This is a genomic window from Streptomyces sp. NPDC092045 (genome assembly GCF_044756005.1).
Classification (GTDB): Bacteria; Actinomycetota; Actinomycetes; order Streptomycetales; family Streptomycetaceae; genus Streptomyces.
Genome location: NZ_JBIVSC010000004.1, coordinates 1 through 56,357, shown reverse-complemented (window position 1 = coordinate 56,357; position 56,357 = coordinate 1). Strand labels below are relative to the sequence as shown.

At 74.3% G+C, this 56,357-nt stretch carries 47 protein-coding genes and 2 tRNA genes (1 of these 49 running past the window's edge); 15 read left to right on the top strand and 34 right to left on the bottom strand.

Annotation, left to right across the window (positions count from 1 at the left end; all coding sequences use genetic code 11):
* The 5 genes from ACIQKA_RS13725 to ACIQKA_RS13705 all read right to left on the bottom strand — a co-directional run.
* Positions 1-1,203, bottom strand: partial view of an HD-GYP domain-containing protein gene (locus ACIQKA_RS13725; RefSeq protein WP_402541267.1) — the 5' portion only. The gene continues 174 nt to the left of window position 1, outside the view; the window shows 1,203 of its 1,377 coding nt (coding positions 1-1,203); its start codon is at positions 1,201-1,203; its stop codon lies beyond the left edge, outside the window.
* 222 nt (positions 1,204-1,425) lie between these two features.
* Entirely contained in the window at positions 1,426-1,743 is a 318-nt protein-coding gene (rsrA, locus tag ACIQKA_RS13720; protein WP_383158000.1) for a mycothiol system anti-sigma-R factor, read from the bottom strand.
* On the bottom strand, positions 1,740-2,396 hold the full coding sequence (locus ACIQKA_RS13715) for a sigma-70 family RNA polymerase sigma factor (RefSeq protein WP_030207302.1): 657 nt from the start codon (positions 2,394-2,396) through the stop codon (positions 1,740-1,742). The genes rsrA and ACIQKA_RS13715 overlap by 4 nt, the downstream gene beginning before the upstream one ends.
* 282 nt (positions 2,397-2,678) lie before the next feature.
* Entirely contained in the window at positions 2,679-3,356 is a 678-nt protein-coding gene (locus tag ACIQKA_RS13710; RefSeq protein WP_402540997.1) for an alpha/beta family hydrolase, read from the bottom strand.
* Positions 3,357-3,384: 28 nt separating this feature from the next.
* A complete protein-coding gene (locus tag ACIQKA_RS13705) occupies positions 3,385-4,200 on the bottom strand; it encodes an SOS response-associated peptidase (protein WP_383158005.1) in 816 nt (271 codons plus the stop codon).
* Positions 4,201-4,250: 50 nt separating this feature from the next.
* Here ACIQKA_RS13705 and ACIQKA_RS13700 point away from each other — a divergent pair, with 50 nt between their 5' ends.
* From ACIQKA_RS13700 to ACIQKA_RS13685, 4 genes are all read left to right on the top strand, one after another.
* Entirely contained in the window at positions 4,251-4,937 is a 687-nt protein-coding gene (locus ACIQKA_RS13700) for a M50 family metallopeptidase (RefSeq protein WP_383158007.1), read from the top strand.
* Positions 4,938-4,957: 20 nt separating this feature from the next.
* Complete coding sequence (gene aroA / locus ACIQKA_RS13695; RefSeq protein WP_383434352.1) at positions 4,958-6,289, top strand: 3-phosphoshikimate 1-carboxyvinyltransferase; 1,332 nt, start codon at positions 4,958-4,960, stop codon at positions 6,287-6,289.
* 3 nt (positions 6,290-6,292) lie between these two features.
* Positions 6,293-7,306: a ribosome small subunit-dependent GTPase A gene (rsgA, locus tag ACIQKA_RS13690; RefSeq protein ID WP_383158012.1), complete on the top strand. Its 1,014-nt coding sequence runs from the start codon at positions 6,293-6,295 to the stop codon at positions 7,304-7,306.
* A gap of 92 nt (positions 7,307-7,398) precedes the next feature.
* On the top strand, positions 7,399-7,722 hold the full coding sequence (locus ACIQKA_RS13685) for a multidrug efflux SMR transporter (RefSeq protein WP_078968180.1): 324 nt from the start codon (positions 7,399-7,401) through the stop codon (positions 7,720-7,722).
* Here ACIQKA_RS13685 and ACIQKA_RS13680 read toward each other — a convergent pair.
* A complete protein-coding gene (locus ACIQKA_RS13680; protein WP_402540995.1) occupies positions 7,614-8,276 on the bottom strand; it encodes a TetR/AcrR family transcriptional regulator in 663 nt (220 codons plus the stop codon). The genes ACIQKA_RS13685 and ACIQKA_RS13680 overlap by 109 nt on opposite strands.
* 157 nt (positions 8,277-8,433) lie before the next feature.
* On the opposite strand from ACIQKA_RS13680, the gene hisN reads away from it, so the two are divergent.
* From hisN to ACIQKA_RS13665, 3 genes are all read left to right on the top strand, one after another.
* On the top strand, positions 8,434-9,252 hold the full coding sequence (gene hisN, locus ACIQKA_RS13675; RefSeq protein WP_383443893.1) for a histidinol-phosphatase: 819 nt from the start codon (positions 8,434-8,436) through the stop codon (positions 9,250-9,252).
* A 470-nt stretch (positions 9,253-9,722) separates the two neighbouring features.
* Positions 9,723-10,112, top strand: a complete 390-nt coding sequence (locus ACIQKA_RS13670) for a CBS domain-containing protein (protein WP_366371754.1) — start codon at positions 9,723-9,725, stop codon at positions 10,110-10,112.
* A gap of 303 nt (positions 10,113-10,415) precedes the next feature.
* Complete coding sequence (locus ACIQKA_RS13665; RefSeq protein ID WP_125658529.1) at positions 10,416-10,835, top strand: Fur family transcriptional regulator; 420 nt, start codon at positions 10,416-10,418, stop codon at positions 10,833-10,835.
* A gap of 116 nt (positions 10,836-10,951) precedes the next feature.
* On the opposite strand, the gene ACIQKA_RS13660 is transcribed toward ACIQKA_RS13665, so the two are convergent.
* From ACIQKA_RS13660 to ACIQKA_RS13645, 4 genes are all read right to left on the bottom strand, one after another.
* Positions 10,952-11,025: transfer RNA gene (locus ACIQKA_RS13660), tRNA-Met, on the bottom strand.
* 74 nt (positions 11,026-11,099) lie between these two features.
* A complete protein-coding gene (locus ACIQKA_RS13655; protein ID WP_383159058.1) occupies positions 11,100-13,064 on the bottom strand; it encodes a sel1 repeat family protein in 1,965 nt (654 codons plus the stop codon).
* A 207-nt stretch (positions 13,065-13,271) separates the two neighbouring features.
* Positions 13,272-13,345 (bottom strand) — tRNA-Met (locus ACIQKA_RS13650).
* Positions 13,346-13,390: 45 nt separating this feature from the next.
* Positions 13,391-16,297 carry a UPF0182 family protein gene (locus ACIQKA_RS13645; protein ID WP_383443945.1) on the bottom strand — a complete coding sequence of 969 codons (2,907 nt, stop codon included), beginning with the start codon at positions 16,295-16,297 and terminating at the stop codon, positions 13,391-13,393.
* 170 nt (positions 16,298-16,467) lie between these two features.
* Here ACIQKA_RS13645 and ACIQKA_RS13640 point away from each other — a divergent pair, with 170 nt between their 5' ends.
* Entirely contained in the window at positions 16,468-17,019 is a 552-nt protein-coding gene (locus ACIQKA_RS13640) for a PPA1309 family protein (protein WP_383159061.1), read from the top strand.
* Between the two features lie 97 nt (positions 17,020-17,116).
* Here ACIQKA_RS13640 and ACIQKA_RS13635 read toward each other — a convergent pair whose 3' ends face one another.
* The 4 genes from ACIQKA_RS13635 to ACIQKA_RS13620 all read right to left on the bottom strand — a co-directional run bounded on the left by ACIQKA_RS13635 (position 17,117) and on the right by ACIQKA_RS13620 (position 20,488).
* The gene (locus ACIQKA_RS13635) at positions 17,117-18,205 is read right to left on the bottom strand and encodes a PDZ domain-containing protein (protein ID WP_391093262.1); all 1,089 of its coding nucleotides are present in this window, start codon (positions 18,203-18,205) and stop codon (positions 17,117-17,119) included.
* A 66-nt stretch (positions 18,206-18,271) separates the two neighbouring features.
* A complete protein-coding gene (locus ACIQKA_RS13630) occupies positions 18,272-18,451 on the bottom strand; it encodes a hypothetical protein (RefSeq protein ID WP_391093539.1) in 180 nt (59 codons plus the stop codon).
* 233 nt (positions 18,452-18,684) lie between these two features.
* Positions 18,685-19,146: a molybdenum cofactor biosynthesis protein MoaE gene (locus tag ACIQKA_RS13625; protein ID WP_402540992.1), complete on the bottom strand. Its 462-nt coding sequence runs from the start codon at positions 19,144-19,146 to the stop codon at positions 18,685-18,687.
* A gap of 232 nt (positions 19,147-19,378) precedes the next feature.
* A complete protein-coding gene (locus tag ACIQKA_RS13620; protein ID WP_383443888.1) occupies positions 19,379-20,488 on the bottom strand; it encodes an SDR family oxidoreductase in 1,110 nt (369 codons plus the stop codon).
* 214 nt (positions 20,489-20,702) lie between these two features.
* On the opposite strand from ACIQKA_RS13620, the gene ACIQKA_RS13615 reads away from it, so the two are divergent.
* Together ACIQKA_RS13615 and ACIQKA_RS13610 are read left to right on the top strand one after the other, a co-directional pair.
* Complete coding sequence (locus tag ACIQKA_RS13615; protein WP_383159069.1) at positions 20,703-22,202, top strand: zinc-dependent metalloprotease; 1,500 nt, start codon at positions 20,703-20,705, stop codon at positions 22,200-22,202.
* Positions 22,199-22,720, top strand: a complete 522-nt coding sequence (locus tag ACIQKA_RS13610) for an NUDIX hydrolase (RefSeq protein ID WP_383159071.1) — start codon at positions 22,199-22,201, stop codon at positions 22,718-22,720. The genes ACIQKA_RS13615 and ACIQKA_RS13610 overlap by 4 nt, the downstream gene beginning before the upstream one ends.
* Before the next feature lie 58 nt (positions 22,721-22,778).
* Here the strand turns inward: ACIQKA_RS13610 and ACIQKA_RS13605 are convergent, their stop codons facing one another.
* From ACIQKA_RS13605 to ACIQKA_RS13590, 4 genes are all read right to left on the bottom strand, one after another.
* On the bottom strand, positions 22,779-23,534 hold the full coding sequence (locus ACIQKA_RS13605) for an AIM24 family protein (protein WP_383159073.1): 756 nt from the start codon (positions 23,532-23,534) through the stop codon (positions 22,779-22,781).
* A 19-nt stretch (positions 23,535-23,553) separates the two neighbouring features.
* Positions 23,554-24,234: an AIM24 family protein gene (locus ACIQKA_RS13600; RefSeq protein ID WP_383159075.1), complete on the bottom strand. Its 681-nt coding sequence runs from the start codon at positions 24,232-24,234 to the stop codon at positions 23,554-23,556.
* A gap of 14 nt (positions 24,235-24,248) precedes the next feature.
* On the bottom strand, positions 24,249-25,904 hold the full coding sequence (locus tag ACIQKA_RS13595; RefSeq protein WP_383443882.1) for a TerD family protein: 1,656 nt from the start codon (positions 25,902-25,904) through the stop codon (positions 24,249-24,251).
* A 132-nt stretch (positions 25,905-26,036) separates the two neighbouring features.
* The gene (locus ACIQKA_RS13590; RefSeq protein WP_383159079.1) at positions 26,037-26,648 is read right to left on the bottom strand and encodes a M48 family metallopeptidase; all 612 of its coding nucleotides are present in this window, start codon (positions 26,646-26,648) and stop codon (positions 26,037-26,039) included.
* Positions 26,649-26,896: 248 nt separating this feature from the next.
* Here ACIQKA_RS13590 and ACIQKA_RS13585 point away from each other — a divergent pair, with 248 nt between their 5' ends.
* Positions 26,897-28,153 carry a TOMM precursor leader peptide-binding protein gene (locus ACIQKA_RS13585; RefSeq protein ID WP_391093264.1) on the top strand — a complete coding sequence of 419 codons (1,257 nt, stop codon included), beginning with the start codon at positions 26,897-26,899 and terminating at the stop codon, positions 28,151-28,153.
* A 41-nt stretch (positions 28,154-28,194) separates the two neighbouring features.
* Positions 28,195-29,580 (top strand): ABC1 kinase family protein, encoded by a 1,386-nt coding sequence (locus tag ACIQKA_RS13580; protein WP_383443876.1) that lies wholly within the window; start codon positions 28,195-28,197, stop codon positions 29,578-29,580.
* Positions 29,581-29,621: 41 nt separating this feature from the next.
* On the opposite strand, the gene ACIQKA_RS13575 is transcribed toward ACIQKA_RS13580, so the two are convergent.
* From ACIQKA_RS13575 to ACIQKA_RS13555, 5 genes are all read right to left on the bottom strand, one after another.
* Complete coding sequence (locus tag ACIQKA_RS13575) at positions 29,622-29,804, bottom strand: hypothetical protein (protein ID WP_366371725.1); 183 nt, start codon at positions 29,802-29,804, stop codon at positions 29,622-29,624.
* A gap of 107 nt (positions 29,805-29,911) precedes the next feature.
* A complete protein-coding gene (locus ACIQKA_RS13570; RefSeq protein WP_383159194.1) occupies positions 29,912-30,235 on the bottom strand; it encodes a hypothetical protein in 324 nt (107 codons plus the stop codon).
* Complete coding sequence (locus ACIQKA_RS13565) at positions 30,232-30,600, bottom strand: WhiB family transcriptional regulator (protein ID WP_376243118.1); 369 nt, start codon at positions 30,598-30,600, stop codon at positions 30,232-30,234. The genes ACIQKA_RS13570 and ACIQKA_RS13565 overlap by 4 nt, the downstream gene beginning before the upstream one ends.
* A gap of 173 nt (positions 30,601-30,773) precedes the next feature.
* On the bottom strand, positions 30,774-31,121 hold the full coding sequence (locus tag ACIQKA_RS13560) for a hypothetical protein (protein ID WP_391093267.1): 348 nt from the start codon (positions 31,119-31,121) through the stop codon (positions 30,774-30,776).
* Positions 31,122-31,293: 172 nt separating this feature from the next.
* Positions 31,294-33,468 carry an ATP-dependent DNA helicase UvrD2 gene (locus tag ACIQKA_RS13555; protein ID WP_402540987.1) on the bottom strand — a complete coding sequence of 725 codons (2,175 nt, stop codon included), beginning with the start codon at positions 33,466-33,468 and terminating at the stop codon, positions 31,294-31,296.
* 223 nt (positions 33,469-33,691) lie between these two features.
* On the opposite strand from ACIQKA_RS13555, the gene ACIQKA_RS13550 reads away from it, so the two are divergent.
* On the top strand, positions 33,692-33,934 hold the full coding sequence (locus ACIQKA_RS13550; RefSeq protein WP_366371716.1) for a mycoredoxin: 243 nt from the start codon (positions 33,692-33,694) through the stop codon (positions 33,932-33,934).
* Between the two features lie 160 nt (positions 33,935-34,094).
* Here the strand turns inward: ACIQKA_RS13550 and nudC are convergent, their stop codons facing one another.
* The 5 genes from nudC to ACIQKA_RS13525 all read right to left on the bottom strand — a co-directional run bounded on the left by nudC (position 34,095) and on the right by ACIQKA_RS13525 (position 44,403).
* The gene (gene nudC, locus ACIQKA_RS13545; RefSeq protein ID WP_383159216.1) at positions 34,095-35,006 is read right to left on the bottom strand and encodes an NAD(+) diphosphatase; all 912 of its coding nucleotides are present in this window, start codon (positions 35,004-35,006) and stop codon (positions 34,095-34,097) included.
* 145 nt (positions 35,007-35,151) lie between these two features.
* Positions 35,152-36,570 carry a dipeptidase gene (locus tag ACIQKA_RS13540; protein ID WP_391093270.1) on the bottom strand — a complete coding sequence of 473 codons (1,419 nt, stop codon included), beginning with the start codon at positions 36,568-36,570 and terminating at the stop codon, positions 35,152-35,154.
* Positions 36,571-36,580: 10 nt separating this feature from the next.
* Positions 36,581-40,105: a UvrD-helicase domain-containing protein gene (locus tag ACIQKA_RS13535; protein WP_402540986.1), complete on the bottom strand. Its 3,525-nt coding sequence runs from the start codon at positions 40,103-40,105 to the stop codon at positions 36,581-36,583.
* Positions 40,106-40,231: 126 nt separating this feature from the next.
* The gene (locus tag ACIQKA_RS13530; protein ID WP_402540984.1) at positions 40,232-43,792 is read right to left on the bottom strand and encodes an ATP-dependent helicase; all 3,561 of its coding nucleotides are present in this window, start codon (positions 43,790-43,792) and stop codon (positions 40,232-40,234) included.
* Between the two features lie 185 nt (positions 43,793-43,977).
* A complete protein-coding gene (locus ACIQKA_RS13525) occupies positions 43,978-44,403 on the bottom strand; it encodes an MGMT family protein (RefSeq protein WP_383159208.1) in 426 nt (141 codons plus the stop codon).
* Between the two features lie 230 nt (positions 44,404-44,633).
* On the opposite strand from ACIQKA_RS13525, the gene ACIQKA_RS13520 reads away from it, so the two are divergent.
* The gene (locus ACIQKA_RS13520; protein WP_402540983.1) at positions 44,634-47,342 is read left to right on the top strand and encodes a lysylphosphatidylglycerol synthase domain-containing protein; all 2,709 of its coding nucleotides are present in this window, start codon (positions 44,634-44,636) and stop codon (positions 47,340-47,342) included.
* 122 nt (positions 47,343-47,464) lie between these two features.
* Positions 47,465-49,039 carry an alpha/beta hydrolase gene (locus ACIQKA_RS13515; protein ID WP_390107480.1) on the top strand — a complete coding sequence of 525 codons (1,575 nt, stop codon included), beginning with the start codon at positions 47,465-47,467 and terminating at the stop codon, positions 49,037-49,039.
* Positions 49,040-49,155: 116 nt separating this feature from the next.
* Here ACIQKA_RS13515 and ACIQKA_RS13510 read toward each other — a convergent pair whose 3' ends face one another.
* The 6 genes from ACIQKA_RS13510 to ACIQKA_RS13485 form a co-directional block, all read right to left on the bottom strand.
* Complete coding sequence (locus ACIQKA_RS13510; protein WP_121831587.1) at positions 49,156-49,521, bottom strand: PRC-barrel domain-containing protein; 366 nt, start codon at positions 49,519-49,521, stop codon at positions 49,156-49,158.
* Between the two features lie 207 nt (positions 49,522-49,728).
* Entirely contained in the window at positions 49,729-50,907 is a 1,179-nt protein-coding gene (gene moeZ / locus ACIQKA_RS13505) for an adenylyltransferase/sulfurtransferase MoeZ (RefSeq protein WP_383159941.1), read from the bottom strand.
* 63 nt (positions 50,908-50,970) lie between these two features.
* The gene (locus ACIQKA_RS13500; protein WP_383159938.1) at positions 50,971-51,714 is read right to left on the bottom strand and encodes a spherulation-specific family 4 protein; all 744 of its coding nucleotides are present in this window, start codon (positions 51,712-51,714) and stop codon (positions 50,971-50,973) included.
* Entirely contained in the window at positions 51,702-52,682 is a 981-nt protein-coding gene (locus tag ACIQKA_RS13495) for an NAD-dependent epimerase/dehydratase family protein (RefSeq protein WP_402540982.1), read from the bottom strand. The genes ACIQKA_RS13500 and ACIQKA_RS13495 overlap by 13 nt, the downstream gene beginning before the upstream one ends.
* Before the next feature lie 130 nt (positions 52,683-52,812).
* A complete protein-coding gene (locus ACIQKA_RS13490) occupies positions 52,813-53,823 on the bottom strand; it encodes a hypothetical protein (protein WP_402540980.1) in 1,011 nt (336 codons plus the stop codon).
* Between the two features lie 718 nt (positions 53,824-54,541).
* A complete protein-coding gene (locus tag ACIQKA_RS13485; protein ID WP_402540978.1) occupies positions 54,542-56,173 on the bottom strand; it encodes a glycosyltransferase in 1,632 nt (543 codons plus the stop codon).
* Between the last annotated feature and the right edge of the window lie 184 nt (positions 56,174-56,357).

Below are 56,357 nucleotides of genomic sequence, written 5' to 3'. Positions count from 1 at the left end.
CTCCAGTTCGGCGACGGCGACCGGGACCGGCCGGGCGCGGCTGTAGGAGCGGTTGGAGGTCATGGCGTCGAAGGCGTCGGCGACGGCGACCATCCGGGCGAACTCGGGGATCTGCTCGCCGCGCAGCCCGTAGGGGTAGCCGCTGCCATCCATGCGCTCGTGGTGGTGGAGGATCGCGGTCCGCGCCTCGCCGAGGAAGCCGATGCCCCGGACGATCTCGTGCCCGTACTCGGGGTGCAGCTCGATGACCCGGCGCTCCTCGGGGGTGAGGGGCCCGTCCTTGCGGAGCACCCGGGTGGGCACGCCCAGCTTGCCGACGTCGTGCAGGATGCCGGCGAAGCGGACGGCGTCGAGCCGGTCCTCGGGCATGCCGAGTTCGCGGGCGATGAGGACGGAGGCGTGGCCGACGCGCTCGCTGTGGCCGCGGGTGTAGCGGTCCTTGATGTCGACGGCCTGGACGAGGGCGCGGATGGTGGCCTGGTGGGCGGCGCGCTCGCGGTGGTACTGGGCGAAGGCCCAGCAGGAGACGTACATGGGCAGGAGCACGAAGAGCCCCGCGGCCGGTCCGTGGCTGCCGCGCCACAGGACGCCCATCATCAGCCCGGCGAGGCCGTGCACGAGGTGCGGGGCGAGCGCCCGGCCGAGGAGCCCGCGCCAGGCGGCCCGCGGGGACACCCCGTCGGCGGTGGCGCGGATGCCGCCGTCGAGGGCGGTGAGGACCAGGCAGAAGGCGAGGGCGGCGGCGCCGGCGGGCAGCAGCGCGTACGGGAGGTCGGGGGCGGTGCCGCCGCGCCCGAGGGCGGCCGGGCCGCCCAGGGCTCCGGCGGTGTGGGCGGCGGCCCAGACGGCGAGGGCCGTGGCGGCGGCCCGCCAGGCGCGGCGCGGTCCGGCCGGGGGTTCCCCGACGCGGGCGAGGAGGCTGCCGGGCACGGCGGTGAGCGCGGCGGCGGCGGGCGGCAGGAGCAGCGCGGCGGCGAGGAGCACGGGGAAGAAGGAGCCGGTGTCCACGGGGACGGAGCCGCCGGGCGCGCGGCCCGGGAGACGGCGGCGGGCGGGCAGCTCGCAGAGCGCGTACAGGGCGGCGAGGAGCGCGGTCGTTCCCCAGGGCGCGCCGGGGCGCGACAGCGCGGGCAGGACGCACGCGCCGGCGGCGAGCAGGGCGGAGCCGATGTACACGCGGGCCGCCGGGGGGACGACCTTCACACCCGTCATCCCCGTCACGCTAGCGAGTCGGGCGGCCCGCGACGGCGCGCCGGGAGCGATTAGCACCTTCGAGTGATACAACCCGACTTACGCCGGAGGCCGCCGCGAACGCGTCGCGGCGGCCTCCGTTCCGGTCGGTGCGGGAGGGGTGCGTCACCCCCGGGGGGTGCGTCACCCCCGGGAGGTGGTGCGTCATCCCCGCGCGTGCCGTTCCCGCGCGTGCTACTCCTGCGGGGCGGGCGTCGCGGGCGCGTTCGCCGTGACGTCCTGCTCGGGCGTCGGCAGGCCGGACCGGATCAGCTCGATCCGGCCCATGACCTTGGCCCTCAGGTCGGTGGGGACGTCGTCACTGCCGCAGCAGCGCTTGACGAGCTTCTTCACGGCCTGCTCCAGGCCGTACTTCTCCAGGCACGGGGAGCACTCCTCGAAGTGCACCTCGAACTTGGTGCAGTCGCTGTCGGGCATCTCGTTGTCGAGGAACTCGTAGAGGTGGTCCAGGACCTCCGAGCAGTCCGTCTCGTGCGGCTCTCCGCAGCTCATGAGCCCGAGCCTTTCAGATCGTTCGACGACTCTCCGGCGCCCGCGGGAACGAGCCCGCGGTCGCGGGCGTAGTCCTCGAGCATGCCGCGCAGCTGGCGGCGGCCCCGGTGCAGCCGGGACATCACCGTACCGATGGGCGTCCCCATGATGTCCGCGATCTCCTTGTACGCAAAGCCCTCGACGTCGGCGAGGTAGACGGCGATGCGGAACTCCTCGGGGATCGCCTGCAGCGCTTCCTTCACGTCGGAGTCGGGAAGGTGGTCGAGGGCCTGGGACTCGGCGGAGCGCAGGCCGGTCGACATGTGCGACTCGGCGCGGGCGAGCTGCCAGTCCTCGATCTCCTCGGCGGCGCTGCGCTGGGGTTCGCGCTGCTTCTTGCGGTACGAGTTGATGAAGGTGTTCGTGAGGATGCGGTACAGCCACGCCTTGAGGTTGGTGCCCTCGCGGAACTGGTGGAAGGACCCGTACGCCTTGGCGTAGGTCTCCTGCACCAGGTCCTCCGCGTCCGCGGGGTTGCGCGTCATGCGGAGGGCGGCCGAGTACATCTGGTCGAGGTAGCCGAGGGCGTCCCGCTCGAAGCGCGCGTTGCGCTCCTCGGTCGTCTCCTCGGGGCCGTCGTCGGTCCCTGTGTCGGTCCCAGTGACCGGACCCACCTCCTCCAGCGCGGCGGCGAGCCCGGGGGCGGACCCGCTCGTTTCGGAGGATAGACGAGGAACCGCTCCGCCCGCCGCCCGAATCGGGGTGCCCTTGGGCGCGGGCAGCACCGTCCAGTCGAGGTCAGCGCCCTGCGCGCGCTCCGGGCAGATGGTCGAACCCATGCGACGGACTTCCTCTCCCTGCTCTTCCCTGGCTGTCGTACGACGTACCGAACAACAGCGGCCCCCGGCTCGGCATTCCCGGGCCGGGAACGGGCCGGGCCGGAGGCGGACGGGGCGTCAGCGCAGGGCGTCGAGCCATCCGGCGACGCCGTCCACGAGGAGGCCGAGGGCCTCGTCCGGGCCGAGGGGCGCGCGCTTGGGCAGGGCGAAGCCGTGGTCCCCGTACGGGACCTCGACGAGGCCGTAGGGCCCGGTCGGGTACTCCTCGGGGCGGCCGAAGGGGTCGTTGCCGCCCTGGACCACGAGGGTGGGCAGACCGGTGCCGAGGAGTTCGTCGGCGCGGGTCTTCTCGGGCCTGCCCGGCGGGTGCAGCGGGAAGCTCAGCGCGAGGACGGCCGTCGCGCCGAGTTCGCGGCCGGTGCGGCAGGCGACCCGGGCGCCGGCGCTGCGGCCGCCCGCGACCACGGGGAGACCGGGCTTCGTCAGGGCGGGCCAGAGGCCGCGCCAGGCGGTGTCGAGGGTCTTCGGGGCGGGGGCGAGCCTCTTGCCGGCGACCCGCCAGGGCTGTTCGACGAGGGCGACGGTCACGCCCCGGGCGGGCAGCGCCCCGGCCAGGGCCCTCAGGTCGCGGGCCTCGATCCCGCCGCCGGCGCCGTGGCCGAGGGCGAGGACGGTCCACGGCTCCGTCCCGGCGTCCGGCTCGTACCAGGTGACGCGGGCGTCCCCGGCGTCGGTGGGGACGGTCTCGCGGCGCGTCGTTCCGTCGGTCGCGTCGTCGGTCGTTTCGTCGGTCACGTCCTCATCCTGCCGCGCGGACGGCGGTTCAGAAGAGCGTCCCCTCCTCCGGGCCCTCCAGCTCCGTCAGGAGTTCGGGGCCGTTGTTGCGGACGTTGCTGACGGCCGTCGGCACCGGGTAGGCCCGCATCAGGCCCTCCGGCGGCGGGGCGAGCAGTCCGCGCAGCTCTTCGAGCTCGCCGTTCTCCGGGGAGAGCCAGGCGTCCCAGCGGTCCTCCGTCAGCATCAGCGGCATCCGGGGGTGGATCTCGGCGAGCGAGCGGGGCCCCTCGGCCGGGGCCACGCCCAGCGGACCGGTCTCCGCCTCCGTGGTGATCACCGAGCAGGTGACCCACCAGGAGGAGGGGTGGTCGTCCGGGAGGGTCCGGTCGCGCCAGAACTCGTAGAGCCCGGCCATCGCGAAGACCGAGCCGTCCGCCGGGGTCACGAAGTACGGCTGCTTGCGCGGCCGCTTCTTCTTCCCCTCCACCTCCAGGTCCCGCTCCGCCGTCCCGGTCACCCATTCGTAGTAGCCGTCGGCGGGAATGATGCAGCGGCGCGAGGCGAAGGCGCGTTTGAAGGAGGGCTTCTCGTGGAGGGTCTCGGACCGGGCGTTGATCATCCGGGCGGCGCCGTCGGGGTTCTTCGACCAGGAGGGGACCAGTCCCCACTTCAGGGCGCGCAGCTGGCGAACCGGCTCCTTGGATTCCGCGTCCTTCACGGGACGCTCCAGAACGGCCCAGACCCGTTTGGTGGGGGCCACGTTCCAGTCGGGGGCCAGGGTCTCCTCGGGCTCCCACTGCTCCACCCCGAAGACCTCCACCAGGTCCTCGGGCCGTCGACTCGATGCAAACCGTCCGCACATACGTGCCACACTGCCACGATCCCGCCCGCGACCGAGGAGCCTTCCGCCGAATGAACGACATCCTCGGCACCCAGCCCGCCCCGGACGAGTGGATCGTCTGGGCCACCGCCGGCTGCGCGCTGGTCCTCGTCGTGTTCCGCGGGCTCTGGCTGCCGGCCCGCAACGCGATCACCATCGCCCACGAGGGCGGCCACGGCATCGTCGCGCTGGCCGCCGGCCGCCGCCTCGAAGCGATCCGGCTGCACTCGGACACCAGCGGCCTGACCGTGTCCCGGGGCCGCCCGACCGGACCGGGGATAGTCCTCACCCTGGCCGCCGGCTACCCCGCGGCCCCGCTGCTCGGCCTCGGCGGCGCGGCCCTGATCGGCACCCACCGGACCACGCTGCTGCTGTGGGCCGCGACCGCCCTGCTCCTCGCGCTGCTCGTGATGGTCCGCAACGCGTACGGGATCCTCACCGTCCTGCTGACGGGCGCCGCCTTCCTCCTCGTCGCCCTGTTCACCGGGCCCGACGTGCAGGGCGCCTTCGCCTGCGCGGCGGTCTGGTTCCTGCTCCTGGGCGGCGTCCGGCCGGCCTTCGAGCTCCAGGCGAAGCGGCGCCGGGGCGGCACCCCGGACTCGGACGCGGACCAGCTCGCGCGCCTCACCCACGTGCCCGCGGGGGTGTGGCTGGTCTTCTTCCACACGGTCTCGATCTGCTGCCTGATCGGCGGCGGGCGCTGGCTCCTGCGCTTCTGACGCCCCCGTACAGTGAGGGCATGACCGCAGCAGCTTCCCCGCACACCGACCCGTCCACCGACCTCTGGCCCGCTCCGTACGCGCGTGGCGCCGTCGACGCGACCGTCACCGTGCCCGGGTCGAAGTCGGTCACCAACCGCGCCCTGGTCCTCGCCGCGCTCGCCGCCGAGCCCGGCTGGCTGCGCCGCCCGCTGCGCTCCCGGGACACCCTCCTGATGGCCGAGGCGCTCCGCACCCTCGGCGTGCGGATCGAGGAGGGGGTGGGCCCGGACGGGACCGGCGAGGCCTGGCGGATCATCCCCGCGCCGCTGCGCGGCCCCGCGGCCGTCGACGTCGGCAACGCGGGCACGGTCATGCGCTTCCTGCCGCCGGTCGCGGCGCTGGCCGAGGGCCCGGTGCGCTTCGACGGCGACCCGCGCTCCCACGAGCGTCCGCTGCACGGCGTGATCGACGCGCTGCGCGCGCTCGGCGCCCGGGTCGACGACGAGGGCCGGGGCGCGCTGCCGATGACCGTGCACGGCGTCGGGGGCCTGGACGGCGGCACGGTCGAGATCGACGCCTCCTCCTCCTCCCAGTTCGTCAGTGCCCTGCTGCTCTCCGCGGCCCGCTTCAACCAGGGCGTCGAGGTGCGGCACGTGGGGTCGCGGCTGCCCTCGATGCCGCACATCCGGATGACGGTCGACATGCTGCGCGCGGTCGGCGCCCGGGTCGACGAGCCGGAGCACGGCGGCGAGCCGGACGTGTGGCGGGTGGCGCCGTCCGCGCTGCGCGGCCGGGACCTGGTGGTCGAGCCGGACCTGTCGAACGCCCAGCCGTTCCTGGCCGCCGCCCTGGTGACCGGCGGCCGGGTGACGGTCCGGGACTGGCCCGCGCGCACCACCCAGCCCGGTGACGCGCTGCGGGAGATCTTCACCGGGATGGGTGGTTCCTGCGAGCTGACGGACGAGGGCCTGACCTTCACCGGCACGGGCCGGATCCACGGCATCGACGTCGACCTCGGCGAGGTCGGCGAGCTGACCCCGGGCATCGCGGCGGTCGCGGCCCTCGCCGACTCCCCCTCCACCCTGCGCGGCGTCGCCCATCTGCGGCTGCACGAGACGGACCGGCTCGCGGCGCTCACCAAGGAGATCAACGAGCTGGGCGGGGACGTGACGGAGACCGAGGACGGTCTGCACATCCGCCCGCGCCCGCTGCACGGCGGCGTCTTCCGCACGTACCACGACCACCGGATGGCCACGGCGGGCGCGGTCATCGGCCTGGCGGTCGCGGGCGTGGAGATCGAGGACGTGGCGACGACGGCCAAGACCTTGCCCGACTTCCCGACGATGTGGACCGAAATGCTCGGGGCCTGAGCGATGCGGCGCTACGGCAAGCACACCGACGAGGACGACATCCGCCAGCGGCCCAACCGCAAGGGGACCCGTCCCCGGACCAGCATCCGGCCGAAGCACGAGGACGCCGTCGAGGGCATGGTCCTCACCGTCGACCGGGGCCGGCTGACCTGTCTGGTCGGCGAACGGACCGTGACGGCGATGAAGGCGCGCGAGCTGGGCCGCAAGGCCGCCGTGGTCGGCGACCGGGTCTCGATCGTCGGCGACCTCTCCGGCGAGAAGGACACGCTGGCCCGGATCGTGCGGATCGGGGAGCGCTCCTCGGTGCTGCGGCGCACGGCCGACGACGACGACCCGTACGAGCGGGTGGTCGTCGCCAACGCGGACCAGCTGGCGATCGTCACCGCGCTCGCCGACCCCGAGCCGCGGCCCCGGCTGATCGACCGCTGCCTGGTCGCCGCGTACGACGGCGGCCTCTCCCCGCTGCTCGTGCTCACCAAGTCGGACCTGGCGTCGCCGGACGCGCTCCTGGAGATGTACGGGGCGCTCGGCGTGCCCCATGTGGTGACCACCCGGGACGAGTTCGTCGACGGGGCCGCCGCCGAGCGGGTGCACGAGCACCTCAAGGGCCGGACCACCGCGTTCGTGGGGCACTCCGGCGTCGGCAAGACGACCCTCGTCAACGCCCTGGTGCCGCCGGACCGGAGGCGCACCACCGGTGTGGTGAACGCGGTCACGGGCCGGGGCCGGCACACCACGACCTCGGCGCTCGCCCTGCCGCTCGACGACGCGGAGGGCGGCTGGGTGATCGACACCCCGGGCGTGCGCTCCTTCGGCCTGAACCACGTCGACCCGTCCCGGGTGATCCTCGCCTTCCCCGACCTCGTCCCAGGCACGGAGAACTGCCCGCGCGCGTGCAGCCACGACGAGCCGGACTGCGCCCTCGACGCGTACGTGGCGGAGGGGCACGCCGATCCGGCGCGACTCGTCTCGCTGCGGCGGCTCCTGGCGACCCGGGAGCGACGCGAGGGCGACTGAGCCGTCCGCGTTCATGTCCGTTCGGTACTGGTAAGTGCATAATCGCACCCAGTGCGACGAAGCAGTCACCGACGGCGTGGGAGGCACTGACGATGGCGTGGCTGCTGGTGGTGGTGGCAGGGTTCCTGGAAACGGGCTTCGCGGTCTGCCTCAAGCTCTCGCACGGATTCACGCGCCTGTGGCCGACGGTCGCCTTCGCGTCCTTCGCCCTCGGCAGCTTCGGCCTCCTCACACTGGCGCTGCGGAAGCTCGACGTGGGTCCGGCGTACGCGGTGTGGACGGGGATCGGCGCGGCCGGGACCGCGATCTACGGCATGGTCTTCCTGGGCGACGTGGTCTCCACCCTCAAGATCGTCTCGATCACCCTGGTGATCGTGGGCGTTATCGGGCTCCAGCTCTCCGGCTCCGCGCACTGACCTTCCGCCCTCCGGGCCCCCGCGGGCGTCCCGCACGGCACGGGGGGCGCGACGACGTGGCTGAGGGCGATCCTGACGGCGAGTTCGCAGCCGGCCGCCCACCGCTCGTCCGCGCAGGCCACGGTCGCCGCCACCAGCTCCCCCGGCGCGGGCGGCCCGGCGTCGGCGCGGCGCTGGGCGGGGACGGCGGCGGGCCGGGTCCCCGGCCCGGCCGGCCGGGGCGCCGGCAGCCGCGCGTCCCAGGCCCCGGTGAGCAGGGCCCGCAGGACCGGCCGGGCCGCGACCCGGGCCACGATCCACTCGGCGAGCGCGGCGAGGGTCCGGGCGGGCGGCCCCGGGGCGGCGAGCAGCTCGCGCACGCCCTGGAGGTAGGCGTCGGCCTCCCTGCGCACGAGCGCGCGGGCGAGCCCGTCCTTGCTGCCGAACTCGTTGTAGAGGGTCTGCCGGGAGACCCGGGCGGCGGTGGCGAGGTCGGCCATCCGCACGGCGGACCAGGGCCGGTGCGCGAGCGCGGCGAGCGCCGCGTCGAGCAGGGCCTCGCGGGCAGTCGGCATCGGCGCCTCCCGGGCCGTACGTGTCGATGCGGGGACCGGCACGCTCCGTGCGCGGGCCCGTACACAGCGTCGACAGGCTCCCCCGTCCTGTCAAGGAGCCCGGGGCCGCGGTGGACGGTTCGTCCGGCCGGAAGCGCCCGGGGATAGAGTGCCGACCATGGCCGATTACCACGATGACCTGCGCCTCGCCCACGTCCTCGCCGACGCCGCCGACGCGGCCACCATGGACCGCTTCCAGGCGCTCGACCTGAAGGTCGAGACGAAGCCGGACATGACTCCGGTGAGCGAGGCCGACAAGGCGGCGGAGGAGCTGATCCGCGGTCAGCTCCAGCGGGCCAGGCCGCGCGACGCGATCCTGGGCGAGGAGTACGGCGTGGAGGGCTCGGGCCCGCGCCGCTGGGTGATCGACCCGATCGACGGGACGAAGAACTACGTGCGCGGGGTGCCGGTCTGGGCGACCCTGATCGCGCTGATGGAGGCCGGGGAGACCGGGTTCCAGCCGGTGGTGGGCGTGGTGTCGGCCCCGGCGCTCGGCCGCCGCTGGTGGGCGGCGAAGGGCGCCGGGGCGTACACGGGCCGCAGCCTGGCCTCGGCGACCCGGATCGGGGTCTCGAAGGTCTCCTCCCTGGCAGACGCCTCGTTCGCGTACTCCTCGCTGAGCGGCTGGGAGGAGCGGGGCCGCCTCGACGGCTTCCTCGACCTCACGCGCGCGTGCTGGCGGACGCGGGCGTACGGCGACTTCTGGCCGTACATGATGGTCGCGGAGGGCTCCGTGGACCTCTGCGCGGAGCCGGAGCTGTCGCTGTGGGACATGGCGGCGGTGTCGATCGTGGTCCAGGAGGCCGGCGGCACGTACACGGGCCTGGACGGGCGGCACGGGCCGCACAGCGGGAACGCGGCGGCGTCCAACGGGCTGCTCCACGGCGAGCTGCTCTCGTACCTGAACCAGCGGGACCCCGAGGAGGGCACCTCCTGAAACGGGCCCGGCGCCGGGGGCGGTGAGGACGACCGCCGCCCGGCACCCGGGATCCGCCGCCGGGCACTCGACACCCGGGCGCCCGGGAGGGCGAGCACCCCGGCACCCGGCGCGGCTCCGCTTTGGGCGCCCCGGCATCCGGCGCGGCCCCGCCCCGACACCTCGGGAAGGCCACCGCCGCCTCCCGACACCCCAGCCGCCTCGGCGCCCCGGGAAGGCCGCCGCCGCCTCCCGACACCCCAGCCGCCCTGGCGCCCCGGGAAGGCCGCCGCCGTCTCCCGATACCTCGGCGCCCCGGGAAGGCCGCCGTCGCCTCCCGGCCCCGCTCCGCTCCGGCGCCCCGGGCGCCGCCCGCGCTCCCGGAGACGCCTCGCGCGCCCCCTTGTCGGCCCCCTCCCCCGGTGCCACTCTGAGACTCCCCCCACTTGTGAACTTGTGAAAAAGTTCTCGAACAGGAGGTGGTCCCTTCCATGCTCGTCCGCGACGCCATGAGCCCCGTGATCCTGACCATCGGCCCGGCCCACACCCTCCGCCAGGCGGCGAGGCTGATGTCGGCGCGCCGCGTCGGCGCCGCCGTCGTCCAGGACAGCGATGCCGGCGGCTTCGGCATCCTCACCGAGCGCGACATCCTCGACGCCGTCGGCGCCGACCGGAACCCCGACCACGAGACCGCCGACGCCCACACCACCCGGGACGTCGTCTTCGCCGCGCCCACCTGGACCCTGGCGGAGGCGGCCGAGGCGATGACCCGCGGCGGCTTCCGCCACCTGGTCGTCCTCGACGACAACGGGCCGGTCGGCATCGTCTCCGTACGCGACATCGTCCGCTGCTGGATCCCGGTGCACAGCGCCGCCGCCTGAGCACGCGCGGGAGGGCCGGGCCCCGCCCGTATCCGTACGGGCGGGGCCCGGCCCCCCTCTCCTCGGCAGGCGGCCGTCGGCCGCGCAGGGCCTGGACCGCGGCCCCCAGCCGCTCGCCGAAGTCTCCGTCCGCCTCGCGGAAGGCGTCGACCGCCCGTCCGAAGTCGTCGCTACCGGTGCGGTCCACCCCCGAATTCCGGCCAAGGCCGTGCATGATCCTACCTTGGACAAAGTCCAAGTCAATCCAGTCTCCAAAGTCACACTTTGTTCGGGATCTTGTCCCCGACTGTTAGGCTGGCCCTCATGAGCGACCTGTTGGAACGCCTGCGCGGACGCGGCTGGCGCATGACCGCGCAGCGGCGCGTCGTGGCCGAAGTGCTCGACGGGGACCACGTGCACCTGACCGCCGACGAGGTCCACGCGCGCGCCGTGACGCGGCTGCCCGAGATCTCGCGCGCGACCGTCTACAACACGCTGGGCGAGATGGTCACCCTCGGCGAGGTCATCGAGGTGGCCACCGACGGGCGCGCCAAGCGGTACGACCCGAACGCCCACCGTCCGCACCAGCACCTGGTCTGCGGCCGGTGCGGCGCGATCCGCGACGTGCACCCGGGCGGCGACCCGCTGGCGGACCTGCCGGACAGCGAGCGCTTCGGCTTCACGATCTCCGAGGTCGAGGTCACGTACCGGGGCGTCTGCCCGAGCTGCGCGACGACGGCCTGAGACTCGCACGGACGAGGGCCCCCGCTCCGGAGGGGGCCCTTTCCACGCGTGCTCCCGCACACGCCGGAACGACGAAGGCCCGGATCCAAGAGGATCCGGGCCTTCGTGCCACTGAGTAGCGGGGACAGGATTTGAACCTGCGACCTCTGGGTTATGAGCCCAGCGAGCTACCGAGCTGCTCCACCCCGCGTCGGTGAACCCAACCTTACGGGTCTTCCGTCACCGGTGCAAATCCGTTAACGCCCGGCGCCCCCGGCCCGTCCGTCACGCCGTCAGCTCCTGGTGCAGCGCCTCGCTCAGCCGCGCCGCCCGCTCGGCGACCTCCGCCGGGCCCAGCTCCACCGCGCGGGCGCACCAGCGGCGCCCCTCGGTGAGCTCGCCCCGGCGCGCCGCGAGCAGCGCGAGCCGGAGCGCGGCGCGGCCGTGGCCGGCCCGGGCGGCCCGGGTCCACCAGAGGGAGGCCTCGCGCTCGCTGCCCTCGCGGGCCAGCAGCAGCCCCAGGTTGAAGGCGCCGTTGCGGCTGCCGGCCTCGGCGGCCTCGCGGTACCAGCGGTCGGCCTCGGCCAGGTCGCCGCGCGCGGCGGCGAGCATCCCGACCCGCACCTGGGCGCGCCGGTGGCCCTGCCGGGCGGCCCGCTCGTACCACTCCTCGCACTCGCTCTTCTCCTCGCGGGGCGCACCGAGCACGGCGGGGCCGGGCTCGGGGCGGCGCGCGTCGAGCACCGAGGCGAGCCGGAAGGCGGCCTCGGCGCTGCCGCCGCCCGCCGCGCACCGCAGGTGCCGCTCGGCGGTCTGCTCGTCGCCGTCGCGCAGGGCGGCGATGCCGACCTGGAGGGCGGCCTCGGTGTGCCCGGCGGCGGCGGCCCGCTCGTACCAGACGAGGGCCGTGCGGTCGTCGTCGCGCCCGGCGTGCAGGATGCCCAGGTTGAAGGCGGCGTCCACGCTGCCGGCCTCGGCGGCCTTGGAGAACCACGGCTCGGCGCCGTTGGCGTCGCCGGCCTGGAGGAGCAGCACGGCGAGCGCGTTGGCGGCCTCGCGGTGGCCCGCGTAGGCGGCCCGCCGGTACCACTGCTCGGCCTGCGGGATGCGGTCCTGGGCGGCGCAGAGCAGCCCGAGGTTGTAGGCGCCGTTGACGTCGCCGGCGTCCATGGCGGCCCGGTACCAGCGCTCGGCGGTCTGCTGCTCGCCCCGGGCCGCGTGCAGGGCCCCCAGGGCGTTGGCGGCGTTGCCGTCGCCGTCCTGGGCGGCCCGCAGCCACCACACGGCGGCGCTCTCCTCGTCGCCCGCGTCGCGGAGCAGGAAGCCGAGCGCGCAGGCGGCCCTGGCCTCGCCCTCCTTGGCGGAGCTGAGGTACCAGCGGCCGGCCTCCTTGAGCTCGCCGCGCTGCTCCAGGATGGCGCCGAGGTGGAGCGCGGCCCGCCGGTGGCCGCGCGCGGCGGCCTGCCGGAACCACTGCTCGGCCTCGGCGAGTTCGCCCACGGGCTCGGCGGCCGGGGGGCCGTCGGGCAGCAGGGCCCCGGGAGCCGCGCCGGCGGCGCTCCTGGCGGCCCCGGGGACCGGGAGGCGGGTCCCGGTGGCGTGCGGGCCGCGGGGGGCCTCGGTGGCCCGCCGCTCCAGGGCCATGGCGAGCCGGTAGGCGGCCTCGCGGTGGCCCTGCTCGGCGGCGGCGCGCAGCCAGCGCTCGGCGCCGACGTCGCCGCGGTGCTCCAGGAGGTCGGCGAGGGCGTACGCGCCGAGGGCGTGGCCCTGCTCGGCGGCCTGGCGCAGCCAGTACTCGGCGGCGGGCTCGTCGCCGCGCTCGCGGTGGTGGCGGCCGAGCGCGTGGGCGGCGGGGGCGGAACCGGCGACGGCGGCGACCCGCCACCAGCCGGCGGCCTCGTCGGCGTATCCGCGCTGGTGCAGCAGGACGCCCAGGTTGTTGGCGGCGGCCCGGTCCCCCTCGGCGGTGGCGGCGCGCAGGTGGGGCTCGGCGCCGTCGAGGTCGCCGCGGCGCAGCAGCAGCGCGCCGAGGGCGCTCATGGAGGCGAGGTCGCCGCGCTCGGCGGCGCGGCGGTGCCGGGCCTCCGTCTCGGTCTCGTTCTCGGTGACGGCATCGGTCTCGGCGGTGGTGCCGAGGACCGCGTCGACGGCCCCCGCTGCCTCGATGATCTCGTCCGCGGCGTTCCTGGCGTGCCGCTGCACAAACCGCCCTGTCTCCAACAGAGTTGCCCTGTCCCCCATAAATACCATCGTCGCACCACCCGCCACCCGAGCACACCTGGTAAACCGCAGCCAGTGAGGTCACTCAGCGTTTTGTCGACATGCCCACAGAGAGACAAGTCAAACACGACTCACGCCAACTCGCCCCTTCCCTACCGCTCTTCGGTACCCCCTGACACGTCGACACACGACGAGGGCCCGGATCCTTATGGATCCGGGCCCTCGTTTGCCACAGAGTAGCGGGGACAGGATTTGAACCTGCGACCTCTGGGTTATGAGCCCAGCGAGCTACCGAGCTGCTCCACCCCGCGTCGGTGACGTAACAGTATCACGACGCGGAGGTGGAAAACCTCAGGTCAGCCGCCTGCTCCCGGGGCCTTGAGCTTCGCCCCGGCGTCGGCGGCCTTCTGGAGGGCCGCCTGCAACTCCTCCTGCGCCTTGCCGTACGCGGTCCAGTCGCCCTTCTGGAGGGCCGCCTCGCCCGCGTCGTACGCCTTCTGGGCGTCGGCGATCGCCTGCTTCAGCGCGTCGTCGTTCGACGCCGGCGGCGGAGGCGTGGTGCCCGGCTGCTCCGGCGTCGGCTGCTCCGGCGTCGGCTGCGTCGGCGCGTCCACCCCGAAGACCGCGTTGAGCGCCTTGGTGAGGTTGTCCTCGAACACCGTGGTGTCCTTGGTCGTGTCACCCGCGGGCTGGTCCGCGTCCACGTAGGACACCGCGACCTTCTTCAGGAGCGGGTAGAGCGCGTTCCGCCCCTGGGCGTACACCGGTTCCACGTACAGGAACCCGCCGTCGAGCGGCACCGTCAGCAGGTTGCCGTACTGGATGTCGGAGTCGGCGCCCTTCAGGTCCCGGACGAACTGGGCCACCGACGGCAGGCCGTTGAGCTTGCTCTGCACCTGGGCCGGGCCCGGCACGTCCTGGGTGACCCTCAGCAGTCTCATCCGGCCGTACTCCTTGCTGGTGGCGTCGGCGTCGACCGCCATGAAGCCGCCCAGGTTGGGCCGCCCGTTCGGCGTGAACGTCGTCGTCAGCGAGAAGCGCTGCGCCGCGTCCCCGGGCATCTTCATGCTCAGGTAGTACGGCGGGACCGCGTTGCCGTCCTTGTTGGTCGGGTCGTCCGGCACCTGCCAGGCGTCCGAGCCGCTGTAGAACTGCGCGGGGTCGGTGACGTGGTAGCGGGTCAGCAGCTCGCGCTGGACCTTGAACATGTCCTGCGGGTAGCGCAGGTGCTCCAGGAGGTCGCCCTTGATCTCGGACTTCGGCTCGACCGTGTCCGGGAACGCCTTCATCCAGGTCTTCAGGACCGGGTCCTCGGTGTCCCACTGGTACAGCTTCACCGTGCCGTCGTAGGCGTCGACGGTGGCCTTCACCGAGTTGCGGATGTAGTTGACCTGGTTCTGCTGGGCGACGACCGTGCGCTGCTGGTTGCCGACGGTCAGCGAGTCGGCCGTGGTGTCGCCGAGCGTGGTGCGCGAGGCGTACGGGTAGCCGTTCGTCGTCGTGTACGCGTCGATGATCCACTGGATCCGGCCGCCGACGACCGCCGGGTAGGCGTCGCCGTCGATGGTCAGCCAGGGCGCGACCGCCTCGACGCGGTCCTTGGGCGTGCGGTTGTAGAGGATCCGCGAGCCGTCGCCGATGGCCCCCGAGTAGAGGATCTGCGGCTCGCTGAAGGCCACCGCGTACGCGGCGCGGTTGAAGGTGCTGGAGAGGCTGACGCCGCTCTTCTCCTTGTAGCTGGTGGTCTTCTCGCCGTTCTCCTCGTAGTCGAGCTCCCGCTGGGGCCCGCCCACGATCGAGTACTGGTCGGTCTTCTCGCCGTAGTAGATCCGCTGCTCGTACTTCGGGAGCTGGCCGGTGGTCGGCAGGCCGGACTCGGTGAAGACCGGGGAGCCGTTGGCGTCGGTCTGCGTGCCCGTGGCCATGATCGCGCCGTAGCCGTGGGTGTAGGTGAAGTGGTCGTTGATCCAGTTCCGCTTCGGGATGCCGCGGATGTTGAGCTCGCGGAGACCGATGACGGTGTCCTTGCCCTGGTAGCGGTCCACGTCCAGGGTGGTCGGGAACTGGTAGTACTTCCGCTTCTGCTCCAGCTGCTGGAACGTGGGCGAGACGATGTTCGGGTCGAGGAGGCGGTAGCTGGCCGCCGTGTCGGCGTCGGCCCGCAGCTTGTCTTTGTCCTTGACCGTCGACTTGCCCGAGTAGTTCTCGGGCTTCGTCCCGTCGATCGCGTACGCCTTGCGGGTCGCGTCGATGTTCTTCTGGATGTACGGCGCTTCCTTGGCCTGCTCGTTCGGCTGGACCTGGAACTTCTGCACGATGGCCGGGTACAGGCCGCCGATCAGGACGGCGGAGAGCACCATCAGGCCGAAGCCGATCACCGGGAGCTGCCAGGTGCGGCGCCAGAGCGTCGCGAAGAACAGCACGGCGCAGATCGCGGCGATGCAGAAGAGGATGGTCTTCGCCGGCAGGTACGCGTTGGCGTCGACGTACCGCAGGCCCGTCCAGTTGCCGGTGGCCTTGAAGTCGCTGGACTTCACGGCCAGGCCGTACCGGTCGAGCCAGTACGCCACGGCCTTCAGCGACACGAAGACGCCGAGGAGCACCGAGAGGTGGCCCGTGGCGGCGGCGGTGGCGCGGGCGCCCGGGCTGGTGACCCGCAGTCCGCCGTACAGGTAGTGCGTGAGCGCGGCGGCGATCAGCGACAGGACGGCGGCGGCGAAGCCGAACGCGAGGAGGAAGCGGTACCAGGGAAGGTCGAAGGCGTAGAACGCCACGTCGAGCCCGAACTGCGGGTCCTTCTGGCCGAACTTCACGCCGTTGATCCACATCAGCCAGGTGCGCCACTGGCCGGAGGCGGAGGCGCCGGCGATCAGGGCCACCAGGGCCGTGACCGCGAGCAGCACCCACTTCTTGAAGGGCGCGAGGCCCATCCGGTACCGGTCGAGGCTCTGCTGCTCCAGCGACATCGCGCTGAGCGGCGGCCGCAGCCGGTGCGCCAGCCAGATGTTGAAGCCGACGGCGAGCCCCATCAGGAGGCCGAAGACCGCGAAGAGGCCGATCTTGGTCCACAGGGTGGTGGTGAACACGGACGAGTAATCGACCGAGCGGTACCAGAGCCAGTCCGTCCAGAACCCGGCGAACATCACGAAGGCCATGGCCAGCACGGCCAGGACCCCGAGTGTCATGAGCAGGGTACGGGCCCGCCGGGACGGCCGGCCGACTCTCATCCTTGGCCCTGACGGGCCTCCGCCGCGGTCCGGCATCTGGAAAGCCAACGTGCGCCCCTCGGTGTTGATGCGTCTCGGTGTCGAGCGTGTCGACGCGTGCTGATGGGTCTGAAAGCAGGCCCCGCGATCGTAGGGCCCACTGATGCAACTTACCGAGGCTTTACCTAGTTCCCGGCTTCGGGGGAAGAGGAGGCAGGATGTTGGTCATGTCCAACGTTTCCCCCTCCGGCCCGGCGATGGCCGCGAGCCCCCTCACCCGCGCGGTGCTCGAGATCGACACCTACGCGTCGGGCCTCGGCTGGGACCAGCCCGCCCGCCTGTTCGCCCTGGTCGACACCGCCCGGCTGCGCGCCCGGGAGCCCAGGCTCGCCTCCCAGCTCGGCCTGGGCGACGACGCCGCCTCCTACACACCGATCGAGCAGGACAAGCTGCCGCGCGGGAAGCCGCTCGACGAGTTCCTCGGCACGATCGCCTGGCCCGACGCCGTCGCCGGCTGCGCCATGACGGTGGAGCGGCTCATGCTGCCCCCGTCGGCGGAGGCCCAGGTGCCGCAGGGGCTGAGCGAGAAGCAGCTCGCCAAGTGGGTCGCCGGGCACCCGGACCGCCAGGAGGTCCGGATGACCGTGGCGGTGCTGCGGAGCGGCGCGCGCGAGGCGGCGATCCGGCTGCGCGAGAAGGACTCGGCGACCGAGGTCCTGACGGGCCCGGACCTGGTGCCGGGGCTCGCCGAGGCGCTCGCGGCCACCTTCGAGGGCTGAGGGCCCGTCCGTACGGAGAAGGGCGGCGCCCCCGGTCGGGGTGCCGCCCTTCGTGTCTGCCCGTGCCCGCGTCCCGTGTCCGCGCGCGTCCCGGGGCTCAGCCATTGGAGCAGCTCGGCAGGGACGCCGTGTCGCCCTCGCGGAGCTTCTCCAGGGACTTCGTGGCGTCGTCGATGGTGTCGACCTTGACGAGCGTGAGTCCGTCGGGGATGTCGGAGGCGGCCGTGGCGCAGTTGTCGGCCGGGGTGAGGAAGTACTCGGCGCCCGCGTTGCGCGCGCCGACGAGCTTCATCTCGATGCCGCCGATCGGGCCGACCTTCCCCTTGTCGTCGATGGTGCCGGTGCCGGCCACGAACCGGCCGCCCGTGAGGCTCTCCGGGGTGAGCTTGTCGATGATGCCGAGCGCGAACATCAGTCCGGCGCTGGGGCCGCCGACGTCGGCCAGGTTGATGTCGATCGTGAACGGGAAGACGTGGTCGGTGCCGGCCTGGATGCCGACGACGGCCCGGTCGCCCTCCTCGGAGGTGGTGGTCCTGATGACCACCTTCCGGGTGGCGGTCGGCTCCTTGCCCGCCTTCTCGGCGGCGGCCGCCTCCTTGGCGGGGACGATGGTGAACTCGACGTCCTGGCCGGGCTTCCGCTTCGTCACCTGCGCGGCGACGTCGCTCTGTTCGGCGATCGGCACGCCGTCGACGGCCCTGATCACGTCTCCGGCGTGCAGCCTGCCCTCGGCCGGGGCGCCCTTGACCACCGTGGCGACGACGACCCGGGAGACCACCGGGATGCCCAGCTCGCCGAGGGCCGCCACCTTCGCGCTCTCCTGGGACTGGCTGAACTCCTCGGCGTTCTCCTGGCTCGACTGCTCCTCGGTCTTGCCGTCCGGGTAGAGCGTGTCGTGCGGCACCACCACGTTGTCGTGGGCGAGCCATCCGTAGACGGCCTCGACGGCGTTCATCCGGTAGTCCGCGCCGGTGACCCGGACCGTCGTCATGTTGAGGTGGCCGTCGGTCGGGTACGTCTTGCGGCCGGAGATCCGGAGGACCGGCTCCCCCCTGGCCTCGCCGAGGGTGTTGACCGTCGGTCCGGGGCTCATCTCCGCGTACGGCACCGGGATCAGAACGCCGGCGATGAGCAGGCAGATCAGGACCAGGGTGGAGGCGAGCATCGTCGCGGTGCGGCGTGGCATGGAACGACAGTACGGGACTCGCCTGTGGACACACCCCCGGGGCGGGTCCGTACGGGGAGGCCCCCGTCAGCCGGAGGAGGACGAGGTGACGGCGGCGGCCGCGGCCGGTTCGCGCTCGTGGCGAGCGGAGTCCTCACGCTCGGGGCGGGCGAAGTCCTCGCGCTCGTGGCGGGCGGAATCGGAGGGCGTGGAGTGGGCGCGTTCCATCGCGTCCCGGAAGCGGGCGTAGCCGGCGAGCTCGGCCACGTCGCCTATGGTCTTGCTCCTCGAAGCCCAGCTTCCCCATATCGCCGCGCCGACGACTGCGAAAAGCGGAATCAGCAACCAGGCCAGCGCTGCCATCCCGACCTCCCATCCCCAGTGAGTTGATCAGCAGACTGTTTCATCCGTGTCGTCAACGCTCGCGCGCGGGGGTCGGTTACGCAAATCGGGCGTTCGGCTACGGCGCGTCGGCGCGTCGCCTTGCTTCCCGGTCCTCCCTAGCAGGAACCCACCCACTCCTCGGTTCCGTCCGAGAAGGTCTGGCGCTTCCAAATGGGTACTTCGTGCTTGAGGTCGTCGATCAGCATGCGGCAGGCCTCGAAGGCCTCCGCGCGGTGGGGGCAGGAGACGGCCACGACGACCGCGATGTCGCCGACGCGCAGGTCGCCCACGCGGTGGACCGCGGCCAGGGCGCGGACCGGGTGGTTCGCGACGACCTTCTCGGCGACGCGGCGCAGCTCCGCCCCGGCCGAGGGGTGGCAGGAGTAGCCGAGCCCGTCGACGTCCGCGCCGCCGTCGTGGTTGCGCACGGTGCCGACGAAGAGGGTCGTGCCGCCGGAGGCGTCGTCCCCGACGGCCCGGAAGACCTCGTCGACGGAGAGCGGGGCCTCCCGGATCGCGAGGAGCTTGATGGGGTCGGCCGCGGCCCGCTCGCCAGGGTGGTCAGACGTCAGTGCCATGAGCCCATCGTGCCGTACATCGCCGACAACCCGGAATAGCGGTTTCGACCGGCGCTCCGGACCCTCCGTAGGAGGGTCCTACAGTCCGCCGGAAGGCCGTGTCCCTGACGCGCCCGCCGGAGGGGCGTGTCCGGCGCGTCCGCCGGAGGGCCGTGTCCCGGGCGCGGGCGGGCCACCGGGGGGCCGCCTCCCGCTACGGGCGGTCCGCCGGGAGCCGCCTCCCGGGCGCGGGTCAGATCCCTCGCCGCTTGCGCATCTGCCGTACGAGCGCCGCCGTGCCGAGCAGCGCCACCGTCGCGCCGGCCGCGCCGGCCGCCGTCGCGTCCTTGCGGCCCAGGCGGCGGCCCGCGACCGTGTGGCGGCCCTCGACCTCCTCCAGGAGCGCGGTGAGGACCTCCTCGTTCGTCCACTTCGGCCGCCAGCCGGCGTCGTGCAGCCGTCCGACGCTCACCACCCAGGGGTGCATGGTGTACGCGAGGTCGCCCGCCGGGGACGGGGTCAGACCGATCCGGTGGAGGCGGGCCGCCGTGCCGAGGGCGACGGCGGAGGGCAGCTCCATGCGCCGGATCCCGGAGAGCTCCTCGACCTCCTCCTGCTCCAGCCAGCCCTCGCAGCCGACCGCGAACTCGCCGTCGACCTTCTCCAGGGCCGCGTACTCCAGGGCGCTCACCAGGTCCTCGACGTGGCAGAACTGCCAGGTCGGCCGGGAACCGGCGACGACGAGCAGCCGGGGCGACTCGAAGTAGCGGGTCAGCGCCGTGTCCGTGCCGCCGACGAGGACGGCCGGGCGGACCACCGTGACGTTGAGGCCGGGGTGCGCGCGGGGCGCCCGGCGGCCGAGGCGCTCGATCTCCAGCATGTCGCCGACGCCGGTGGCCTCCGCCGTGGCCTTCAGCTCGGCGTCCTCGGAGAGCGGGACGTCGTTGTCGGGCAGGGCGCCGTAGACCATCGAGGAGGTGCAGAGCACCACCCGGTGGACCCCGGCGGCCGCGGCGGCGGTCAGGACGGTCTGCGTGCCGCGCACGTTGTAGGCCGTCCGGGCGGCGGGGTCGCTCTCCAGGTCGAGGTCGACGGCGAGGTGCACGACGACGTCGGCGCCGCGCAGCTTCTCCGCGATGGCCGGATCGCGCACGTCGAGGACGTGCCAGTGCGCCTCCGGGACCTCGCCCCGGCGCTCGTCGATGGCGACGACCCGCTTGACCTCGTCGGAGGCGGCGAGACGCCTGGTCAGCAGGTCGCCGACGCCGGATGCGGCGCCGGTGACCGCGACGACGGGCCCGCGCGCGACGGGCCGGGTCGAGTGGTTTCGCGCTCCGCGAACCTGTGGATCTGGGGAACTCACCGGGCGTCTCCAGAGGTTGTCTTCAGTACGTACGCCGCACGACGTACGGACCAGGTGGCGTCCATCCTGCCGCAGGGCACGCCCCGGCGGAGCACCGAGCCCGTTTCCGGCCCGGATGTCTACGCTGGTGGTGTGCGGAGCCTGTCGTGGGCAGGCTCTGGTCGGGCAGTCGCCGTCGGCAGGAGGCCGGCGGCCCTACGAGCCGAGGAAACCTGTGAGTGACACCCCATTCGGATTCGGCCTTCCGCCGGAGGAGCCGGAGGACGGCGACGGCAAGAAGAAGGACCCCGCCGGAGGTGGCCAGGGGTCCGGTGGCCAGGGCGGCAACCCGTTCGGGGCGAACCCGTTCGGTTTCGGCGCACTGCCGGGCATGGGCGGGGCCGGCGGGCCGGGCGGCGCGGACAATCCGTTCGCGGCCATGTTCGGCTCGCTGAACCCCAACGATCTGGGCGCGGCCTTCCAGCAGCTCGGGCAGATGCTGAGCTACGAGGGCGGTCCCGTCAACTGGGACATGGCCAAGCAGATCGCGCGCCAGGTGGTGGCCCAGGGCACGCCGGACGGCACCAAGGACGCCAGCGTGGGCCCGGCCGAGAAGTCGGCGGTCCAGGAGGCGCTGCGCCTGGCCGACCTGTGGCTGGACCAGGCGACCTCGCTGCCCTCCGGTGCGAACGTCGCCGTGGCGTGGAGCCGCGCGGAGTGGGTCGAGGCGACGCTGCCGGCGTGGCAGCAGCTCGTGGACCCGGTCGCCGAGCGGGTCGGCGCGGCGATGGGCGACGTCCTGCCGGAGGAGATGCAGGCCATGGCGGGCCCGCTGATCGGCATGATGCGCTCCATGGGCGGCGCCATGTTCGGCCAGCAGATCGGGCAGGCCGTGGGCGCGCTCGCCGGTGAGGTCGTCGGCTCGACCGACGTCGGCCTGCCGCTGGGCCCGGCCGGGCGCGCCGCACTGCTGCCGCTGAACGTCGAGGCCTTCGGCAGGGACCTGGGCGTGCCCTCGGACGAGGTGCGGCTCTACCTGGCCCTGCGCGAGGCCGCCCACCAGCGCCTCTTCGCGCACGTGCCGTGGCTGCGGGCGCACCTGTTCGGCGCGGTCGAGGGGTACGCGCGCGGGATCAAGGTCGACACCTCGAAGCTGGAGGAGGCGGTGGGCCAGCTCGACCCGACGCATCCCGAGCAGCTTCAGGAGGCGCTCCAGCAGGGCATGTTCCAGCCGGAGGACACCCCGGAGCAGAAGGCGGCCCTGGCCCGTCTGGAGACGGCGCTCGCGCTGGTCGAGGGCTGGGTGGACGCGGTGGTCCACGAGGCCGCCAAGTCCCGTCTGACCTCGGCGGACGCGCTGCGCGAGACGCTGCGCCGGCGCCGGGCCTCGGGCGGTCCCGCCGAGCAGACCTTCGCGACCCTGATCGGTCTGGAGCTGCGTCCGCGGCGGCTGCGGGACGCGGCGCGCCTGTGGGCCTCGCTCACCGACGCGCGCGGGGTCGACGGCCGGGACGGCCTGTGGGAGCACCCGGACATGCTGCCGACGGCGACCGACCTGGACGACCCGGACGGCTTCGTGCACCGCGAGCACCTGGACTTCTCCGAGCTGGACAAGATGCTCGGCGAGGCGGCGAAGGGCGGCGCGCCGAGGGGCGGCGCCCCGAAGGGTGACGGCCCGGAGGACGACGCCCCGGAGGACGACGGCCGGGACGGCGGCGGGGACGGCAAGGAGTGACCCTGCACGACGACGCGGTCCTCGTGCTCAAGGAGTACGGGGGCCAGGAGGAGCTGCGCCAGGTCTACCTGGACCACCTGGACGCGCACCCGGACGGCATGTACAAGCCCTGCCCGGCCGGTCACCTGACGTCCAGCGCGCTGGTGGTCGACCCCGTGCGGGGGCGGGTGCTGCTGACCCTGCACAGGAAGCTGGGCATGTGGTTGCAGATGGGCGGCCACTGCGAGCCCGGTGACACGACGGTCGAGGGCGCCGCGCTGCGGGAGGCGACGGAGGAGTCCGGGATCCCCGGGCTCGTCCTGCTGCCGGGCGGCCCGGTGCGGCTCGACCGGCACCCGATCCCGGCGCCCTGCCACTGGCACCTGGACGTGCAGTACGCGGCCCTGGCGCCGGCGGACGCGGTGGAGCGGATCAGCGAGGAGTCGCTGGACCTGCGCTGGTTCGCGTACGAGGACGTGGCCGGCGTGGCGGACACGTCGGTGGTCCGCCTCCTGGAGGGCACGCTGGCCCGGCTGTGAGGAGACGGGAAGGGGGCGGGCGCCCGACCGGCGCCCGCCCCCTCCTCCGTACCCCTGCCTAGTTCCAGGCGTTGTTCTGGTTCTGACCGTGGGCCCCGTGCTGTCCGGCCCCGTACTGGGCGGCGATGCCCTGGCCGATGGCCGCGTGCTGCGGGGGCATGACCTCGCTGGGCTGGACGAGGGCGAAGCCCTGTCCGAGGAAGCTGAGCTCCCAGCCCTCTCCGGTGTCGCCGCGCCGGCGGCGGACGCTGGAGTTGTGCGTCTGCGCCTGCATCTGGACGCGCAGCCCGGTGGACCAGGCGACGATCGCGTCCGCGTCGACGCTGACGTACTTGTCGGGCGTGACCTGCATCATCAGCGGCTGCCCGGAGGTCATCAGGGCGACCTTGCCGCGGCCGGAGATGTTGAGCTGGTACTTGCCGGAGCCGGAGATGCCGTACTGGCTGTCGACGGCGATGACCTCGGTGTGGAGGGTCGAGTCGAGCGCCAGGACGTAGGCGCTGTCGACGGTGAGGCCCTCCTGCTCGACCTCCACGACGTGGACGTACTGCGCCAGGTTGGCGAAGTAGACCGTGCCCTGCCCGGAGCAGCGCATCAGGTCGAGGCCCTCGCCGGTGCGGGTGCGGGCCCGGCGCTGGTTCGCGGTCTGGTACTCGCCGTCGAAGTCGATGAGGCCCTGGTAGGCGACCATGGCGCCCTTGCGGGCGAGGACGTCGTCCTGCCCGGTCAGGCTGACCCGCAGGAGCTGCGGGTTCTGGACGACGTACCGCTCCTGGCTCTGCTGCTCGGCGTGGTTGAAAAGCGGGCTCTGCATGGTGTGTTCTCGCTCCCCCTCAGCCCCGGACCCGCAGGCGGTCGGTGCTGTCCTCGCTCGGCTGTACGACGACGATGCCCTGGCCCGAGAAGGCCATCTGGTACGCCTCGCCGCTGCCCCGTCCGATGAGGGAGGAGGCCTTGAAGCTGCGCTTGCCCTTGACCTTGAGCGCGGGCGACCAGGCGACGAGCGCGTCCGGGTCGACGTACGTCTCGTCCTCGCCGCGTCCGCAGTCGACGACGACCGGGGTGCCGCGCGAGGTCAGCGCGACCCAGCCGGTGCCGGAGACCGTCACGTTGAACAGGCCCTGGCCGGCGAACTTGGCGAGGCCCTTGACCCGCTCGACGCCCCACTGGAGGTGCGCGTCGAAGGCGAGGAGGTTGGTGCCGTTGACCGACAGGGAGTCGTTGTTCAGGTTGATCACGACGACGTCGGCGCCGTAGTCGGCGAGGTAGAGCAGGCCGTCGCCGGAGCACTTCATGATCGGCGCGCCCTCGCCCGTGACCCACTCCTTGCCGTACTGCCGGACGGCGGGCGGATTGGGCTCGTAGGTGATGAAGCCCTCGTAGGCGACCATCGAGCCCGACCGGGCGTAGAGGTCCTGGCCGCTCGTCATGGCGACCTTGAGCATGGCGCTGCCGTGGTTCTCCATCCGGGCCGCGACGGGGGTCGGGACGTAGCCCGCGAGTTGCTGGTTCATGGCTTCGGGCTCCCTCAGACCTCGTAGGGCTGGACGACGACGAAGTTTCCGGGGGCGCCCCGGAACTGCAGGTTCACGGTCTCCCCGCTGTGGCCCGGATAGGCGTTGCGGCGCAGGCGCACCTGGCTGGAGAGGACGACCTGGGAGGCAGACGACCAGGCGACGACGGCGTTGCAGTCGGCGAAGGTGGTCGGCGTGACCGGGAGGACCACGGGGACACCCCGGGTCTTCACGACGACGGTGCCGCTGCCCTGGAACTGCATGGTGAAGAGGGCGCCGCCGGGGATGCCGTGGCCCTCGATGCGGCGGACCTCGTACTGGAGGGTCTCGTCGAACGCGAGGACGTTCTCGGCGGAGACGCAGATGCCGTCGCCCTGGAGCTCGATCGGGTGGAGCTGGGCGCCCTCCTCGGCGAGGAAGACCTGGCCGCGGCCGGTGCAGCGCATGAGCTGCATCTCCTGGCCGGTGGCGTTGCCGACGATCCGGCCGGCGAAGCCCGCGCCCTTGTAGCCGAAGTCGACCTTGCCCTGGTACATGACCATGGAGCCCTGCCGGGCCAGGACGGGCGTGCCGCCCATGGCGAGGTCGACCCGCATGAGCTGCTGGTTCTGCGGGGTCCAGCGGGAGCCGGTGGGGGCCTCCTTGTACGGCGCGAGCGCGGCGGCGAGGCCCGCGCCGGTGGCGGGGGCGCCCTGGGGCACGCCCGCGTGCTGCTGCCCGTAGCCGGGCGGCTGCTGTCCGTACGGGGGCGGGGTCTGCCCGTAGGGGGGCTGCTGGCCGTACGGCTGCTGGTGGCCGTGGGGCGGGGTGTGCGGCGGCTGGCCGTGGCCGGGGTACTGGCCCGGGGGCTGCCCGGGGACCTGGCCGTACGGCGGCGGGGTCTGCCCGTACGGGGCGGGCGCCGGAGCCGGCGGGGGCACGGGGCCGGGGGCCAGGGGCGCGACCATCGTGGGCGCCGTGTGGACCGGCGGCGCCTGCGGGGCGGGGGCCGGAGCGGGCGGGCCGGGCGGGGCGCCGAACGCGGGCGCGGGGGCCGGGGCGGGTGCCGGGGCCGGGGCGGCGAAGGCCGGGGGCGCCGCGGCCTGGGGCGGCGGGGCGAAGCCGGGGGCGGGGGCCTGCTGCTGCGGGGCGGCGGGCTCCTCCTCGGCGACCTCGCCGCCGAAGTTGCGCAGGAGCGCCTCCAGGCCTCCGTCGAAGCCCTGGCCGACGGCGGCGAACCGCCAGACGTCCTTGAGGTAGAAGTCGCCGAGCATCACCGCGCGCTCGGTGGAGAACTCCGCTCCGGTGAACGCGTACCGGGCGACCTCCTCGCCGCCGGCCACGATCCGCAGGTGGCCGGGGCCGATCTGGGACATCTGGCCCGCGCCGTCGATCGTGGCGGTGAAGGACAGCTTGTGGATGTGCGCCGGGACGCGGTCGAGGGTGACGCGGAAGGACTCGGTGTCACCGGCCTGGGCGCCGAGCTGCTGGATGGACTCCTCGGGCGACTTCGGCTGGTTGAAGAAGACGAAGTAGCGGTCGTCCGAGAGCCGCTCGTCGGCGTCGAGACCGAAGCAGCTGATGTCGAAAGTCAGTCCGGGCGCCGCGATCTGCACGCCCACGTACAGATCGGTCCCCGCGGTCAGATCACTGATCTTGGCCTTGTGGCCGCGTTGGAATTCCCTGGCCATGCGTAACGACCGTCCCCCATCCCGAATGGCGAATGCTCGCGCCAGGCTAACCGCTGCGTGCGACATTGAGACAGGCCAGGGTGTTTTCGGTACGGAATCGGGAAATCCACGTGCCGCCGCGTGGCGGCGCCGTCACTCCTCGCGAGCGTCCGGGAGGTCCTCGTCGTCCGCGGGGCCGGGGTGGCCCGGGAGGTTCGGGAGGCGGTCGGCGGCGACCACGCCCTCCAGGTAGCCGCGGGCCCGCTCGGTGCGGGGGTAGGCCTCCAGGAGCCGCCAGAAGCGGGGGCCGTGGCCGGGGACGAGCAGATGGGCCAGCTCGTGCAGGAGGACGTAGTCGACGACGTACTCGGGCATGCCCTGGAGCCGGTGGGAGAGGCGGATGCTGCCCTCGGAGGGGGTGCAGGAGCCCCAGCGGGTGTTCTGGTTGGTCACCCAGCGGACCGAGTCCGGGCGGGCCCGGCCGCCGAAGTACTGGTCGGAGAGGCGCCGCGCCCGCTCGGTGAGCTCGCGGTCGCCGAGGACGCCGCGGCTCTCCTTGGCGGCGAGCTTCTCCAGCATGACGCCGACCCAGCGCCGCTCCTCCGCCTCCGACATGCGGGCGGGGATGAGCACCACGGTCCGGTCGCCCTCGCGGTAGGCCGAGACGGTCCTGCTCCGGCGGGCGCTCCTGCGGACCTCGACCTCGCTCGTCCCCGCGCCACGGGGTGGCTTGCCGGTCGCGCTGTGTCGTGGGTCGGCGGGCACGGCCCCGACGTTACCCGCTGCCGGAGCCGTTTCGGGAACGGTCGGGCCGTACGCCGCCCCATTCGAATGACTAATCCCCCGGCCTGTGGACAACTTTCGGCACGGGTCGGGGCGACGGGGCATTCTCACTTCCGGGCGACGGAAATCCGTTGTCGATCATGAATGCGGATCGTGCGTGTGGATCGTGCGCGCGGATCGTGCGTGCGGATCACGAGTACGGGTCGATGAGCGGGGACGGGGGCGGGGAAATGCATCCGATGGTGAAACCGGCGCTGCGGCGGGCCTGGCGGAGCCTGCGGTGCGTCCAGTTCGGGGTCACTCCGGCCCATGCCGTGGTGCTCGACCCGGTCGGTCCGGAGACGGAGGCGGTGCTCGGGCTGCTCGACGGGACGCGCGGGGTCGAGCTGCTGCGGGGCGAGGCGCGGGCGCTCGGCCTGCCGGAGGGACGGCTCGACGCGCTCCTCGGCCGGCTGGAGTCGGCGGGGCTCCTCGCGGACGCCGCGGCGGGGCGGCCCGGGAGGGCGGGGCCGGCCGCCGGGGCGGCGGACGCGGCCCTCGATCCGCTCCGGGCGGACCTGGCCTCCCTGTCCGTGGTCCATCCCGAGCCGGAGCGGGCGGCGGGAGTCCTGGCGGCCCGGCGGGCCCTGCGCGTCCAGGTCCGGGGCGCGGGACGGGTGGGGGCGACGGTGGCGGCCCTGCTCGCCGCGGCGGGCGTGGGCCGGGTCGAGGTGCTGGACCCGGGCCGGGTCGAGCCCTGGGAGACGGCGCCGGGCGGCCTGCCGCCCGAGTCCGTCGGCGAGCGCCGGACGACGGCCGCCCGCCGCCTGGTCGGCCGCTGGTCGCGGGGCGCGATGCCCGGGGGCGGCCGGGGCGGAGGCGGGACCGGGTGGGACGGTCGGGTGGGAGGCGGCGCCGGGCCGGGCGGCCGGGGCGGAGGCGGGGCCGGGCCGGGCGGCCGGGTGGGGGCGGGGAGCCACGGGCCGGGTGAAGGGCGGGGCGGGGCCGGGGTCTCACTCGTGGTGGTGACGCCGAGGGACGGTCTCGGCGCGTACGTCCCCGATCCGCTCCCGGCCGAGCGGTGGGTCTCCGCCGGCGTCCCCCACCTGTACGCCGGGGTCGTCGAGGCCACGGGCACGGTCGGCCCGCTCGTGCTGCCGGGCGGCACCGCCTGCGCCCGCTGCCTCCAGGAGGAGCGGACGGACCGCGATCCGGTGCGGCCCCGGCTGCTCGCCCAGTGGCGTTCCGGCGCCCCGCACCCGCTGCCGGCCTGCGACCTGGCACTGGCCACGGCGGTGGCGGGGCTGGCCGCCGCGCACGCCCTCGCCTTCCTGGACGGGGACCTGCCGGCGAGCACGGGCACCCGCTGGGAGGCGTCACTGCCGTTCCTGGAGTGGCGGGCGGAGCGGCTGAGGCCCCATCCGGCCTGCCCGTGCGGGGCGGCGCGCGGAAGGGAGGGGGAACGCGCCTCGGCAGCGGAGGACAGGCACGACACAATGGCGGGGTAACGGCCCTGCGCGGCACTGCAGTCTGGGTTTTGGAGGGGCGCATGTCTGATCTTCCCCGGAAGGCGGTCACCCGGACCGCCAAGTTGGCCGCGTTGCCCCTGGGCTTCGCGGGCCGGGCCACCTGGGGCCTGGGCAAGCGGATCGGCGGCAGATCGGCGGAGATCGTCGCCCGCGAGCTCCAGCAGCGCACGGCCGACCAACTCTTCAAGGTGCTCGGGGAGTTGAAGGGAGGGGCGATGAAGTTCGGGCAGGCGCTCTCCGTCTTCGAGTCGGCCCTGCCGGAGGAGGTCGCGGGGCCGTACCGGGCGGCGCTGACGAAGCTCCAGGACGCGGCGCCGCCGATGCCCACGCGGACGGTGCACGCGGTCCTGGAGGAGCGCCTCGGCCCCGACTGGCGGGAGCTGTTCCTGGAGTTCGAGGACAAGCCGGCGGCCGCGGCCTCGATCGGGCAGGTGCACCGGGCCGTGTGGCACGACGGGCGCGAGGTCGCGGTCAAGGTGCAGTACCCGGGCGCCGGGGAGGCACTGCTCTCGGACCTCACCCAGCTGAGCCGCTTCGCCCGCCTCCTCGGCCCGCTGGTCCCGGGCATGGACATCAAGCCGCTGATCGCCGAGATGCGGGACCGGGTCTCCGAGGAGCTGGACTACGGACTGGAGGCGACGGCCCAGCGGAAGCACGCGGAGGAGTTCGCGGACGATCCGGACGTGGTGGTCCCGGCGGTGGTGCACCAGTCGGAACAGGTCCTGGTGACCGAGTGGATGGAGGGGCTCCCGCTCGCGGAGGTGATCGCGGACGGCACCCGGGAGCAGCGGGACCGGGCGGGCCAGCTCCTCGCCCGCTTCCTCTTCTCCGGTCCGGCGCGCACCGGCCTGCTGCACGCCGATCCGCACCCGGGGAACTTCCGGCTGCTGCCCGGGGCCGACGAGGGGACCGACGGGGAAGGGGACCCGGAGGGCTGGCGGCTCGGCGTCCTCGACTTCGGCACCGTGGACCGGCTGCCGGGCGGACTGCCCGAAACGATCGGTGCCTGTCTGCGGACGACGCTGGCCGGTGACGCCGAGACGGTCTACGACCTGCTGCGCGAGGAGGGCTTCGTCAAGGAGACCGTCTCGCTCGATCCGGACGCGGTCCTGGAGTACCTGCTGCCGATCATCGAGCCGGCCGAGGCGGAGTCCTTCGTCTTCACGCGGTCCTGGATGCGCGCCCAGGCGGCCCGCATCGCCGACCCCCGCTCCCCCGCCCATCAACTGGGCAAGCAGCTGAACCTGCCGCCCTCGTACCTGCTGATCCACCGGGTGACGCTGAGCACCATCGGGGTGCTGTGCCAGCTGAACGCGACGGTCCGCCTGCACGACGAACTGGTCGCGTGGCTCCCGGGCTTCGCCGAGCCGGAAGCGGAGGAGGAGGCGGAGGCGGAGGCGGACTAGGGGGTGCCTCGCCGATCATGCCGGGCAGGGCCTGGGGACCGTCACCACCAGGAGGAGTCGAGTCTGCCCTCGATGGCGCGGAGGTTGGCCCGGGAGCACTCCTCGCAGAAGTACACCCGGCGGTCGTCCTCCACCGAGCAGGTCCAGGTCAGCGGCAGGGTGTCGGCGGTCCTGCCGCAGCGTGCGCAGGTGAAGGGCTCCTCGGGGGCACCGGCGTCGTTCATCCTCGCGACGATAGCCCGGCGGAGCGTCCGCGGTCCCGCACAACGCACCGCGGGGGCCGGTCCTGACGGACCGGCCCCCGCGACGGCGCCCCGGAGGGCGCGGGTTCTCAGTGCATGACGGCCATGGCCAGCGCGCGGCGGGCGCGCAGCGAGACGCGCTCGGCGCGGCGCTGCATGCGCCGGGCGGCGACCAGGCGCACGGCCTGGCGTTCCGCCTCGGCCTCGCGCTGTCGGTCGTGCATATGGGCACGAGCCAGGGCTTCGGGGATGAGTTGCATCTCAAGGGTCCTGTTCTGACGCGCCACGGGAGCGGCGGCGGGGGAGAAGGCTGAGGTCGCGGAGCCGGCGGGCTCGCTGGTGGAAGAGGTCATCGGGGCCTGCTTCTGGGGATCGTGCGTGTGGGGGCGGTCGATGGTTCCGGTGGCGTTCATGCCGAGACCGGGTTCTTGCGCGGACGGCCACGGGGCCGCTTCCGGGCGACGACCACGCCCTGGACGAAGAGCTCACCGCCCCAGACGCCCCACGGCTCGCGCCGCTCCTTGGCGCCGGCGAGACAGGCGGCCACGAGCGGGCAGGTCCGGCAGAGGGACTTCGCGTACTCCACGTCGGCCGGGGACTCCGCGAAGAAGACCTCGGGGTCGTAGGAGCGACAGGGGACGGGGACGCCGAGGTTCTCGATGGCGTCGTCGAGCGCGGTGAGCGCGGTGAGGGGGGTCAAAGCGGGGTCCTCCGTGAGGCCGGGCTGGGGGATCGAATCCGAAAGCGGTACGGACGGGGCGTGCGCTTCGAGTTGCACGGGGTTCTTTCCTCGTCTGGTCGTTCCGGCCTGTTGGCCGGGGTTTCGGCTGGTACCGGGTGGTGTCTGTCCCGAGGCCCCTTCTCCCGTCCGTCCCCGTTCGGGGACAAACAGAAGGGCCGCGGATCCCGGGTGGGGTTCCGCGGCCCTGAAGGCGCCTGCCTGATCCTGGATCAGGCTGGATCACTCCAGGGTTCGAGCCCACGGAAGGCCCACATCGTGTGGTGCGTCGTCTGCTGCTGGGTGCCGGCACCGGTCGCCGCAAAGGCATAGGCCTCGGCCTTGCCCGCTGCTCCTGCTTCCAGTGCCTTGGTCGGTCGCTCGTCGCGCAGGCCCACGGAGGGCCGGAGCTCCACGCCGGTGAACATGCCGAGGCCGGAGAGACCGGTGGCAGGCAGACCGGTGCCAATGAACGCCGAGGCGGAGAAGCCGAGCGAGCAGGCGGAGACGACCGAGCGATCGGTCATTTTGGCGGTGCTGACGAAGCTGGCGGTGCTGGTCTGAATGGTGGTGCTGATCACTGGAATCGCCTCCTCTCGGCGTCTCGGAGGGCTCGGGTGCGAGCCGGACCCTCATGTTTATTTGGACAAGTACAGCACGAGGACAGGGCTTCGAAGAAGCCGCCGTTCTCGTGGTTAAGAACCTATGGGGCTTGACGGGGCGGGCGCAAACTATTTTTCCGACGAGTTTTCCTCAGTCCTCGCCGACCCCCGCGCCTCCCTCCTCACCTGCGCAGATGGCCAGCACATCGGCTCCGAAGCGGTTCAGCTTGCGGGTGCCGACGCCGGCGATCGAGGCGAGCTCCCCACCGGTGGCGGGGACCCGCTCGGCGATCGCCATGAGCGTCTTGTCGGTGAAGACGCAATAGGCCGGCTGGCCGAGCTCGCCCGCCCGCCCGGCGCGCCAGTCGCGGAGCCGCTCGTACAGCCCCTCGTCCATGTCCGAGGGGCAGTCCTCGCAGCGCATCAGCTTCATCGCGCCCGCCTCGGTGAGCGTCGTGCCGCAGACCCGGCAGCGGACGGGGCCGCGCGGCCTGCGCCGTCCCTCCGCGCCCCCCCGCTCGACGGAGCCCGGGCCGCCCCTGCCGGGGGCGAGGGCGCCGGACCCGGGGCGCAGGCCCTTGAGGAAGCGGGTGGGGCGCCGGGAGGGCCGGCCGCCCGGGGAGCGGGAGAGGGACCAGGAGAGCGCGAGGTGGACCCGGGCGCGGGTGACGCCGACGTACAGCAGGCGCCGCTCCTCCTCGACCTGCTCGTCGGTCTTGGCGTAGGTGATCGGCATCATGCCCTCGGTGAGGCCGACCAGGAAGACGGCGTCCCATTCGAGGCCCTTGGCCGCGTGCAGCGAGGCGAGGGTGACGCCCTGGACGGTCGGGGCGTGCTGGGCGGCGGCCCGCTCGTCGAGCTCGGCGACCAGGTCGGAGAGGGTGGCCCCCGGCCTGGCGCGGGCGAAGTCCTCGGCGAGCCGGACGAGGGCGGCGAGGGACTCCCAGCGGTCGCGGACGGCGCCGGAGCCCGCGGGCGGCTCGGTGGTCCAGCCCTTGGTGGAGAGGACCGCCCTGACCTGCGCGGGCAGGTCCTCGGCGTCGTCGAGGAGGGAGTCGTTGCCCCCGGCTCGGGCCGCGCCGCGCAGGGCGATGCCCGCCTCCCGGACCTCCTGGCGCTCGAAGAAGCGCTCGGCGCCGCGGAGCTGGTAGGGCACTCCGGCGTCGGCGAGGGCCTGCTCGTAGACCTCGGACTGGGCGTTGATCCGGTAGAGGACGGCGATCTCGCCGGCCGGCACGCCGGCGGCCACGAGGTCCCTGATCCGGCGGGCGGTGCCCTCGGCCTCGGCGGGCTCGTCGGCGTACTCGGCGTAGACCGGCTCGGGGCCCGGGTCGCGCTGGGAGATCAGCTCCAGGCGGTGCTCGGCGGCCCGGCCGCGGGCCTGGGAGAGCAGTCCGTTGGCCAGGTGGACGACCTGGGGGGTGGAGCGGTAGTCGCGGACCAGCTTGACCACGGTGGCGCCGGGGTGCCGGGTGCGGAAGTTCAGCAGGTGGTCGGGGGTGGCGCCGGTGAAGGAGTAGATCGTCTGGCTGGCGTCGCCGACCACGCAGAGGCTGTCGCGGTCGCCGAGCCACAGGTCGAGCAGCCGCTGCTGGAGCGGGGAGACGTCCTGGTACTCGTCCACCACGAAGTGCTGGTACTGGCGGCGGACCTGGTCGGCGATGTCGTGCCGGTCCTGGAGGATGCCGACGGTGAGCAGCAGCACGTCCTCGAAGTCGATCACCGAGCGGTCGCGCTTGAGCTGCTCGTACGTGGCGTAGATCTGGCCGATCTCGGCCGGGTCGCGGGGTGCGTCCCGGTGGGCCTTGGCGACGACGGCCGGATAGTCGGCGGGGACGGTCTGGGTGACCTTGGCCCACTCGATCTCGCCGGTGACGTCCCGCAGCTCGTTCCGGTCCAGCCGGATCCGGCAGCGGGCGGCGGCCTCGGCGACGAGCTGGACCTTCCGCTCCAGGAGCCGGGGCAGCTCGCCACCGACTGCTTTCGGCCAGAAGAACTGGAGCTGGCGGAGGGCCGCGGAGTGGAAGGTGCGGGCCTGGACGCCGCCCGCGCCGAGCTGCCGGAGCCGGCCGCGCATCTCGCCCGCGGCGCGGTTGGTGAAGGTGACGGCGAGCACGCCGGCGGGCTGGAGCACGCCCGCCCGCACCCCGTACGCGATCCGGTGCGTGATGGCCCGCGTCTTGCCCGTGCCGGCTCCCGCCAGCACGCACACCGGGCCGCCCAGGGCGAGCGCGACCTCGCGCTGCTCGGGGTCGAGCCCGTCGAGCACCGCGTCGGCCGTCTCCGGGACCCGGGGGAAGAGAGTGGAGTGTGTCGCTGCTGTCACCCCGCCATGCTGCCAGGTCACGCGGGGCCGGTGCGTCGGGTTGTCCACAGGCGGGAGGCGCCGGTCATACGAATCCCGGGGCGGAGGGGGCGGGCCCGGGGCTGTGCGAAACCGGTCGGGAAACGGCCCGGGGCCGATTGCGGGAATGGGACGGGCGGGTCGTGCGTTCTCCTTCTCGGACCCGTCAGCGAACGCGAGCGAAGAACCAGAGGAGCGCCTGGCCATGCAGGGCACTGTGACGATGTACAGCACCACGTGGTGCGGCTACTGCCGTCGGCTGAAGAGCCAGATGGAGCGCGAGGGCATCGCGTACACGGAGATCAACATCGAGCAGGACCCGGACTCGGCGGCGTTCGTCGAGAAGGCCAACGGTGGCAACCAGACCGTGCCGACCGTGCTCTTCCCGGACGGCTCCACCCTGACGAACCCGAGCCTCGCGCAGGTCAAGCAGAAGATCGGCGCCTGAGCGGTTTTCGGCCACACGGTCCCGCGCCCGAGCGCGCCCGCCGTGCCCCGCGCCCCCTTCGGTCACACCCGACCGGAGGGGGCGTTCTCGTCGCGCCTCATCGGCGCCACCACCAGGCGGTTCGGCGGTTCCAGCAGGCGAGGCGGGCGGACCGGGCGGGTCAGAGCACGTCGCCCGGCTTCGGGAGCGGCCTGCCGTACCAGCGCTCGACCAGGCGGGAGGCGATCGAGATGCCGTACGGGGGGACGACCTCGCCGGTCTCGAAGGCGGCGGCCAGCTCCTCGCGGGAGAACCAGCGGGCCTCGTGGATCTCCTCCCCGTCCACGGTGATCTCCGAGGAGGTGGCGCGGGCGAAGAAGCCCAGCATCAGGCTGGAGGGGAAGGGCCAGGGCTGGCTGGCGACGTACTCGACCTCGCCGACCGTGACGCCCGCCTCCTCGAAGACCTCGCGGACCACCGACTGCTCGATGGACTCGCCCGGCTCGACGAAGCCGGCGAGGGTCGAGAAGCGGCCCTCCGGCCAGTGGACCTGGCGGCCGAGCAGGGCCCGGTCGTGCTCGTCCGTGACGAGCATGATCACCGCGGGGTCGGTGCGCGGGTAGTGCTCGGCGCCGCAGGCCTGGCAGCGCCGGATGTGCCCGGCGGCGGCGATGACCGTGCGCTCGCCGCAGCGCGAGCAGAAGCGGTGGAGGCGCTGCCAGTTCTCCAGGGCCACGGCGTGCACCATCAGGCCGGCGTCCCGGTCGGAGAGCAGCAGCCCGGCCTCGCGCAGTCCGGCGGGGCGGGCGGACTGGTCCATGCGGCCGGGCAGGGAGTCCTTCTGGAGCGCGAAGTAGGAGACCCCGTCGGCGTCCGTGCCCAGGAAGTAGCGGTGGGTCTCGGTGACGGGGGCCTCGAACGCCGGGGTCATGACGAGCTCGGTGGTGCCGTCGGAGCGGTCGTCGATCAGCACCTGGCCGCCGGAGACCACGAAGACCCGGGTCGTGGGGTGGCTCCAGGCCGCCGCGAGCCACGCCTCGTCGAGGCGGTGGTGGGCGGCGCGGTCGACGCCGCTCGGGGCGGTGAGCGAGATCGGGCGGTCCGCCGGGGCGTCCGCCGGGAACGGGGAGTCCGGGGCGTTCGGGGCGTTCTCCGGGGCCGACGTGTCGTTCAGGGCCGGCGCGTTCTTCAAGGTGCTCACAGGTTGCTTCCAACTCCCCCGGTTCGGTGTGGTGGGTTCAGCGCTCGGCGGCCTGGAGGGCGACGGGCAGGTCGCCCCAGAGATGAGCGGTCGTCTCGACGCCCTTCATGAGGAGATCGAGCTCGATCTTCTCGTTCGGGGCGTGCCAGCCGTCGGACGGGACGGAGATGCCGAGGAACAGGACGGGTGCCTCCAGGACGTCCTGGAGGTCGGCGGCCGGACCCGAGCCGCCCTCGCGGGTGTAGCGGACCTCGGCGCCGTCGAAGGCCCGGCTCATGGCCCCGGCCACCGCCTTCAGGGCGGGGTGGCCGAGGGGGGTGAGGCAGGGGCGGGTCGGGGCGCCGAAGACGATGTCGTACCGGATCCCGGCCGGGACGAGGTCGGCGAGCCAGTCCCGCACCGCGAGTTCGATCCCGGCCGGGTCCTGGCCGGCGACGAGCCGGAAGGAGAGCTTGAGGTGGGCGGAGGCGGGGACGATCGTCTTGCCGCCGGGGCCCTGGTAGCCGCCGCCGATGCCGTTGACCTCGGCGGTGGGGCGGGCCCAGACCCGCTCCAGGGTGGAGAAGCCGGCCTCGCCGAGGGTGCCGTGCGACGAGGCGGTGCGCAGCCAGGCCGCCTCGTCGAAGGGCAGCTCGGCGACGAGGGCCCGCTCGGCGTCGGTCAGCTCGGTCACCCCGTCGTAGAAGCCGGGGATCGCCACGCGCTCGTCGGCGTCGTGGAGGGCGGCGACGATCCGGCCCGCGACGGTGGCCGGGTTCGGCACGGCGCCGCCGAAGGAGCCGGAGTGGATGTCCTGGTCGGGGCCGTACAGCTCGATCTCGCAGTCCGCGACCCCGCGCATGCCGGTGCAGACGGTGGGGGTGGTCTCGGACCACATGCCGGTGTCGGAGACGATCACGGCGTCGGCGGCGAGCCGCTCCGCGCGGGCCTCGACCAGCTCGCGGAAGTGCGGGGAGCCGGACTCCTCCTCGCCCTCGATCAGCAGCTTGAGGTGGACGGCGGGGGCCGTGCGGCCGGTGGCGGCGAGGTGGGCGCGGACGCCGAGGGTGTGGAAGAACACCTGGCCCTTGTCGTCGGCCGCCCCGCGCGCGTACATCCGGCCGTCGACCACGGTCGGCTCGAACGGGTCCGTGTGCCAGCCGTCCTCGCGGGCGGCGGGCTGCACGTCGTGGTGGCCGTAGACGAGGACGGCCGGGGCGCCGGGGTCGTCCGAGGGCCACTCCGCGAACACGGCGGGGGCGCCGGCGGTCTCCCAGACCTCGACCGTCGTGAAGCCGGTCTCCGCGAGCTTGGCGGCGAGCCAGTCGGCGCTGCGCCGCACGTCGCCGGCCCGCTCCGGCTGCGCCGAGACGGACGGGATGCGCAGCCACTCGGCGAGGTCGCCGAGGAAGGCGGCGCGGTGCCGCTCGACGTACGTGCGCACTGCGTGGACGGCGCTGTCCGGGGTCTCGCTCATACACATGAGCCTATCCGGCGTCCGGGGGTGCCCCGCCCAGCAGGATCGCTTCGAGGCCGGCCCGGCCGGGCAGCCGGGCGGGCCGGGCGACCTCGCCCGTCCGCACGTACACGAAGGCGGCGGCCACCTCCTCGGGCGCGAGGCCGTGCTGCTCGGCCCAGGCGAGCCGGTAGATCGCGAGCTGGAGCGGGTCGGCGCTGCGGGTCCGGCTGGTCTTCCAGTCGACGATCTCGTACGCGCCGGTCTCCGGGTCCCGGTAGACGGCGTCGATCCGGCCCCGGACGACCCGGCCCGCGAGGGTGAGGTGGACGGGGACCTCGACGCGGTACGGGGTGCGGCGGGCGTACGGGGTGCGGGCGAAGGCCTCCTTCAGCTCGTCCAGGTCCCGTTCGTCGAGGATCTCGGGCTCGCCCGCGAAGTCCTCGCCGCCGGGCAGCTCCTCCGGACCGAGGAACGGCAGCGGCAGCTCCTCGTGGCGGGACTCCACCCACGCGTGGAAGCGGGTGCCCCGGCGGGCGGCGGGCTGCGGGGGCTTGGGCAGGGGCCGGGCCAGCTCCCGCGCGAAGCCCTCGGGGTCGGCGGCGAGGCGCAGCACCTGGGAGGCGGAGAGGTACGCGGGCAGCAGCACGTCCCGGGTGGTGGCGCGGGCGCGGCGGAGCTCGGTGGTGAGGGAGGTGAGGTCGCGGTCCCAGGAGGCGACGGTCCTGGCGTCCTCGGGGGTGAGGGCGCCGGTCCCTTCCGGGTCCTCGGGGGCCTCCGGCTCCGCTTCCCCGGGCTCCTCCGGTTCCGGGGTCCTCGGGCCCGGCACCGCGTCCGCGTGGGTGTCCTCGGGGAGGGACTCCTCGTCCTCGTCCCAGGCGGGCTCCTCCTCGTCCGGCCAGAGGTCCTCGGGGTGCGGGTCCCGGGGACCGGGAGCCGCGCTCGCGGGGACGCGGCCCTCCGCTCCGTCCTGTCCGTTCCCTCCCTCCCGTTCGGTCCGTCCGTCCTGCGGGGCGACGGCCCACAGCCGGTTCCGGACGAGGTCCGCCGCCGCGCGGCGGCGCTCGAAGGACTCCCGGTCCAGGGGCAGCGGCCAGGCCTCGTCCCGGTCGGCGGACGCCAGGGTCGGGTTCTCCGCGCCCTCCTCCGGTTCGTCCGCCCAGGCCTCGATCTCGCCGTGCCCCGCCGCGCAGTGCCCGTACAGGTCGAGGAGGAAGTCCGAGGGGCCGCGGGGCTTCTTCTGGCTGGGGCCCCACCAGTGGCCGGAGCCGAGGAGGAGGGAGCGGGGGCGGGTGAAGGCGACGTAGCCCAGGCGCAGTTCCTCGGTGTGCTGGTGCTCGCGCATGCCGGTCTTGAACGCGGCGAGGGACTTGGCGTCCCAGGTGTCGATTCGCGGCAGCGTGGCGGCGTCGCCGCGCAGGGCGTGCGGCAGGACCTGCGGCTGGGAGGTCCAGGCCTCGCGCGCGCGTGCGCTGGGGAACTGTCCGGCGACCAGGCCGGGGACGGCGACGACGTCCCACTCCAGGCCCTTGGACTTGTGGGCGGTGAGGACCTTGACGGTGTTCTCGCCGCCGGGCAGGGCGCTGTCGAGGCCCTTCTCGAACTGGACGGCCGTGCGCAGGAAGCCGAGGAAGGCGAGGAGGGTGGCCTCGCCGTCGAGGGAGGCGAAGCCGGCGGCGACGTCGAGGAAGTGGCCGAGGGTCTCGCGGCGGCGGGCGGCGAGGGCGTGCGGGGACGCGGAGAGCTCGACCTCCAGGCCGGTCGTGGTGAGGACCCGGTGCAGCACGTCCATGAGGGGGTCGGCGAGCGAGGTGCGCAGGGAGCGCAGTTCGGCGGCGAGGCGGGCGAAGCGGACCCGGGCCTCGGCGGAGAACGCCAGGCCGTCGTCGGGGGCGCCGCCGGAGTCGAGGAAGGTGTCGAGCGCGTCGGCGAGGGAGATCACCTCGGCCGGGTCGACGCCCTCGACGGCGGCGGCGAGCCGCTGCTCGGGGTCGGGATCCTCGCTCCCCCGGTGGACCAGGAGGCGGGCGCGGCGGCCGAGGAGGGCGAGGTCGCGGGGGCCGATCCGCCAGCGGGGGCCGGTGAGGAGCCGTACCAGGGAGGCGTTGGCGCCCGGGTCCTGGAGGACCTCGCAGACGGCGACGAGGTCGGCGATCTCGGGCAGGTGGAGGAGGCCGGAGAGGCCGACGACCTCGACGGGGACGTCCCGGGCGACGAGGGCGGCGTGGATCGCGGGGAAGTCGGTGGCGGTGCGGCACAGGACGGCGATCTCGCCGGGCTCGCGGCCGGTGCGGACGAGGTGGGCGAGGGAGTCCGCGAGCCAGTCGATCTCCTCGGCGTGGGTGGGCAGCAGGGCGATCCGCACGGTGCCGTCGTTCTCGGCGCCGGGCGCGGGCCGCAGCGCCTCCACGCCCGCGTGCATGGCGCGCAGGGGGGCGGCGAGGCCGTTGGCGAGGTCGAGGAGGCGGCCGCCGCTGCGCCGGTTCTCGGAGAGCGCGTAGCGGCTCGCGGGGCTGCCGTCGCCGTGCGGGAAGTGCTCGGGGAAGTCGTCCAGGTTGGCGACGGAGGCGCCGCGCCAGCCGTAGATGGCCTGGCAGGGGTCGCCGACGGCGGTCACGGCGTGTCCGGTGCCCTGGCCGAAGAGGCCGGAGAGCAGCAGCCGCTGGGCGACGGAGGTGTCCTGGTACTCGTCGAGGAGGACGACCCGGAACTCGTCGCGCAGGATCGCGCCGACCTCGGGCCGGGTGGTGGCGAGTTCGGCGGAGCGGGCGATCTGGTCGCCGAAGTCGAGCAGGTCGCGGGAGCGCTTGGCGGCGCGGTAGCGGACGACGAGGTCGAGCAGCTCGCGGCGGGCGGCGGCGGCCTCGGGGACCTTGCGCAGCTCGGCGTTGCTGAGCCTGGCGTCCGCGAGGGCCGTGAGCAGGTCGGAGTCGTACGCGCGGAGCCGCTCGGGCGGGACGAGGTGCTCGGCCAGCTCGGCGTCGAGGGCGAGCAGGTCGGTGATGAGGGTCGGGAAGGACCGGGTGAGCGCCGGGTACGGGCCGGGGGCCTCGCGGAGCACGCGCGCGGCGAGCTGGTAGCGGGTGGCGTCGGCGAGGAGCCGGGAGGTGGGCTCCAGGCCGATGCGGAGGCCGTGGTCGGTGAGGAGCTGTCCGGCGAAGGCGTGGTAGGTGGAGATGCGGGGATCGCCGGGAACGCCGTGGGGGTCGGCGGACACCGCGGTCGTCGGGGGGTGGTGGCCGGGCGACGGGTGGGACGGGCCGACGGCGTCGGGGTCGGTGACGCCGGCGCGGACGAGGGCGGTGCGGACGCGCTCGGCGAGTTCGCCGGCGGCCTTGTTGGTGAAGGTGAGACCGAGGACCTGCTCGGGGGCGACCTGGCCCGTGCCGACGAGCCAGACCACGCGGGCGGCCATCACCGTCGTCTTGCCGGAGCCGGCGCCGGCCACGACGACCTGCGGGGCGAGCGGCGCGGTGATGCAGGCCGTCTGCTCCGGGGTGAACGGGATGCCGAGCAGCTCCTTGAGCTCCTCGGGGTCGGCGATGCGTGCGGTCACCGGAAGAGGCTAGCGGGGCGGTCGGACAGCGCGGGCCGGGTGCGGGGCCCGGTGCCGGGAGTTCCGGGGGCGGGGCCCCCGCGCGCGTGACCGACCTCTCTTTCCGACGGGGCGTCACGCGCGTGGCTACTCGATGACGTGCCGGCCCTCCGGCCGGGCGCTGCACGAGGCGCGGAAGGAGCAGGTGGCGCAGTGCTGGCCGGTGGTGGGGGCGAAGCGCTCGTCGAGGACCCGGCCGGCGGCGCCGGCCAGCAGCTCCCCGACCCACTCCCCGGACAGCGCCTCCTGCGCCTGGACCTTGGGCAGGGCGTCGCCGCCCTCCTTCTTCGCCGCGGCCTGCCGCAGTTGTACGAGTTCGGCGCCGCCCGGCTCCGGACGGCGGCCGTCGAAGACCTCGTCGAGGGCGCCCTCGCGGACGGCGAGCTGGTAGACGGCGAGCTGCGGGTGGCGGGCGACCTCGTCCTTGGTGGGGGCCGACTTGCCGGTCTTGAAGTCGACGACGTAGGCGCGGCCCTGCGCGTCGGTCTCGACGCGGTCCATGGAGCCCCGGATGCGGACCTCGTACTCCCCCGCCTCCAGGGTCACGTCGAAGTCGTGCTCGGAGGCGGCGGGGGTGCGCCCGGCGCGGTCCATGACGTGCCAGCTGAGGAAGCGTTCGAGCGCCACGCGCGCGTTCTGCTTCTCCTGGGCCGACTTCCAGGGCGCGTCGAAGGCGAGGGCGTCCCAGACGGAGTCCAGGCGGGCCATGAGGACGTCGAGGTCGGCCGGGGTGCGCCCGGAGGCGACCTCGTCGGCGAGGACGTGGACGACGTTGCCGAAGCCCTGGGCGGCGGTGGCGGGTTCCGCGGCCCGGACCTCGCGGCCCAGGAACCACTGGAGGGAGCAGGTGCTGACGAGGTTGTCGAGGGAGCTGGGCGAGAGCGCGACCGGCCGGTCGCGCTCGCGGAGCGGGGCCGCGGCGCGCGTCGGCTCGAACAGGCCCCACCAGCGGTCCGGGTGCGCGGCCGGGACCAGCGGCTGGCCCTCGTCGTCGGTGAGGGCGGCGAGCCGGGCGAGGCGGTGGGCGGCGGCGTCCCGGAGCGCGGGCGAGGCGTCCGGGTCGACGGTGGTGGCGCGCAGCTCCGCGACCAGGGCGGAGACGGCGAGCGGGCGGCGGGGGCGGCCGGGGACGTCCTTCGGCTCGGCGCCGAACTCGGTGAGGAAGCGGGAGGGCTGGTCCCCGTCCTCGGCGGCGGCCTTCACGGCGGTGACGACGAGCCGGTCGCGCGCGCGCGTGGCGGCGACGTAGAAGAGGCGGCGCTCCTCGGCGAGGAGGGCGCCGGGGGTGAGGGGTTCGGCCAGGCCGTCGCGGCCGATGCGGTCGGCTTCGAGGAGGGAGCCGCGACGGCGCAGGTCGGGCCAGAGGCCCTCCTGGACCCCGGCGACGACGACGAGGCTCCACTCCAGGCCCTTGGAGCGGTGCGCGGTCATGAGCCGGACGGCGTCCGGGCGGGTGTGGCGGCGGGTGAGGGTGTCGGCGGCGATGTCCTGGGCGTCGAGCTCTTCGAGGAAGTTGACGACGCCCCGGCCGCCGACGCGCTCCTCGGCGCGGGCGGCGGTCTCGAAGAGGGCGCAGACGGCGTCGAGGTCGCGGTCGGCGTTGCGTCCGGCGGGGCCGCCGCGCAGGGCCGCGCGCTCCAGGCGGCCGGCCCAGGGGGTGCCCTTCCAGAGCTCCCAGAGGGCCTCCTCCGCGGTGCCTCCGGCGGCGAGCAGCGTCCGGGCGTCCCGGAGGAGCCGGCCGAGCCGCCGCACGCCGTGGGTGTACGCGGAGTCGTGCGCGACGAGCCGCTCGGGCTCGGCGAGCGCGCGGGCGAGCAGCACGTCGGAGGGCGGCGGCACCTTGTTTCCGGCCGCCCGCTCCTCGTCCCGCAGCGCCCGCCCGAGCTTCCGCAGGTCGGCCGGGTCGACCCCGGCGAGCGGCGAGGCGAGCAGCGCGAGCGCGGTCTCGGTGTCGAGCCATCCGCCGTCGCCGTGGCGACCGGGGCCCGCACCCGAGCCTGACGCTCCATCGGGCACGGCTCCATCAGGCGCGGCTCCGTCCGGAGCGGCTCCATCGGGCGCGGCCCCGCCCCGAGCCCCGTCCCCCCCGGAGCCCTCCGCGAGAACGGCGTCACCGACGCCGGCGGCCGCGTCGCCCCGTACCGGCTCCACAGGGGCGCCGGGCGCCGGGACCGGCGCGCCCGGATCGGAGCCGCCCGGGTCGGAGTCGGCCACACCGGGGCCGCCCGAAGCGGAGCCCACCCGCTCCCCCGCCCCGGCAGGGGACCCCGCCCCCGACACCGCCCGGAGCGCGAGGAGCAGCGGCGCCACCGCCGGTTCGTGGCGGAGGGGGGTGTCCGCCGCGTCCGTCTCGACCGGGACGCCCGCCGAGGTGAGGGCGCGGCGGAGGGCGGGCAGGGAGGCGCCGGCGCGGGTGAGGACGGCCATGTCCTGCCAGGGGACGCCGTCCTCCAGGTGCGCGCGCCGCAGCAGGTCGGCGATGTTCTCGGACTCCGCCGAGGCCGTCGGGTAGGTGTACGCCTCCGCCAGGCCCCCGTCCCGTACCGCCGTCAGGTCCCGGTGGGCGCGGACCCGGTCGGCGGGGAGCCGGGGCATCGGCATCCGCCGGGCGAGCTCCCGGGTCGCGGCGAGGAGCCGCGCGCCGGAGCGGCGGGAGGTGCCGAGGACGCGGACCCCGGCGCCGCCGAAGGAGTCGGGGAAGTCGAGGATGCCGTTCACGTCGGCGCCCCGGAACGCGTAGATGGACTGGTCCGGGTCGCCGAGGGCGACGACCGTGCTCCGGCCGCCGTCCGCGAGCGCGTGCAGGAGCCGGACCTGCGCCGGGTCGGTGTCCTGGTACTCGTCGACGTACACCGCGTCGTACCGGGGCAGGGTGACGCTCCCGGCGAGCAGCACGGCCCGGTGGACCAGTTCCGTGTAGTCGAGGACGCCCTGGAGGTCGAGGACGTCGAGGTACTCGGCGAGGAAGCCGGCCGCCGCCTTCCAGTCGGGGCGGCCGACCCGGTCGGCGAAGCGGGCGAGGGCGTCCGGTTCGAGGCCCAGCTCCCGCGAGCGCGCGAGGACGGCCCGCACCTCGTCGGCGAAGCCCCGGGTGGTGAGGCAGGCGCGCAGTTCGTCGGGCCAGCGGATCCCGCCGAGGCCGTTCCTCTCCAGCTCGATCTGGCCGGCGAGCAGCTCGCGCACCGCGAGGTCCTGTTCGGGTCCGGAGAGCAGGCGGAGCGGTTCCGCGAAGAGCCCGGCGTCCTGGTGGGCGCGGATCAGGGCGTAGCAGTACGAGTGGAAGGTCGTCGCCTGCGGGGGGCGGCGGCCGCCGAGCCGGGCCGCCATCCGGTCGCGGAGCTCGACGGCGGCCTTGCGGCTGAAGGTGAGGACCAGGAGGCGTTCGGGGTCGGCGCCCCGCTCCATCCGGGCCGCGACCGCCTCGACGAGGGTGGTCGTCTTGCCGGTGCCGGGTCCGGCGAGGACGAGGAGGGGTCCGCCGTCGTGCTCAACCACTTCCCGCTGGGCCGCGTCCAGTCGAGGGGGATCCAGCGGGGCCGGTGCGGTGCGCACCAGTCGGTACGCGCCCGGGGTCCGCTGCCGTCCCGGACCCGGGTGCGGCTGTCCCTGGTGCGGCGGCGTACGCCGGGTGGTGGAGGAGGAGCTCACGTGGATCGCCGGTCCTGGTGGGTGTGGTGGTGCGGGTGAGGCGGCCGGGTGCCGTGGCCGCCCCGGAAGACGCGAACGACGACGTTACGCGAAGCGGGACGGCGGCGAGCCGTACTCCGCACCGCTTCCCGGACCGCGTCCGGCCCGTCCGCCCCGCCCGGCCCGCGCCTCCTGGGCCGATGCCCTCACGTGTGAGTTCCGGCACCCCCGGGGGCGCCGTCACCGCCGTCGTCGCCGTCCGCGCCCGTCACGCCGTCCCACCGCGCCCGCCGCATGTCGACCCTGGGCACGTGCCCCTCGGAGGCCGGGCCCGCCTGCCGCAGCGGCGTGCCCTCCTCGCGGTAGTGGGCGAGGGCCCGGAGCTCGGCGCCGGGCAGCAGCGCGCCGTCCGCGCGGACCACGCGCCACCAGGGCGCCGCCCCTCCGTACAGGGCCATCACCCGGCCGACTTGGCGCGGTCCGCCCTCGCCCAGCCACTCGGCGATGTCGCCGTAGGTCATCACGCGGCCCGGCGGGATCGCGTCCGCGACGTCGAGCACCCGCTCCGCGTACGGAGGCAGCTCCTCCGCGTCCCCGGGCAGTCCCTCCGGCACTCCTCCGGCCTCCCCCACGGGCCCCTCCACCCTCGTCCGTCCCGTCCCACGGGCCCCTCCGGGCCCCTCCGCCCCATCCTGCCCCACGGCGCCGACATGGCCCTGATGCCTCCGCCCGGCGGCTCTTCGTGCCACCATCGTGCGGGCGGTGACTGGTGATACGAGATCAAGAGCGGCACGAGCGACACGCAGAAGAACGCGTACGGGGACGAGAACGACACGGCGCGCAGGCAGAGACGGACAGGATGATGGGGCAGGACACGCAGCCTCCCAAGGAGGGCAGGGCCGACGTGCCCGAGCGGGTCTCCGGCGACGAGCCGCTGCTCGCGGCCCGTGTCCACCGGCCCTCCGACCTGATGCGGCTGCTGGGCGGCCTGCTCGCGATCGGGCTCGTGCTCGCCGTCGCCGCCTTCGCGCACTTCACCACCTCCGGCCTGGAGAAGGACATCAACGCGGGCGCCGGCGGAGCCCCCGACGTCTTCGTCAAGATCGCCGGTCTCGTCTCCTCCATCGCCGTCCTCCTCGTCCCCGTCGCCTTCGCCATCGAGCGGCTGGTCAAACGCGACGGCCTGCGGATCGCGGACGGCGTCCTCGCCGCCGTCCTCGCGCACGGCGTCACGCTCGCCACCGACCTCTGGGTCGCCGAGGCCGCGCCCGGCGCGATCCGGGACGCCCTGACCCAGCCGCAGTCCGGGGGCGGTCTGACCGACCCGGTGCACAACTACCTCGCCCCCGTGATCGCGTACATGACCGCCGTCGGGATGGCCCGCAGACCCCGCTGGCGGGTGTCGCTGTGGGTGGTGCTGCTGCTCGACGCGTTCACGATGCTGGTGGCCGGGTACACCACGGCGCTCTCGATCGTCCTGACCGTCCTCATCGGCTGGACGGTGGCGTACGGCACGCTGTACGCGGTCGGCTCCCCGAACGTCCGGCCCACCGGGCAGACCCTGCTCGCCGGTCTGCGCCGGGTCGGCTTCCGGCCGGTGACGGCGCTGCGCGCGGAGGGCGTGCCCGACTCCGCCGACAGCGGGGACCGGGGCCGCCGGTACATCGTGACCCTGGAGGACGGGCCGCCGCTCGACGTCACCGTGGTCGACCGGGAGCAGCAGGCGCACGGCTTCTTCTACCGCGCGTGGCGGCGGATCAGCCTGCGGACGATCACCACCCGGCGCTCCATCGTCTCGCTGCGCCAGGCCCTGGAGCAGGAGGCGCTCCTCGCGTACGCGGCGATCGCGGCCGGGGCGAACGCGCCGAAGCTGATCGCCACCTCGGAGCTCGGCCCGGACGCCGTGATGCTGGTGTACGAGCACATCGGCGGCCGCAGCCTGGACTCGCTGGACGACCACGAGATCACCGACGAGCTGGTCCGCAGCGCCTGGCGGCAGGTGAAGGCGCTCCAGTCGCGGCGGATCGCGCACCGCCGGCTCACCGGCGACGCCATTCTGGTGGATCGTTCCGGCAGGGTGGTCCTCACCGATCTGCGGGGCGGCGAGATCGCGGCCGGCGACCTGGTCCTGCGGATGGACGTCGCGCAGCTCCTCACCACCCTCGGCCTGCGGGTCGGGGCCGAGCGGGCGGTCGCCGCGGCCGTCGAGGTGCTGGGCCCGGACACCGTCGCGGACTGCCTGCCGCTGCTCCAGCCGATCGCGCTGAGCCGCTCCACGCGCGCGACGCTGCGGAGACTGGCCCGGGAGCGGTCGGCCCGGGAGCGGGAGGCCGTCCTCGCGGCCTCCGAGGCGGCCAAGCGCGAGCGGGAGCTCGCCAAGGCGGAGGCGGCCGCCTCCGCCGGCACCGCCCCGGACCACGCGGTCGTACCGGCCGCCGCCGGCGGTACCAGGGCCGGGACGAAGGCCGTCGCCAAGGCCGGGACCAAGGCGGAGAAGGCCGAGAAGAAGGCGGACAAGAAGGCCGAGAAGCGGGCCCTGGACACGGCGCTCGACGAGGCCCGCGAGGAGGACCTGCTCGCCCAGATCCGGCAGCAGGTGCTGCTGATCCGCCCGCAGGCCCCGGTGGAGCCGGTGCGCCTGGAGCGGATCAAGCCCCGGACCCTGGTCAGCCTGATCGCGGGCGCGGTCGCCGCGTACTTCCTGCTCTCGCAGATCGCCAGCACCCCGCTGTCGACGATCAGCCAGGCGGACTGGCGGTGGGTGGCGGCGGCGGTGCTGTTCTCGTCGCTGAGCTACGTCGCGGCGGCGATGAGCCTGCTGGGCTTCGTGCCCGAGCGGGTCGGGTTCTGGCGGACGGTGGTGGCGCAGGTCGCCGGCTCGTTCGTGAAGATCGTCGCCCCGGCGGCGGTCGGCGGCGTCGCCCTGAACACCCGCTTCCTCCAGCGGTCGGGGGTCCGGCCGGGGCTCGCGGTGGCCAGCGTCGGCGCCTCGCAGCTCTTCGGGCTCGGGGCGCACATCCTGCTCCTGCTCTCCTTCGGCTATCTGACGGGGACGGAGAAGTCGCAGTCCTTCACCCCGTCGAGGACGGTCATCGCCGGACTCCTCACGGTCGCGGTGCTCGTCCTGGTGGTGACGGCGATCCCGTTCATGCGCAAGTTCGTGTCGACCCGGCTGCGCTCGCTCTTCGCGGGCGTGGTGCCGCGCATGCTGGACGTGCTCCAGCGGCCGGTGAAGCTGCTGACCGGCATCGGCGGGATGCTGCTGCTCACCGGCGCGTTCGTGCTCTGCCTGGACGCCTCGATCCGGGCCTTCGGCCACGACAGCCAGTCGATCAGCTACGCGAGCGTGGCCGTCGTCTTCCTCGCGGGCAACGCGCTCGGCTCGGCGGCGCCGACGCCGGGCGGTGTCGGCGCGGTCGAGGGCGCGCTCACCTTCGGCCTGGTGGCGGTGGGCCTCCCGCTGGAGGTCGCGACCCCGGCGGTGCTCCTCTACCGCCTGCTCACCCTGTGGCTGCCGGTCCTGCCGGGCTGGCTCTGCTTCAACTGGCTGACGAGGCGCGAGGCGCTGTGAGCGCCGGAGGGAAGCGCCGGACGCCGTGACGCGAGGGCCCCGCCGGATGGTCCGACACGCCCGGGCCACCCGCTTGGCCCGCTTCCCGCGCGAACGCGCGGGCGACGGCCCACCATGGGTCCATGCCGACCTCCGCAGCCCGCCGCGCCGCCCTGCTCGCCGCCACCGCCGTGCTGCTCGCCGCCGGGTGCTCGGACGGCGGGGACGACGCCGCGGAGCCGCCGAAGGAGTCGGGCCCCAGCGGTCGCCCGGCCCTGACGGCGCAGAAGCTGTCCTGGGCGCCCTGTCCGCCGCCGTCCGCGGCCGAGGGCGGCGGGCCCGCGCCGTCCGCGCTCCCCGGCGGCGGCTCCTGGGAGTGCTCCTTCCTCCGGGCCCCGCTCGACTGGTCGAAGCCGGAGGGTGAGACCATCGAGCTGGCCCTGATCCGGGCGCGCGCCCGGGACGCCTCCCGCCGGATCGGCTCGCTCGTCTTCAACTTCGGCGGCCCCGGCGGCTCCGGCATCACCGGCCTGCCCAGCTTCGCCGAGGACTACGAGACCCTGCGCGGCCGCTACGACCTGGTCTCCTTCGACCCGCGCGGGGTGGGCCGCAGCGACCCGGTCGAGTGCCTCGGCGACAAGGAGCTGGACGCGTACTACGCCCTGGACTTCACGCCCGACGACGCGGCCGAGGAGCGGACGCTGTCCGACGCGCAGAAGAGGTACGCGGCCGGCTGCGAGAAGGACTCCGGGCCCTCGCTGCCGCACGTCGGCACCGAGAACGCCGCCCGGGACATGGACCTGATGCGCCAGGTCCTCGGCGACGAGAAGCTGCACTACTTCGGCATCTCGTACGGCACGGAGCTCGGCGGCGTCTACGCCCACCTCTTCCCGAAGAACGTCGGCCGGGCCGTCTTCGACGCCGTCGTCGACCCGGAGGCGGGCGTCGAGGACGGCGCCCTCGGCCAGGCGAAGGGCTTCCAGCTGGCGCTGGACAACTTCGCCCAGGACTGCGTGGACCGGGGCGACGAGTGCACGCTGCCCGGCTCCGACGTCGCCGGGATCGAGACCTTCATCACCGACCTCCTGGCCTCCCTCGACAAGAAGCCGATCGCCGGCATCGGGGACCGCGAGCTGACCCAGACGCAGGCCACCAACGGCATCGCGCAGGCCCTGTACTCGAAGGAGTTCTGGACCTATCTGGAGCAGGGGCTCGACGCGGCCGACGGCGGCGACGGGGCGCTGCTGCTCTCGCTCTCCGACTCGATGAACGGGCGCGGCCAGAACGGCTCGTACAGCAACATCCAGGCCGCGAACGCCGCCATCAACTGCGTGGACTTCAAGGAGCGCTACACCCTCGGCCAGGCGAAGGAGCGGCTCGGCGAGTTCCGCGAGGCCTCGCCCGTCTTCGGCGACTTCATGGGCTGGTCGCTCTCGGGCTGCTCGCAGTGGCCGGTGCCGGGGACCTGGGAGCACCCGGACGTCTCGGCGCCCGGCTCGGCACCGGTCCTGGTGGTCGGCAACACCGGCGACCCGGCCACGCCGTACGAGGGCGCCCGGGCCATGGTGAACGCGCTCGGCAAGGGCGTCGGCGTGGAGCTGACGTACGAGGGCGAGGGGCACGGCGCCTACAACGGCGGCAGCGCGTGCGTGAAGAAGGCGGTGGACGCGTACCTGCTCGACGGGAAGGTGCCGAAGTCGGGGACCGTCTGCAAGTAGCGCGAAACCTGAAAAAAGAAAAGGCGGAGGACGAAAGCGGAATTCCTGCCGGCCGGAAACCGTGACGGTTTCCGGCCGGCAGGAATTCCGGGGAAATGCGGGCCTCGGCCCGGAGATCAGATCCGCGGACCGTGGCCGTGGTAGTAGCCGCCGACCTGGTCGTGGTAGTCCCGGTTGCCCAGGTGCTTTTCCTTGTCGAACTCGGGGGCGCTCTTGATCTCGTCCTTGGTGCGGGCGACGTACACGGTCTCGTTCGCCGTGTCGACGTGCTTCACGGTGCCCGCCGGCAGCAGGACCTCCTTGCCGAAGATCCAGACGCCGGTGTCGACCACGAGGTACTGCGAGTCGACGTCGTTGGAGTGCTTGTCGACCTTCCCGATGTGGCCGTCGGTCGCCTCGACGCGGTAGCCCGTCAGGTCCGTCCCCGCGTCGTAGCCGGAGGCCGATCCGTAGTTCCACACGTTGTTTTCGGGGGTGGTCACGAGAATCCTCCTGAAACGAATGCGATTTCCGGGGTCATCGGGTCCGGTTGTCCGACCGGCCCTGCACTCCGTCTTTCTCGGATCCCCGGACTCAAACCCGTGAATTTCCGCGCCGCTCCGGAAACGCGCGAAGGCCGGGGGCCGCCGACCGCGATTCCTCGTGGTCGGCGGCCCCCGGCCGCTGTCGTGCGCGCTCCGGGCGGGTGCCTAGTAGACGGGCTTCCCGGGCTCGATCTGGTGGACCCAGCCGATCACGCCGCCGCCGACGTGGACCGCGTCCGCGAAGCCCGCGGACTTGAGCACGGCGAGGACTTCCGCGCTGCGGACACCCGTCTTGCAGTGCAGGACGATCCGCTTGTCCTGCGGGAGGTCCTGGAGAGCGGTGCCCATCAGGAACTCGTTCTTGGGGATCAGGCGGGCGCCGGGGATCGAGACGATCTCGTACTCGTTCGGCTCGCGGACGTCGATGATGTCGATGCTCTCGCCGTCGTCGATCCACTCCTTGAGCTGCTTGGGAGTGATCGTCGCGCCGGCCGCCGCCTCCTGGGCCTCCTCGGACACGACGCCGCAGAAGGCCTCGTAGTCGATGAGTTCGGTGACGGTCGGGTTCTCGCCGCAGACCGCGCAGTTCGGGTCCTTGCGGACCTTGACCTGGCGGTACTGCATCTCCAGGGCGTCGTAGATCATCAGGCGGCCGACCAGCGGGTCGCCCACGCCGGCGAGGACCTTGATGGCCTCGGTGACCTGGATGGAGCCGATGGACGCGCAGAGCACGCCCAGGACGCCGCCCTCGGCGCAGGACGGGACCATGCCCGGCGGCGGGGGCTCCGGGTAGAGGCAGCGGTAGCAGGGGCCGTACTCGGACCAGAAGACCGAGGCCTGGCCGTCGAAGCGGTAGATCGAGCCCCACACGTACGGCTTGTTCAGCAGCACGCAGGCGTCGTTCACCAGGTAGCGGGTGGCGAAGTTGTCCGTGCCGTCGACGATCAGGTCGTACTGGCCGAAGATCTCCAGGACGTTGTCGGCCTCCAGCCGCTCCTCGTGGAGGACCACGTTCACGTACGGGTTGATGCCGAGCACGCTGTCCCGCGCCGACGCGGCCTTGGAGCGGCCGATGTCGGCCTGGCTGTGGATGATCTGGCGCTGGAGGTTCGACTCGTCGACCTCGTCGAACTCCACGATGCCGAGCGTGCCCACGCCGGCGGCGGCCAGGTACATCAGCGCCGGCGAGCCGAGGCCGCCGGCGCCGACGCACAGCACCTTGGCGTTCTTCAGCCGCTTCTGCCCGTCCATCCCGACGTCCGGGATGATCAGGTGGCGGGAGTACCTGCGGACCTCGTCTACGGTGAGCTCGGCGGCCGGCTCGACCAGGGGTGGCAGCGACACGGGGACTCCGGTGGTCGGTATGTCAGTACGGTTGTTCTCCCCGTAACACTGCCACGCCCCTTCTCATTCCGAGACACCCGGTCCGATCCGCGAGACGATTTCGTCCCAGTAGCCGGGCAGCGAGTGAAATGGATCGATTTGTCCCGGGCGGCCCGGACGGTCGGTGAAGAAGATCGTCCCGGCGCCCTGCCAGCGGGCGATCCGCAGGGCCTCGTCGAGGTGGGTGCGGGGGACGCCGTGCACGAGATGGACGAACTTCGTCTCCGTGTGCTCGGCGGTCCACTCGGCCACCTGCGACCAGCGGTAGTCCGTCCAGGCGCCGGAGAAGGTCACCAGCTGGTCGGCGGTCTCGGCGTATCCGGGGTGGGGGTGGGTGCCGTGGCCGAGGACGAGGTGGGCCTCGCCGCCGAGGACGGTCTCCAGGGTGGCGCAGACCCGCCGCACCCCGGCCAGGTCGGCCCGGTCGGCGGGGCAGCGGTCCAGGTAGTAGCCGTCCACCCTGTACCAGTCGAGGAAGCGGTGGGCGTCCGAGACCAGTTCCCCGAAGGGCCGGGAGCCGTGGGCGGCGTCCAGGTGCCCGAGGACCCTGACCCCGGCGTTCCTGAGCTTCCCGGCCGCCTCCAGGCAGTGCGGGTCGGGGCGACTGCCCGGCCCGTCCGCGACGTTGAGCACGGCCCAGTGCAGGGGGGTGCCGGGGCGGGTCAGCTCGGCCCACTCGACGGGGGCGAGCAGCGGGTGGGCGTAGCCGGGGACGCCCACCCCCAGGGCCTGGACCGCTCCGGTGGCCGTGGTCGTCAGATGCGACACGCCGCCTCCATCCAGATGTCGGCGAGGGACTCCTCCAGGTTGATCCGGGGGCGCCAGCCGAGCCGGTCGCGGGCGGTCCGCACGTCGGCCTGCTGCCAGGGCCCGCAGCCGTCGGGGTACGGGTAGGGGGCGGAGGCCAGTTGGTCGGCGATGGTCCCCTCGGTGCGGGGGGCCCCGATCACCGGGCGCTGCGGGACGCCGTGGCCGCCGTGCGGGACGTCCAGCTCGTTGAGGTTGCCGGAGTAGCCGGCGACCCGGGCCAGGACGGCGGCGGCGTCGCGGAGCCGGACCGCGCGGCCGGTGCCGATGTTGACGACGCCCTGGGCGGCGGAGAGCGAGGCCGCGTGGACGGCCCGCGCCACGTCCCGCACGTCCACGAAGTCCCGCTGCACGCCGAGGCCGCTGAGCTTGAGCTCCCCGTCCCCGGCCTGCATCGCCCGGCGCATCGCCTCGGCGAGGCGGCCGAGCGGGGAGCCGGCGGGGGTGCCGGGGCCCACGGGCGAGAAGACCCGCAGGACGACGGCGTCGAGGCCCGAGCCGAGGACGAGTTCGGTCGCGGCCAGCTTGGACACGCCGTACGGGCCGCCGGGGCGCGGCACGGCGTCCTCGGCGGTGGAGGAGCCGGGCTGGCTCGGCCCGTACTCCGAGGCGCAGCCGACCTGGACGAGCCGGGCGCCGCAGCCGCTGCGGCGCAGGGCCTCGCAGACGGTGGCGACGGCGACGGTGTTGTGCCGGGTCAGGTCGCGGGCGCCGCCGCGGGTGGCGCCGGCGCAGTTGACGACGACTCCGGGGTGGACGGCGTCGAGGAAGCGGGTGAGCGCGCCGGGGCTGCCGGACGCGAGGTCGAACCGCACGTCGGCGTCGTCGCCCCGGCCGAGGGCGGTGAGGTGGACGGCCGGGTCGGCGAGCAGCCGGTCGGCGACGAAGCGGCCGATGAAGCCGTTGGCTCCGAGCAGTAGCACCCTCATCGCGCGGCCCCTTCGTGCCGACCGGCCGTTCCTTGGGGTTGAGGGGTCATGTTCTTCGTTCTCCTTGCGGGGTGGTGTGGGAGGGGGCGGAGCACGCCCGCGGCGTCGGCTCCGCGGGTGTGCGGGGGGTTCACGGGGCGGCGTGGGCCGAGGCCCGGGCGAGGGAGCCGGTCGCGTGGGCCAGGAGGCCGAGCGCGGCGGCGCCGCAGACGAGGGTGGGGACGGCCCCGGGGCCCCAGGCGTCGGTGACGGCGCGCACCGGGACGGCGAGCGTGTCGAAGCCGGGGACGGGGAGGCGGGAGGAGAGGACGCTCGCGAGGGCGAGCGCCTCGGCGGCGCAGGCCCCGGCGAGGGCGGCCGAGGCCGTCCCGGGGCGGCCGTGCGCGGTGAGGAGCCGGGCGAGCAGCAGGAGCGCGCCGAGGGCGAGGGCTCCCGGGCCGGCCCCGGTGGGGACGAGGAGGGCGGCGAGGGCGAGGAGTTGGAGGGTCACGGTGCCGAGGAGCAGCGGCCGGACGGCGGCGGCGAAGTCGGCGAGGCCCCGGCTGTCGGCGATCCGGCGGCGGGCCCGGACGGCGAAGAGGTGGGCGCACCAGGCGGCGGGGGCGACGGCGAGGGCGAGGCCCAGGAGGGGGCCGGGGGTGAGGTCCCAGGGGCCGTCGGGGCCTCCGGTGAGCACCTCGGCGAGGAGTCCGTCGCCGCCGGCCGCGTACGCCAGGAGCCAGAGGGTCCAGAGGCGGGCGGCGGGCGCGGTCCGGCCGCCGGGTGCGCGGAAGGGGCCGCGCCGGACGGCGAGGAACAGCGCCCCGGCGAGCCCGAGGGCCCCGGCGACGCCGACGGCGGTGCGCGCGGGCCCGTGGGCGAGGGCGAGTCCGAGCCCGGCGAGCGCGGCGACGGCACCGGGCGCGAGCACGGCGAGCGCCCAGGGGGCGACGGGCTCGGGCGGCCGGATTCCGGCGGCGGCCCCGGCCTCCTCCCGGCCGCGCGGCACGCGCGCGTACAGCTCCTCGGCGAGCGAGAACACGTCCCGGTGCCGGTACCGCGCGGCGGTCCGGTCGGTGAACCCCCGCGCTTCGAGCCCGGCGGCCACCTCAAGGGCGTCGACGGCCCGTTCGCACAGCTCCCGGTGCCGGTGCAGAAGCACTTTGACGGGGTCGGCGGTGCCGTGGCGCGGACGGGGGGCGGGGAGCGGGGTGGCCGCGGGAAGCGGGGCGGACGGGGCCTGGACCGGCTCGGGTTCGGCGGTGGGCCGCGGGCCGGGGGCGGCCGGGGCGGGTGCGGACGGGCCCTGGACGGACCCGGGTTCAACCGTCGGCCGCGCGCCGGGGGCGACCGGGGCGGGCACGGGCCCCTGGACGGAACCGGGTTCAACCGTCGGCTGCGGGCCGGGGGCGACTGGGGCGGATGCGGACCCCTGGACGGGTGCGGGTTCGGCAGTCGGCCGCGCGCCGGGGGCGACCGGGGCGGGCACGGGCCCCTGGACGGAACCGGGTTCGGCAGTCGGCCGCGCGGCCGGGCTGCCTTCCGAAGGCGGAGAAGAAGGTGAAGACGAAGGCGCCGCGCCGGGTGCGGTTCGGGACGGCGGCTCGGCCTGCGTCCCGTGCTCCGGTCCGTTCCCGGTTCCGGGCTCGTCCTCCCGGGCCGGCGGCGGTGCGGTGGGCCGCTCCCCCCGGGTCGCGGGGGCGGCCGGGTGGGGCCGCGGGGACGTCGCCGTGGCCGCCCCCGGGGCCTGGGCTATCGCGGGCGGGGAGTCCTCGACGACGCCGGCCGCGAGGGCGGGGGTGCCGAGGAGGGCCTCGGAGCGGGCGTCCCAGGCTCCGGGGCTGGTCGGGGCGGCGCCGCCGCGCATGGGGTCGTCTCCTTCAGGCATCGGGGGCTCCGGAGCCCGCGGTCACGGCGCCGGGGTTCCAGCTCCCCGGCACGTGCGCCTCGGCGGGATGGGCGAAGAGGGCTCCGTCCCCCGACCGGTGGCGCACCGGCGCGCGGGAGAGGAGTTCGAGGTAGATGCCGCGGAACGCGGCCAGGTTCTGTTCGACGGTGAAGAGTTCGAGCGCGCGGGCGCGGGCGGCGGCGCCGAGCCGGTGCCGCCGTCCGGGGTCGCGCAGCAGCGCGAGGCACGCGTCGGCGAGCGCCCGGGGGTTGCGCGGGGGGACGACGAGCCCGGTGCCGCCGATGATCTCGACGACCGCGCCGACGTCGGTCGAGACGGTGGCCCGCGCGCAGAACATCGCCTCGACGAGGCCGGCCGGGAAGCCCTCGACGACGCTGGAGAGGACGACGACCGCGCCGGAGGCGTACGTCTCCTCCAGGCCGGGCGCCTCCGGGCCGCCGAGCTCCTCGAAGGAGACGGGGTTCTCGCCGACGGCGTGCGCCCCGGCGGCCTCGTCGGGGAAGAGCTGCGCCGCGAGGGCCCTGCACTGGGCGAGGTACAGATCGGCGCCCGGGTCCCGCACGGGGACGGTGACGATCCGCAGCCGGGCGTCGGACTGCCGGGCCCTGACCTCGGCGAAGGCGTGCAGCAGGGCGACGAGGTCCTTGGCGGGTTCGGCGCGGCCGACCCAGACCAGGGTGGCGGGGTCGCCGCTCTCCTCGTCCTCGCCGACCCCGTCGAAGCGGTCGGCGGCCATGCCGGGGTGGACGGTGCGGATGCGGTCCCGGTCGGCGCCGCACTTCTCCTGCCAGCGGCGGGTGTGGGCGTTGCCGGGAGTGAGCAGGGCGGCCTGCCGGTAGACCTCGGCGGCGAGCCGTCCGTGGAGGGCGGCGAGCAGGGCGCGCAGGGGCGCGGAGCGGTCGGCGCCGGCGGCCGAGAGGTAGTGGGCGCGGAGCGGGACGGTGTACTCGGTGACGAGCAGCGGGGTCCCGAAGAAGTGCTGGGCCAGGAGCCCCGGGAGGGCGGTGGTGCCTCCGGCGGCGGCGTGGCAGAGGTCGGCGGCGCCGAGGGCGTCCTCCTCGTACCAGTCGAGGGAGAGGGGGCGCAGGGCCTCCTCCAGGTGCTCGGCGAAGGCCAGGTGGTCGGGGAGTCCGGCGGCGGCCGCGCCCCGGCGTGCGCCGGGCGCGCGGCAGGCGGCTTCGAGGGCGCGGACGGCGTCGTCGGAGCGGAGCGCGCCGGGCAGTCCGCCGCGCTCGCGGGCGAGTTCGGCGAGCGCGTGGAGCCCTTCGGCGAAGGGGACCGCGCCGTCGGCGGCGCCCTCCTCCGCGCAGAGGCCGGTGGCGAAGCGCTCGTACGCCTCGGTGAAGCGGCGGCGGTCGCGGCGGCCGTAGGCGCGGCGGGCGGCGCGGCCGAGGAGGTGGCCGGGCGCGCCCCCGGGGTCGGCCGCGCGGACGATCCGGGCGTTGGGGGGCAGCGGCAGGGAGGCGCCGGTGGCGGGCGGGCGGCCGACGGCGTACAGGTCGAAGCGGTGCTGCCCGAGGCCGCGCACGAGCCGCTCGCACCAGACGCCGGACTCACCGACGGCGTACGGGTAGCCGCCCTCCGTGAGCAGTCCGATCCGCACGAGCGCACCCCCGATCTCCCTTGATGGCGGCCACCGTTGGTCCGGTGACTCGCAGCGGGAAGAACGTAAACAAAGAAGTCGGTGGTGGGGGGGGCGGGGGTGGGGGGCCCCCCCCCCCCGGGGGGGGGGGCGTAAAATTAACCCCCCCCTCGCCGGGTTTTGCGGGGAGCCGGGGGAACGAGAA

What these genes read in the sequence shown, in the direction of transcription:
- ACIQKA_RS13580 (WP_383443876.1), top strand. Translation starts at nt 28,195, where the DNA reads ATGTCTGATCTTCCCCGGAAGGCGGTCACCCGGACCGCCAAGTTGGCC.
- ACIQKA_RS13515 (WP_390107480.1), top strand. Translation starts at nt 47,465, where the DNA reads ATGCCGACCTCCGCAGCCCGCCGCGCCGCCCTGCTCGCCGCCACCGCC.
- ACIQKA_RS13680 (WP_402540995.1), bottom strand. Translation starts at nt 8,276, where the DNA reads ATGCCGACTGCCCGCGAGGCCCTGCTCGACGCGGCGCTCGCCGCGCTC.
- ACIQKA_RS13575 (WP_366371725.1), bottom strand. Translation starts at nt 29,804, where the DNA reads ATGAACGACGCCGGTGCCCCCGAGGAGCCCTTCACCTGCGCACGCTGC.
- ACIQKA_RS13685 (WP_078968180.1), top strand. Translation starts at nt 7,399, where the DNA reads ATGGCGTGGCTGCTGGTGGTGGTGGCAGGGTTCCTGGAAACGGGCTTC.
- ACIQKA_RS13635 (WP_391093262.1), bottom strand. Translation starts at nt 18,205, where the DNA reads ATGCCACGCCGCACCGCGACGATGCTCGCCTCCACCCTGGTCCTGATC.
- ACIQKA_RS13605 (WP_383159073.1), bottom strand. Translation starts at nt 23,534, where the DNA reads ATGCAGAGCCCGCTTTTCAACCACGCCGAGCAGCAGAGCCAGGAGCGG.
- ACIQKA_RS13645 (WP_383443945.1), bottom strand. Translation starts at nt 16,297, where the DNA reads ATGCCGGACCGCGGCGGAGGCCCGTCAGGGCCAAGGATGAGAGTCGGC.
- ACIQKA_RS13550 (WP_366371716.1), top strand. Translation starts at nt 33,692, where the DNA reads ATGCAGGGCACTGTGACGATGTACAGCACCACGTGGTGCGGCTACTGC.
- ACIQKA_RS13625 (WP_402540992.1), bottom strand. Translation starts at nt 19,146, where the DNA reads ATGGCACTGACGTCTGACCACCCTGGCGAGCGGGCCGCGGCCGACCCC.
- rsrA (WP_383158000.1), bottom strand. Translation starts at nt 1,743, where the DNA reads ATGAGCTGCGGAGAGCCGCACGAGACGGACTGCTCGGAGGTCCTGGAC.
- ACIQKA_RS13600 (WP_383159075.1), bottom strand. Translation starts at nt 24,234, where the DNA reads ATGAACCAGCAACTCGCGGGCTACGTCCCGACCCCCGTCGCGGCCCGG.
- ACIQKA_RS13665 (WP_125658529.1), top strand. Translation starts at nt 10,416, where the DNA reads ATGAGCGACCTGTTGGAACGCCTGCGCGGACGCGGCTGGCGCATGACC.
- ACIQKA_RS13495 (WP_402540982.1), bottom strand. Translation starts at nt 52,682, where the DNA reads ATGAGGGTGCTACTGCTCGGAGCCAACGGCTTCATCGGCCGCTTCGTC.
- ACIQKA_RS13640 (WP_383159061.1), top strand. Translation starts at nt 16,468, where the DNA reads ATGTCCAACGTTTCCCCCTCCGGCCCGGCGATGGCCGCGAGCCCCCTC.
- rsgA (WP_383158012.1), top strand. Translation starts at nt 6,293, where the DNA reads ATGCGGCGCTACGGCAAGCACACCGACGAGGACGACATCCGCCAGCGG.
- ACIQKA_RS13670 (WP_366371754.1), top strand. Translation starts at nt 9,723, where the DNA reads ATGCTCGTCCGCGACGCCATGAGCCCCGTGATCCTGACCATCGGCCCG.
- ACIQKA_RS13540 (WP_391093270.1), bottom strand. Translation starts at nt 36,570, where the DNA reads ATGAGCGAGACCCCGGACAGCGCCGTCCACGCAGTGCGCACGTACGTC.
- ACIQKA_RS13585 (WP_391093264.1), top strand. Translation starts at nt 26,897, where the DNA reads ATGCATCCGATGGTGAAACCGGCGCTGCGGCGGGCCTGGCGGAGCCTG.
- aroA (WP_383434352.1), top strand. Translation starts at nt 4,958, where the DNA reads ATGACCGCAGCAGCTTCCCCGCACACCGACCCGTCCACCGACCTCTGG.
- ACIQKA_RS13570 (WP_383159194.1), bottom strand. Translation starts at nt 30,235, where the DNA reads ATGAACGCCACCGGAACCATCGACCGCCCCCACACGCACGATCCCCAG.
- ACIQKA_RS13705 (WP_383158005.1), bottom strand. Translation starts at nt 4,200, where the DNA reads ATGTGCGGACGGTTTGCATCGAGTCGACGGCCCGAGGACCTGGTGGAG.
- hisN (WP_383443893.1), top strand. Translation starts at nt 8,434, where the DNA reads ATGGCCGATTACCACGATGACCTGCGCCTCGCCCACGTCCTCGCCGAC.
- ACIQKA_RS13595 (WP_383443882.1), bottom strand. Translation starts at nt 25,904, where the DNA reads ATGGCCAGGGAATTCCAACGCGGCCACAAGGCCAAGATCAGTGATCTG.
- ACIQKA_RS13520 (WP_402540983.1), top strand. Translation starts at nt 44,634, where the DNA reads ATGGGGCAGGACACGCAGCCTCCCAAGGAGGGCAGGGCCGACGTGCCC.
- ACIQKA_RS13700 (WP_383158007.1), top strand. Translation starts at nt 4,251, where the DNA reads ATGAACGACATCCTCGGCACCCAGCCCGCCCCGGACGAGTGGATCGTC.
- ACIQKA_RS13655 (WP_383159058.1), bottom strand. Translation starts at nt 13,064, where the DNA reads ATGGTATTTATGGGGGACAGGGCAACTCTGTTGGAGACAGGGCGGTTT.